General features: G+C 72.5%; 38 protein-coding genes (1 of these 38 running past the window's edge). 13 read left to right on the forward strand and 25 right to left on the reverse strand.

Annotation, left to right across the window (positions count from 1 at the left end; translation table 11 throughout):
* Positions 1–890, forward strand: the 3' portion of a protein-coding gene (locus ACFVYX_RS01610) for a winged helix DNA-binding domain-containing protein (RefSeq protein ID WP_389679498.1). 259 nt of this gene lie to the left of the window's left edge; only the last 890 of its 1,149 coding nucleotides appear in the window; the start codon falls outside the window, past its left edge; its stop codon occupies positions 888–890.
* A gap of 14 nt (positions 891–904) precedes the next feature.
* On the opposite strand, the gene ACFVYX_RS01615 is transcribed toward ACFVYX_RS01610, so the two are convergent.
* From ACFVYX_RS01615 to kdpF, 4 genes are all read right to left on the reverse strand, one after another.
* Positions 905–1,576: a potassium-transporting ATPase subunit C gene (locus ACFVYX_RS01615; RefSeq protein WP_389679254.1), complete on the reverse strand. Its 672-nt coding sequence runs from the start codon at positions 1,574–1,576 to the stop codon at positions 905–907.
* Between the two features lie 111 nt (positions 1,577–1,687).
* Positions 1,688–3,793: a potassium-transporting ATPase subunit KdpB gene (gene kdpB / locus ACFVYX_RS01620; RefSeq protein ID WP_389679255.1), complete on the reverse strand. Its 2,106-nt coding sequence runs from the start codon at positions 3,791–3,793 to the stop codon at positions 1,688–1,690.
* Positions 3,790–5,454: a potassium-transporting ATPase subunit KdpA gene (gene kdpA, locus ACFVYX_RS01625; RefSeq protein ID WP_389679256.1), complete on the reverse strand. Its 1,665-nt coding sequence runs from the start codon at positions 5,452–5,454 to the stop codon at positions 3,790–3,792. The genes kdpB and kdpA overlap by 4 nt, the downstream gene beginning before the upstream one ends.
* An 8-nt stretch (positions 5,455–5,462) precedes the next feature.
* Positions 5,463–5,552 carry a K(+)-transporting ATPase subunit F gene (gene kdpF / locus ACFVYX_RS01630; RefSeq protein WP_033204243.1) on the reverse strand — a complete coding sequence of 30 codons (90 nt, stop codon included), beginning with the start codon at positions 5,550–5,552 and terminating at the stop codon, positions 5,463–5,465.
* Between the two features lie 413 nt (positions 5,553–5,965).
* Between kdpF and pucL the strand changes: the two genes are divergently transcribed.
* Positions 5,966–6,883 (forward strand): factor-independent urate hydroxylase, encoded by a 918-nt coding sequence (pucL, locus tag ACFVYX_RS01635; RefSeq protein ID WP_389679257.1) that lies wholly within the window; start codon positions 5,966–5,968, stop codon positions 6,881–6,883.
* 3 nt (positions 6,884–6,886) lie between these two features.
* Here the strand turns inward: pucL and crcB are convergent, their stop codons facing one another.
* Positions 6,887–7,240 carry a fluoride efflux transporter CrcB gene (gene crcB / locus ACFVYX_RS01640; RefSeq protein WP_389679258.1) on the reverse strand — a complete coding sequence of 118 codons (354 nt, stop codon included), beginning with the start codon at positions 7,238–7,240 and terminating at the stop codon, positions 6,887–6,889.
* A complete protein-coding gene (locus ACFVYX_RS01645; protein ID WP_389679260.1) occupies positions 7,237–7,680 on the reverse strand; it encodes a CrcB family protein in 444 nt (147 codons plus the stop codon). Before ACFVYX_RS01645 ends, crcB begins: the two co-directional genes overlap by 4 nt.
* Positions 7,681–8,063: 383 nt before the next feature.
* Here ACFVYX_RS01645 and ACFVYX_RS01650 point away from each other — a divergent pair, with 383 nt between their 5' ends.
* On the forward strand, positions 8,064–9,326 hold the full coding sequence (locus ACFVYX_RS01650) for an IS701 family transposase (RefSeq protein WP_389679261.1): 1,263 nt from the start codon (positions 8,064–8,066) through the stop codon (positions 9,324–9,326).
* Between the two features lie 95 nt (positions 9,327–9,421).
* On the opposite strand, the gene ACFVYX_RS01655 is transcribed toward ACFVYX_RS01650, so the two are convergent.
* From ACFVYX_RS01655 to ACFVYX_RS01670, 4 genes are all read right to left on the reverse strand, one after another.
* Entirely contained in the window at positions 9,422–11,449 is a 2,028-nt protein-coding gene (locus ACFVYX_RS01655) for a helix-turn-helix domain-containing protein (RefSeq protein ID WP_389679262.1), read from the reverse strand.
* Between the two features lie 178 nt (positions 11,450–11,627).
* The gene (locus ACFVYX_RS01660; protein ID WP_389679263.1) at positions 11,628–12,509 is read right to left on the reverse strand and encodes a BTAD domain-containing putative transcriptional regulator; all 882 of its coding nucleotides are present in this window, start codon (positions 12,507–12,509) and stop codon (positions 11,628–11,630) included.
* A 365-nt stretch (positions 12,510–12,874) separates the two neighbouring features.
* On the reverse strand, positions 12,875–13,342 hold the full coding sequence (locus tag ACFVYX_RS01665) for a DUF1772 domain-containing protein (RefSeq protein WP_389679264.1): 468 nt from the start codon (positions 13,340–13,342) through the stop codon (positions 12,875–12,877).
* A 33-nt stretch (positions 13,343–13,375) separates the two neighbouring features.
* On the reverse strand, positions 13,376–14,992 hold the full coding sequence (locus ACFVYX_RS01670) for a von Willebrand factor type A domain-containing protein (RefSeq protein WP_389679265.1): 1,617 nt from the start codon (positions 14,990–14,992) through the stop codon (positions 13,376–13,378).
* A gap of 179 nt (positions 14,993–15,171) precedes the next feature.
* On the opposite strand from ACFVYX_RS01670, the gene ACFVYX_RS01675 reads away from it, so the two are divergent.
* Complete coding sequence (locus ACFVYX_RS01675) at positions 15,172–15,927, forward strand: DNA-binding response regulator (protein ID WP_389679266.1); 756 nt, start codon at positions 15,172–15,174, stop codon at positions 15,925–15,927.
* 19 nt (positions 15,928–15,946) lie between these two features.
* Here ACFVYX_RS01675 and ACFVYX_RS01680 read toward each other — a convergent pair whose 3' ends face one another.
* Together ACFVYX_RS01680 and ACFVYX_RS01685 are read right to left on the reverse strand one after the other, a co-directional pair.
* Entirely contained in the window at positions 15,947–16,822 is an 876-nt protein-coding gene (locus ACFVYX_RS01680; RefSeq protein WP_389679267.1) for an ABC transporter permease, read from the reverse strand.
* Positions 16,819–19,539, reverse strand: a complete 2,721-nt coding sequence (locus ACFVYX_RS01685) for a CocE/NonD family hydrolase (RefSeq protein ID WP_389679268.1) — start codon at positions 19,537–19,539, stop codon at positions 16,819–16,821. The genes ACFVYX_RS01680 and ACFVYX_RS01685 overlap by 4 nt, the downstream gene beginning before the upstream one ends.
* Positions 19,540–19,773: 234 nt before the next feature.
* Between ACFVYX_RS01685 and ACFVYX_RS01690 the strand changes: the two genes are divergently transcribed.
* On the forward strand, positions 19,774–20,955 hold the full coding sequence (locus ACFVYX_RS01690) for a S8 family peptidase (protein WP_389679269.1): 1,182 nt from the start codon (positions 19,774–19,776) through the stop codon (positions 20,953–20,955).
* Between the two features lie 67 nt (positions 20,956–21,022).
* On the opposite strand, the gene mmsA is transcribed toward ACFVYX_RS01690, so the two are convergent.
* The 4 genes from mmsA to iolC are packed head-to-tail and all read right to left on the reverse strand — an operon-like array spanning position 21,023 to position 26,250.
* On the reverse strand, positions 21,023–22,525 hold the full coding sequence (mmsA, locus tag ACFVYX_RS01695; RefSeq protein WP_389679270.1) for a CoA-acylating methylmalonate-semialdehyde dehydrogenase: 1,503 nt from the start codon (positions 22,523–22,525) through the stop codon (positions 21,023–21,025).
* A gap of 14 nt (positions 22,526–22,539) precedes the next feature.
* Positions 22,540–24,396, reverse strand: a complete 1,857-nt coding sequence (iolD, locus tag ACFVYX_RS01700; protein WP_389679271.1) for a 3D-(3,5/4)-trihydroxycyclohexane-1,2-dione acylhydrolase (decyclizing) — start codon at positions 24,394–24,396, stop codon at positions 22,540–22,542.
* The gene (gene iolB / locus ACFVYX_RS01705) at positions 24,393–25,217 is read right to left on the reverse strand and encodes a 5-deoxy-glucuronate isomerase (RefSeq protein ID WP_389679272.1); all 825 of its coding nucleotides are present in this window, start codon (positions 25,215–25,217) and stop codon (positions 24,393–24,395) included. The genes iolD and iolB overlap by 4 nt, the downstream gene beginning before the upstream one ends.
* A 10-nt stretch (positions 25,218–25,227) precedes the next feature.
* Entirely contained in the window at positions 25,228–26,250 is a 1,023-nt protein-coding gene (iolC, locus tag ACFVYX_RS01710; protein ID WP_389679499.1) for a 5-dehydro-2-deoxygluconokinase, read from the reverse strand.
* Between the two features lie 189 nt (positions 26,251–26,439).
* Between iolC and ACFVYX_RS01715 the strand changes: the two genes are divergently transcribed.
* Both ACFVYX_RS01715 and ACFVYX_RS01720 read left to right on the forward strand, forming a co-directional pair.
* Positions 26,440–27,369, forward strand: coding sequence for a sugar phosphate isomerase/epimerase family protein (locus ACFVYX_RS01715; protein WP_389679273.1), 930 nt, complete (start codon positions 26,440–26,442; stop codon positions 27,367–27,369).
* Between the two features lie 263 nt (positions 27,370–27,632).
* On the forward strand, positions 27,633–27,830 hold the full coding sequence (locus ACFVYX_RS01720) for a helix-turn-helix transcriptional regulator (protein ID WP_389679274.1): 198 nt from the start codon (positions 27,633–27,635) through the stop codon (positions 27,828–27,830).
* Positions 27,831–27,930: 100 nt separating this feature from the next.
* Here the strand turns inward: ACFVYX_RS01720 and ACFVYX_RS01725 are convergent, their stop codons facing one another.
* Positions 27,931–30,282 (reverse strand): MMPL family transporter, encoded by a 2,352-nt coding sequence (locus ACFVYX_RS01725; RefSeq protein ID WP_389679275.1) that lies wholly within the window; start codon positions 30,280–30,282, stop codon positions 27,931–27,933.
* Between the two features lie 163 nt (positions 30,283–30,445).
* On the opposite strand from ACFVYX_RS01725, the gene ACFVYX_RS01730 reads away from it, so the two are divergent.
* Complete coding sequence (locus ACFVYX_RS01730) at positions 30,446–31,174, forward strand: TetR/AcrR family transcriptional regulator (protein ID WP_389679276.1); 729 nt, start codon at positions 30,446–30,448, stop codon at positions 31,172–31,174.
* On the opposite strand, the gene ACFVYX_RS01735 is transcribed toward ACFVYX_RS01730, so the two are convergent.
* Positions 31,152–32,402 carry a cation:proton antiporter gene (locus tag ACFVYX_RS01735; protein WP_389679277.1) on the reverse strand — a complete coding sequence of 417 codons (1,251 nt, stop codon included), beginning with the start codon at positions 32,400–32,402 and terminating at the stop codon, positions 31,152–31,154. The two genes, ACFVYX_RS01730 and ACFVYX_RS01735, sit on opposite strands and share 23 nt — an antisense overlap.
* Positions 32,403–32,556: 154 nt before the next feature.
* Here ACFVYX_RS01735 and ACFVYX_RS01740 point away from each other — a divergent pair, with 154 nt between their 5' ends.
* Together ACFVYX_RS01740 and ACFVYX_RS01745 are read left to right on the forward strand one after the other, a co-directional pair.
* A complete protein-coding gene (locus ACFVYX_RS01740; protein WP_389679278.1) occupies positions 32,557–32,781 on the forward strand; it encodes a heavy-metal-associated domain-containing protein in 225 nt (74 codons plus the stop codon).
* Positions 32,782–32,853: 72 nt separating this feature from the next.
* A complete protein-coding gene (locus ACFVYX_RS01745) occupies positions 32,854–35,079 on the forward strand; it encodes a heavy metal translocating P-type ATPase (protein ID WP_389679279.1) in 2,226 nt (741 codons plus the stop codon).
* A 533-nt stretch (positions 35,080–35,612) separates the two neighbouring features.
* Here the strand turns inward: ACFVYX_RS01745 and ACFVYX_RS01750 are convergent.
* From ACFVYX_RS01750 to ACFVYX_RS01760, 3 genes are all read right to left on the reverse strand, one after another.
* Positions 35,613–36,902, reverse strand: a complete 1,290-nt coding sequence (locus ACFVYX_RS01750) for a citrate synthase (protein WP_389679280.1) — start codon at positions 36,900–36,902, stop codon at positions 35,613–35,615.
* Between the two features lie 179 nt (positions 36,903–37,081).
* A complete protein-coding gene (locus ACFVYX_RS01755; RefSeq protein WP_389679281.1) occupies positions 37,082–39,313 on the reverse strand; it encodes an ATP-dependent RecD-like DNA helicase in 2,232 nt (743 codons plus the stop codon).
* A 93-nt stretch (positions 39,314–39,406) separates the two neighbouring features.
* Positions 39,407–40,276 carry a class I SAM-dependent methyltransferase gene (locus ACFVYX_RS01760; protein ID WP_389679282.1) on the reverse strand — a complete coding sequence of 290 codons (870 nt, stop codon included), beginning with the start codon at positions 40,274–40,276 and terminating at the stop codon, positions 39,407–39,409.
* A gap of 95 nt (positions 40,277–40,371) precedes the next feature.
* Between ACFVYX_RS01760 and ACFVYX_RS01765 the strand changes: the two genes are divergently transcribed.
* Positions 40,372–40,971: a TetR/AcrR family transcriptional regulator gene (locus ACFVYX_RS01765; protein WP_389679283.1), complete on the forward strand. Its 600-nt coding sequence runs from the start codon at positions 40,372–40,374 to the stop codon at positions 40,969–40,971.
* A 59-nt stretch (positions 40,972–41,030) separates the two neighbouring features.
* Here ACFVYX_RS01765 and ACFVYX_RS01770 read toward each other — a convergent pair whose 3' ends face one another.
* The 3 genes from ACFVYX_RS01770 to ACFVYX_RS01780 are packed head-to-tail and all read right to left on the reverse strand — an operon-like array spanning position 41,031 to position 44,130.
* Positions 41,031–41,804 (reverse strand): sugar phosphate isomerase/epimerase family protein, encoded by a 774-nt coding sequence (locus ACFVYX_RS01770; protein WP_389679500.1) that lies wholly within the window; start codon positions 41,802–41,804, stop codon positions 41,031–41,033.
* A gap of 26 nt (positions 41,805–41,830) precedes the next feature.
* Positions 41,831–42,982, reverse strand: a complete 1,152-nt coding sequence (locus ACFVYX_RS01775; RefSeq protein WP_389679284.1) for a dihydrodipicolinate synthase family protein — start codon at positions 42,980–42,982, stop codon at positions 41,831–41,833.
* Positions 42,979–44,130 (reverse strand): Gfo/Idh/MocA family protein, encoded by a 1,152-nt coding sequence (locus tag ACFVYX_RS01780; RefSeq protein ID WP_389679285.1) that lies wholly within the window; start codon positions 44,128–44,130, stop codon positions 42,979–42,981. The genes ACFVYX_RS01775 and ACFVYX_RS01780 overlap by 4 nt, the downstream gene beginning before the upstream one ends.
* Positions 44,131–44,244: 114 nt before the next feature.
* Here ACFVYX_RS01780 and ACFVYX_RS01785 point away from each other — a divergent pair, with 114 nt between their 5' ends.
* Positions 44,245–45,291: a LacI family DNA-binding transcriptional regulator gene (locus ACFVYX_RS01785; protein WP_389679286.1), complete on the forward strand. Its 1,047-nt coding sequence runs from the start codon at positions 44,245–44,247 to the stop codon at positions 45,289–45,291.
* A 384-nt stretch (positions 45,292–45,675) separates the two neighbouring features.
* Here the strand turns inward: ACFVYX_RS01785 and ACFVYX_RS01790 are convergent, their stop codons facing one another.
* A complete protein-coding gene (locus ACFVYX_RS01790; protein WP_389679287.1) occupies positions 45,676–46,242 on the reverse strand; it encodes an AAA family ATPase in 567 nt (188 codons plus the stop codon).
* Positions 46,243–46,523: 281 nt separating this feature from the next.
* On the opposite strand from ACFVYX_RS01790, the gene ACFVYX_RS01795 reads away from it, so the two are divergent.
* Positions 46,524–48,338 carry a glycoside hydrolase family 3 protein gene (locus ACFVYX_RS01795; RefSeq protein ID WP_389679288.1) on the forward strand — a complete coding sequence of 605 codons (1,815 nt, stop codon included), beginning with the start codon at positions 46,524–46,526 and terminating at the stop codon, positions 48,336–48,338.
* Positions 48,339–48,452: the final 114 nt, after the last annotated feature.

Here is a 48,452-nt window from a genome sequence, read left to right on the forward strand (position 1 = left end):
GGCGGGCCTTCCGGGAGGGCATGGAGCCGACGCTGCGCGGTTCGCGGCTGCACGACCCCCGGTTCAAGGCGGCCGGGTTCACGGCCGCGGACGCCGACGCGCTGCTGCCGGAGCTGCTGGCGTACGCCGGGGAGGCACGGACCGGCGCGCAGCTCCGGGCCCGTCTGGAGGAGGCGCGGGGCGGGCCGGTGGAGGCCGTCGTCTGGCGGATGATCCGCCAGTACGCGCCGTTGTGGCACGCGCCGACGGGGCCGCCGTGGTCGTTCGGGACGGCGCAGGCGTTCGTGACGGCGAGCACCCTGCCGGTGCCGGCCGACGCGGAGGCGGCGACGGCGGGGCTCGCCACCCTGCTCCGGCGCTATCTGGAGGGCTTCGGGCCGGCGTCCGTCCCCGACATGGCCCAGTTCACGACGGCCCCGAGGGGCAAGGTCCGCGAGGCGGTGCGGGTGCTCGACGGACAGCTCGACCGGCTGGAGGGGCCCGACGGGACGGTGCTGTACGACGTGCCGGGCGCGCCGCTGCCCGGCGAGGAGGTCCACGCGCCGCCCCGTCTCATGGCCATGTGGGACAGCGTCCTGCTGGCCTACGCGGACCGGGGGCGCGTCATCCCGCCCGCGTACCGCAAGCATGTGATCCGCGTGAACGGTGACACGCTGCCGACGCTGCTCGTCGACGGGTACGTCGCCGGGGTCTGGCGGCCGGTCGCCGGCGGCATCGAGGCCTCGGCCTTCCATCCGCTGCCCGCCGGCGTCTGGGAGGATCTCGCGGCCGAGGCCCGGGCGCTCGGCGGTCTCCTCACCGCCCGGGACCCGGGGGTCTACCGCCGCTACGACCACTGGTGGGCCAAGGGCCTGCCGGCGGTCGAGACCCGGGTGCTCCCGGCCGCCTGACGACCGCCCGCCCCTCAGTCGGAGGCCCCGGCCGGCGTCGCCGCCGTCGCCACCTCCCTCAGCGCGATGTTGAGCCGGAGGACGTTGACCCGCGGTTCGCCGATGAAGCCCAGGACGCGGTCCTCGGTGTGGGCGGCGATCAGTTCGTCGACCTGGGCGGGGGTGAGGTGGTTCCTCGCCGCGATCCGGTGGGCCTGGAGCTTGGCGTACTCCGGGGAGATGTGCGGGTCCAGGCCGGAGCCGGAGGAGGTGACCGCGTCGGCGGGCACGTCCGAGGGCTTCACCGTGTGGCCGTTCACCGAGTTGTCCCTGATCACGGCCGCCTTCGCGTCGTTGACCCACTGGATGAGCCCGGCGTTGTCACCGGAGCGGTTGGTGGCTCCGGAGAGGAGCAGCCGGTACCGGGTGTTGGCGCTGTTGGAGCCGAGGCCGCGGGACGGGCGTGGCTGGAACCAGCGCGGGTCCGGCTTCCCGTCGGTCAGATAGGTCTGGCCGATGAGTGCGGAGCCGACGGTCTTCCCGCTGCCGTCCTTGATCTCGGAGCCGTTCGCCCTGCCGGGGAAGGCGGCCTGGGCGATGCCGGTGACGGCGAGCGGGTAGAGGACGCCGCACACGACGGTGAGGACGAGGAGGGCGCGCAGTCCGGCCCAGAGCACTCGGCCGGTGTTCGCTGCGGAGTTGGTCATGGTGAATCAGCACGCTTTCTGTCGGCGCGGTCGACGCGGTCTGGATGGTCTGCGCGGCCTGCGCGATCGACGTGGTCTGCGCGATCGACGCGGACTGCGCGGTCGACGCGGTCAACCCAGCCCGGGGACAAGAGAGAGGAGCAGGTCGATGAGCTTGATGCCGACGAAGGGCGCGATCAGCCCGCCCAGGCCGTAGATCCCGAGATTGCGCCGCAGCATGGAGTCCGCGCTGCTCGGCCGGTAGCGGACGCCCTTGAGGGCGAGCGGCACCAGGGCGACGATGATCAGGGCGTTGAAGATGACGGCCGAGAGGATCGCGGACTCGGGCGACGCCAGGCCCATGATGTTGAGCCTGTCGAGCGACGGATGGGCGACCGCGAACATCGCGGGGATGATCGCGAAGTACTTCGCCACGTCGTTGGCGATCGAGAAGGTCGTCAGCGCTCCGCGGGTGATGAGGAGTTGCTTGCCGATCTCGACGATCTCGATGAGCTTGGTCGGGTCGGAGTCGAGGTCCACCATGTTGCCGGCCTCCTTCGCGGCCGACGTCCCGGTGTTCATGGCCACGCCGACGTCGGCCTGGGCGAGCGCCGGGGCGTCGTTCGTGCCGTCGCCGGTCATGGCGACGAGCTTCCCGCCCGCCTGCTCGCGTTTGATGAGCGCCATCTTGTCCTCGGGGGTGGCCTCGGCGAGGAAGTCGTCGACGCCGGCCTCCTCGGCGATGGCCTTCGCGGTCAGCGGGTTGTCGCCGGTGATCATGACCGTACGGATGCCCATGCGGCGCAGTTCGCCGAACCGCTCCCGCATGCCCTCCTTCACCACGTCCTTGAGGTGGACGACGCCGAGGACCCGGGCGCTCCCCTCGTCCTCCAGGGCGACGAGCAGCGGCGTGCCGCCGGCCTGGGAGATCCGGTCCGTGAGCGCGGCCGCGTCCCCGGAGACGGTGCCGCCCCGCTCCCTCACCCACGCCACGACCGAGCCGGCCGCTCCCTTACGGACCTTCCGGCCGTCCACGTCCACGCCCGACATCCGGGTCTGGGCGGTGAACGCGACCCACTCGGCTCCCACCAGCTCGCCCTGCCGGCGTTCACGCACGCCGTACGCGGCCTCCGCGAGGACCACGATCGAGCGGCCCTCCGGTGTCTCGTCCGCGAGGGACGACAGCTGGGCCGCGTCCGCGAGTTCGGCCTCCGTCGTCCCGGCCACCGGCACGAACTCGGCCGCCTGCCGGTTGCCGAGGGTGATCGTGCCCGTCTTGTCGAGCAGCAGGGTCGACACGTCACCGGCGGCCTCGACCGCGCGGCCCGACATCGCGAGGACGTTGCGCTGGACGAGCCGGTCCATGCCGGCGATGCCGATCGAGGAGAGCAGGGCGCCGATCGTCGTCGGGATGAGGCACACCAGCAGGGCCGTGAGGACGATCAGCGAGGTCTGCTCGTCGGCGCCCGCGTAGACCGCGAAGGGCTTGAGGGTGACGACGGCGAGCAGGAAGACGATCGTCAGCGAGGCGAGCAGGATGCCGAGGGCGATCTCGTTGGGGGTCTTCTGCCGCGCGGCGCCCTCCACGAGGCCGATCATGCGGTCGATGAAGGTCTCGCCGGGCTTCGTGGTGATCTTGATGACGATCCGGTCCGAGAGCACCTTCGTGCCGCCCGTCACCGCGCACCGGTCGCCGCCGGACTCGCGGATGACCGGCGCCGACTCGCCCGTGATGGCGGACTCGTCGACGGACGCCACGCCCTCGACGACGTCGCCGTCGCCGGGGACGGCGTCGCCGGCCTCGCAGACCACGAGGTCTCCGACGCGCAGCTCCGTCCCGGGGACCCGCTCCTCGCCGTCACCGGCGAGCCGACGGGCGACGGTGTCGTTCCTGGCCTTGCGCAGGGTGTCGGCCTGCGCCTTGCCGCGGCCCTCGGCGACCGCCTCCGCCAGGTTGGCGAAGACCGTGGTGAGCCAGAGCCAGGCGGTGATCGCCCAGCCGAACCGGTCGCCCGGGTTCATCACGGCGAGGACGGTGGTGACCAGCGAGCCGATCAGCACCACGAACATGACCGGGGATCTGACCATGACCCGCGGGTCGAGTTTGCGCAGGGCGTCCGGGAAGGAGCTGACCAGCTGCTTCGGGTCGAACAGTCCACCGCCGACGCGGCCGGTCGTGGCCGGCCGGCCGCTGGGCGCCCCGGACTCCGGGGGCCGGGTGGGCGTGAGGGTGCTCATGCTGCGAGTCCTTCGGCGAGCGGGCCAAGGGCGAGGGCCGGGAAGTAGGTGAGACCGGCGACGATGAGGATCGTGCCGACGAGGAGGCCGGTGAACAGCGGCTTCTCGGTGCGCAAGGTGCCCGCCGTCTCGGGCACCGCCGTCTGTCCGGCCAGCGAACCGGCGAGCGCGAGGACGAACACCATGGGCAGGAACCGGCCGAGGAGCATCGCGATGCCGAGGGTCGAGTTGAACCACTGGGTGTCCGCGTCGAGGCTCGCGAAGGCGGAGCCGTTGTTGTTGGCGCCGGAGGTGTACGCGTAGAGGATCTCGGAGAAGCCGTGCGCGCCGGAGTTCGTCATCGAGTGCGAAGGGGTGTCCAGGGCCAGGGCGACGGCGGTGAAGCCGAGGACGAGCGCCGGGGTGACGAGGATGTAGCAGGCGGCGAACGTGATCTGGCGGGTGCCGATCTTCTTGCCGAGGTACTCGGGCGTGCGGCCGACCATCAGTCCGGCGATGAACACGGCGATGACCGCCATGATCAGCATGCCGTAGAGGCCGGAACCGACGCCGCCGGGCGCGAGTTCGCCCAGTTGCATGCCCAGCATCGTGATGCCGCCGCCGAAGCCCGTGTACGAGGAGTGGAAGGAGTTCACCGCGCCGGTCGAGGTCAGCGTCGTAGCGACCGAGAAGATCGCCGACGCGCCGATGCCGAAGCGGGTCTCCTTGCCCTCCATCGCCCCGCCGGCCGACTCGAAGGCCGGGCCCCTGCCGGCGAATTCGGTCCACAGCATCAGGACGGTGAAGACGATCCAGATGGCCGCCATCGTGCCGAGGATCGCGTACCCCTGCCGCAGCGAGCCGACCATCCGGCCGAAGGTCCGTGTCAGCGCGAACGGGATGAGCAGGATCAAGTAGATCTCGAAGAGGTTCGAGAGCGGGCCGGGGTTCTCGAAGGGGTGGGCGGAGTTGGCGTTGAAGTAGCCGCCGCCGTTCGTGCCCAGCTCCTTGATGACCTCCTGCGAGGCGACCGCCCCGCCGTTCCACTGCTGCGTCCCGCCGGTGAACTGCCCCACCTCGTGGATGCCGGAGAAGTTCTGGATCGCTCCGCAGGCGACCAGGACCAGCGCCCCGATCACGGAGATCGGCAGCAGGATCCGTACGACACCGCGGACCAGGTCGGCCCAGAAGTTGCCGAGTTCGCCGGTGCGGGACCTGGCGAAGCCGCGGACGAGGGCGACCGCGACCGCGATGCCGGCCGCCGCCGACACGAAGTTCTGCACGGCGAGGCCACCGGTCTGCACGACGTGCCCCATGGTCTGTTCGCCGGAGTACGACTGCCAGTTGGTGTTGGTGACGAAGGAGGCGGCGGTGTTGAACGCCTGGCCCGGGTCGATCGACACGAAGCCGAGCGAAGCGGGCAGCGAGCCCTGGACCCGCTGGAGCAGATAGAGGAAGAGGACGCTCACGGCGGAGAAGGCGAGGACAGCGCGCAGATAGGCGGGCCAGCGCATCTCCACCGTCGGGTCGGCGCCGATGCCCTTGTAGATCCACTTCTCCACCCGCAGGTGCTTGTCGGAGGAGTAGACCCTGGCCATGTGGTCACCGAGCGGGCGGTACGAGAGACCGAGCGCGACGACCAGGGCGAGGAGCTGGAGTACCCCAGCAAGAACGGGACTCATGGACGTACTCAGAACCTCTCGGGCTTGACGAGGGCGAGGACGAGATAGCCCAGCAGGGCGGCGGCCACGAGGAGACCGACGATGTTCTCGGCGCTCACAGCTTGGCCACCCCCTTGGCGATGAAGGCCACCAGCGCGAAGACCGCGACCGTGGTGACGACGAAGGCCACGTCGGCCATCGTGAGCTCCCGGATGCAGAGAGAAGGAAGAACGGATTCTCGGACGAGATGAGGAAACCCCTCTCCGGGCCGCTCGCCGCCGTTGTTGACACGCCCCTGACGCCGGGAATGCCCGTCTTGACGCTTCCCCTACGCGCGGCCCACCCCATTGCCAGTGGCCGGAGGGGGACATATCTTCGAGCGACACCTACGGACCGGGATGCTCGTCAGTCCCGGGGCGGTCCGCCGTTCACGGGCCGGACGGCGGGGAGCGGACCCTCAGGGCGACGGGGGCGCTGGACGCCGGGCGTACGGGATATCCGTATCCACGTACCCGCAGGAGCTGAGCAGCACATGAGCAAGCACGTCCTGGCCCAGAACCAGTACGGCAAGGCCGAGAACCGCATCGTCACGGTCACCCGCAAGGGCGACGACGGCGCGTGGCACGAGATCCGCGACCTGAACGTGTCGGTCGCGCTGCGCGGTGAGTACCGCGAGGTCCATCTGACCGGTGACAACGGCAACTGCCTGCCGACGGACACCACCAAGAACACCGTGTACGCCTTCGCCAAGGAGCACGGCGTGGCCTCCCCCGAGGCCTTCGCCATCCACCTCGCCCGGCATTTCGTCACCTCGCAGCCGGTGATCCACGAGGCGCAGATCCGGGTGGAGGAGTACGCCTGGGAGCGGATCCCGGTGCCGACGCGCAAGGAGCAGCACTCCTTCGTCCGCAAGGGGCAGGAGGTCCGCACCGCGCAGGTCACCTACTCGGAGACCACCGGTCTCCAGGTCCTCTCGGGCCTGAAGGAACTGACGGTGATGAACTCGACCAACTCCGAGTTCCACGGCTTCATCAAGGACCGGTACACGACGCTCCAGGAGGCGTACGACCGGATCCTCGCCACCAAGGTCACCGCCCGCTGGGCGAACTCGGCCCCGGCGGCGGCGGACCCTGAGCACGACTGGGACCGCTCGTACCAGAAGGTGCGGCGCCACATGCTGGAGGCGTTCGCGGAGACGTACAGCTACTCGCTCCAGCAGACGCTGCACGCGATGGCCGACCGGGTCCTGGACAACGTCCCGACGGTCAACGAGGTCCGGCTCAACCTGCCGAACAAGCACCACTTCCTGGTGGACCTGGAGCCCTTCGGGCTGAAGAACGACAACGAGGTGTACTTCGCGGCCGACCGGATGTACGGCCTGATCGAGGGCACCGTCCACCGTGACGGCGTCCGGCCGGTCATCGCGACCAGCGACTGGATCACCGCCTGAGGCTCACAGCAGGCCGGCCGCCCGGACTCCCAGCCATACGGCTCCGAGCCCGGCGGCCACGCTCCCGGCGACGTTGCGCACCGCGTACCCCTTCTCCCCGTTCTCGTACAGCTTCAGCGTCTCGTACGAGAAGGTGGAGTACGTGGTCAGCGCCCCGCACAGGCCCGTGCCGAGCAACAGGTGGACGTGGGTCGACGCGACCCCGGTGAGCAGCCCGAGCACGAAGGAGCCGACGACGTTCACCATGAACGTGCCCCAGGGGAAGTCGGGGCCGAACCGGGCCCGTGCCGCACGGTCCGTGAGGTAGCGCAGGGGCGCGCCGACGGCGGCTCCCGCGACGACGAGCAGCCAGTTCACCCGCGCCGCACCCGCCTCCGGCCGGTCCGCGCGCGTGCGGCCCTTGCGGCGGTGACCCCGGCCAGGACGGCGGCGAGCGCGGTGACCACGGTCCCTCCCAGGTAGAGCAGGCCGCGTGTCGGGTCACCCGCGCTCAACAGCCGTTCCGTTTCGAGGCCGTACGTCGAGAAGGTGGTGAACCCGCCGCAGAATCCGGTGCCGAGGAACGGGCGGAGAAGGGGGTGCGGGACGGCCGTCGACCACTCGGTCGACCGCTCGGTGAGAAGAACCATCAGAACACCGAGCAGCGCGCACCCGGCCGCGTTCACCGTGAACGTCGTCCACGGGAAGGCGTCTTCTGGGGTCGGCCAGAGCAGCCCCGCGCCGTAGCGGGCGGTCGCGCCGAGCGCGCCGCCGGCGGCCACCGCCGCGACGACCGGCAGTTCGGCACGCAATCGCATCCCCACAGACTACGAGGGGGCGGACAAGGCGAGGCGCACAGGCGCGGACCCAGGCCTGGGGCATTAACCGGGGTCCGGCCCGTGCAGCCTCGCTCTGCGATGGTCCGGCCACGCACCGCGACGGGTCAAAGCGGGGCCGGCGAGTCTGTCAGATCCCCGGCGGTTCCCCCCGCGGGGTGTCCCGGATGGCCGGCCGGGGTCGTGTCAGGGGCGGGAGCGGCCGTCCGGAAGGGGCTGCGACCTGCGACGACACGGCGGGAGGTGGTCCGGCCACCATCCGGCGGCCGATTCGGGTGCCGGGTACACCTCGTCCCGGAGGGCGGTGCCGGGCGACGGTGGTGGAGCAGCGGGAGGGAGCTGCGCAACCTTCGGGCAGGAGTGTCGTGAGTACATCCGTCGCAATCAAGCGCAGGGCCGTCGCCGGGGCTGTTCCGCCGGCCGTTCCCCTGGGCGTCGTCAGTTCCGTCGGCGCGGCCGGCTCGCGCGAGGACGTCTACGCCGAGCTCTGCGGGGCGCTGTTCTCCGGCTTCCCGCGCCGTGACCAGCGTCTGAAGGCCGAGCAGTACCTGCACGGTCTGCTGACCGCGCAGGGCCGCAAGTCCATCCGTAACATCGCCGCCCAGATAGGCGGTCCGGCGGCCGAGCAGAGCCTCCACCACTTCGTGTCCAGCTCGACCTGGGACTGGCAGCCCATGCGGGCCGCGCTCGCCCGGTTCCTGGAGCGGAACAGCTGCCCGCAGGCCTGGGTGGTGCGTCCCATGCCGATCCCGAAGGCCGGGGAGCACTCGGTGGGCGTGGACCGGCGCTTCGACCCGGAGCGCGGGCAGGTCTTCCACGGCCAGCAGGCGTTCGGGGTGTGGTTCGCGAGCGACGAGCTGAGCGTCCCCGTGAACTGGCGCCTGTTCCTGCCGGACCCGTGGGTCAACGACCGGACCCGGCGGGACCGCGCGGAGGTTCCCCAGGAGGCCGGCGAGGAGACCCTGGAGGAGTGCGCGGTCGCCGCGGCGCTGGACACGGCCCGCTGGTCGGACGTCACCCGCAAGCCGGTGCTGCTCGACATCCGGGGCGGCGCGGGGCGTGCGGCCCTCACCCGGCTCGCCGGGGCGGGGGTGCCGGTCGTGGCCCGGATCGGTCCGGGTTCCCGGCTCGCCATCGCCGACCGGTCGCTGCCCGGTTTCGGGGCGGGCCCGCTGACCGCCGTACAGATCCTGGAGTCGCTCAAGGGGCTGCGGAGGCCGGTGAGCTGGGTGGACACCGTGGCGGGGGCGCGGACCTCGCGTACGTCGCTCGCGACGGCCGTCCGGGTGGCGCTGCCGACGCCGGGCGGGGAGCGGATGCGTCCGCTGGTGCTCCTCGGCGAGTGGGACGACCCCCGGCGGGCGCCGGCGCGGGTGTGGATCAGCGATCTGACCGGGTCTCCGGTCGGCTCCCTGCTGCGGCTCACGAAGCTGGCCCGGCGCGTGGAGCGGGACTTCCTGGAGGTCGGGGAGGGGGCGGGGCTCCGGGACTTCGTGGGCCGCTCGTTCCGTGGCTGGCACCGTCACATCACGCTGGCCTCGGCGGCCCACGCGGCGACGGTCATGGCCGCCACCGACTGGTCGGCGGCCTACGCCTCCGGCTACGGCTCGCGACGCACGGCGAGCTGACGGGGCGACGGGCGGAGGCCGTACGCGCGCGTGGGGAAGGCCCCGCGCGCGCCTGCGACGGGCGGGGGCCGGCTACGCGCGCGTGGGCGGGCCCGTCAGTTGCCGCGCTCCGGCGGGCCCGGCTGGCGGGCCGGGTCCGTCGCGGCGCGGCCGCGGGCCAGGACCTCCCGGGTGCGCTGGAGGCGCAGGGCCAGCTGGACCTCCAGGACCTGGCCGGGCTTCTGCCATTCGGGGCCGAGGAGTTCGCTGATCCGTTCCAGACGGCGGGAGACCGTGTTCGGATGGACGTGCAGCGCCTCGGCCGCGTTCGTCGGGCTTCCGCCGGAGGCGAAGTACGCCTCCAGGGTGTGGGTGAGGTCGGTGAACCGCTCGGCGTCGTAGTCGAGTACGGGGCCGATGGCGGCCTCGACGAAGCCGTCGACGTCGTTGTCGTCGGAGAGCAGCAGCCCCAGGAACCCCAGGTCCTGCACGGAGGCCGCCGAGCCGGTGCCCCCGAGCGCGCTCATCGCGTCGAGGCAGCGCCCGGCCTCCTGGTGCATCCGTGCGACGCCGTCCGGGCTCCAGCCGGGTCCGGCCGCGGCGACCGAGACGGGATGGCCGAGCAGCGGTGACAGTTCGGCGGCGACGGCCTTGGCCGCGGCGGAGGCGTCGATGCCCGGGAGCAGCAGCACGATGCAGCCGCCCTGCACGGTCTTCAGACCGGAGAGGCGGTACGCGTACGAGGACGCCCACACCACGGCCCTGCCCTGCTCGCCGCCCTCGGGCCGTGCGAGCACCAGGACGTGCGGTTTGCGCAGGTCGACACCGAGGCGGCGGGCCCGCTGGGCTATCTGCTGCGGGGCGTGCGGCGGGTCGGCGATGAGGTCGTCGAGGAGTTCGTCGCGGACGGGTCCTTCGGCGACGGCGGTGGAGCGCCGCATGAGGAGCAGGAAGGCGACGGACTGGGCGGCGAGTTCCAGGAGCCGTTCGTCCTCACCGGTGAGTCCGCCGGCGGCGCGGATGACGAGGCCGCCGAGGTCCTCGGAGCCGGCGATGACGGGGGCGACCCAGGTGTCGTCGGCGGCGAGGACCGGGCGGCGGCGGGCGTGGGCGTCGAGCGAGGCCTTGGCGACGGCCTCCTCGTCGAGTCGGGGAAGGTCTCCGGCGACGGCGAGGCAGCGGCCGCCCTGGTCGCGGATCATCACGGTCGCGTCGAGGGCGTCGGCCGCGGCCTTGGCGACGTTGCACAGGTCGCCGCCCGCGAGGACGAGATTCATGATGCGGCCGTGGGCCTCGCTGACGTGCCGCATGCGGGTGAGGCTCGTACGGACCCGGGAGCTGTCCCGTTCCAGTTCGGAGACCTCGGCGCGGGTGCGGTCGATGAGTCCGGCCTTGTCGACGGCGAGGGCGGCGAGGTCGGCGAGGGCCGCGAGCAGCCCGATCTCCTCGGAGGTGTGGTGGCGGACGCGGCGGTCGGCGCCGTGGAGGGCGCCGATCACGGTGTCGCCGCTGCGCAGCGGCGCGGCCATGATGGCGTGCAGGTCCTCGGAGCGCAGGGCCGCTTCGGCGGCCTCGTCGAAGGCCGGCGCGTGGACGCCGGCGTCGAGGGAGCCGGAGGGGGCGAAGCGCTCGTCGGCGAGGTAGTCGGCGGTCCAGACGGGTTCGCCGTGCAGCTGTACGGCGCCGGCGAGCCCGTATCCCTCGGCGATCCGCAGTCCGGGGGCGAGCCTGGGTCCTTCGGCGCGTCCGGCGCGGGAGCCCTCCGTGCTGTGGACGTAGCAGGCTCCGTGGGGGCCGCGGAGGGTGACGTACGCCAGGTCGAGGCCGAGCAGCCGGCGGGCGCGGCGGGTGATGACGCGCAGCAGGCTGTCGAGGTCGTAGGAGGAGGTCAGGTCGCGGGCGGTGTCGGTGAGGGCGGCGATTCCGGCCTCGCGGCGCACCTCCTGCTCGCGTCCGGTGCGGACCTCGCCGGCGAGTGCGACGGCCCGTTCGAGGCGGTGGAGTTCCTCGCCGGCGAGTCCGGAGAGGCGGGCCTCGTCGAGGAGGGCGTCGAAGCGGGCGGGCGGGGCGTGCCGGGCGAGCAGTTCGAGGACCGTGAGCAGCGCGTCGGCACCACCGGCTCCGTCGGCGCCGTGCAAGGTCATGGTTCCCGTCCCCCGTGGTCGAGCGAAATCGGGCACCTGGGAGGAAACCCGTACTGCTCGCCGAAACTAATTCGGCTTCGGGAGTCGGTCAACGGTGAGTTGCCGCACTTCATTCCCCGTCGCGGTCCTGCCGTGACCGCCGTGGTCCGCATCGCGGACCGGTCGTCCCGCCGGGTGGTCAGCCGACGGAGCCCGCCGGGACGAGCCGGGCCCGTGGCGGGCTGAACTGGGCGGGGATCCGGGGGGTGTAGAGGGGGCGGACCGTGGTGTTCCGTACGGTGAGGACGGAGCGCTGGAGACGGCGGAGCCGGGCCGAGGGTTCCATGCCGGTCTCCCCCTTGAGCGCCACGCGCAGCCGCTCGTACACGGTGAGGGCCTCGTCGTGCTGTCCGCAGCGGAGCAGGGCGACCATGTAGTGGGCGTGGAGGGGCTCGTTGGTGCGGTAGCGGGCGACGAGTCCGGAGAGTTCGGAGACGAGTTCGGCGTGCCGGCCGAGGCCGAGCTGCGCTTCGACCCACTGGTCGAGGACGCTCAGCCGGGAGGTTTCGAGGCGCTCGATCTCCCTGCGGAGGCGGGGCCCGGGGGCGACGCCCGCGTACGGTTCGCCGCGCCACAGGGCCAGGGCCTCGCCGAGGCGGAGCGCGGCGCGCGGGAGGTCGCCCGCTTCCATGGCGCGGTAGCCGGCGCCGGCCGCGCGCTCGAACTGCCAGACGTCGTGGGCGCCGCCACCGGTGTCGAGCCGGTAGCCGCCGGGCTGGGAGACGAGGATCGCGTCGGCGGTCCGCCGCTCGGACCAGCCGACGCCGGGTTCCGCGGGGTGGGCGCCGCGCAGCGCGGCCGCGATGAGGGCGCGCAACTCGGCTATGTGGCCCTGGAGTTCGGCGCGGGCGCCGCGGGGGGCGCCCGACGGCCACAGTTCCTCGGTCAGCACGGTCACGGGGACGACCTGGTCGGCGCTGGCGGTGAGCAGGGCGAGGAGCTGCCGGGGCGCGGCCGCCGTCGGGGTGATCGACACCCCGTGCTCACGTACCGACAGTCCCCCCAGGATCCGGACGTCCACCTTGCCCCCTCAGTGCCTGTGCGGTGTCTGCGCGCGGGATGACTCTCGTTGATTAGAAAAGACCCCCGTAGGCATGTCAATAAGAAACCGGAGGGTATGGAAACCCGACCCTGGATATCAGGGTGATTCACCCCCTTTATGGGGGTATTGGGGCGTCAGGATTTCATCACACACAGGGGTGAACGCAGCCCGGAAGACTGTTTCCGGACTCGGAGGTACGCTTTTGCAGGGTCCTTGCGGATGACTGAGAGGCCGACACGCACGAGTTCACGCCAGAATCGGGCCGCTCGGTACGGTTCCGAAGCGGCCTGCGGGGGACGGCGGGGCCGGGAGGGGGCGGACGGGGCCGCCGCCCGGGCTCCGACTCAGAGCACGGCGGCGGCCGTCAGCAGGGCGAACGCGACGGTGACCAGAGCCGTACGGACGCGGTGGAAACCGTTCCAGCGCTTCTCGAAGGCCGCCCGGACCGTCGCCGGGTCGTCACCCGTGGCCTCCGACGCGGCCAGCGCCGTGTTGAGCGGGACGTTGCCGCCGATGGTGACCGCGTGGTTGAGGACCGCGCACACGAGCCCCGCGAGGACGAGCCACTTCTGTGTGTCCGTGCGGTCGTCGACGGGGACGAGGAACGCGGCGGCGGGGAAGGCGACGGCCCCGAGGAAGACGGTCAGGAACACGGCCTTCGGCACGTACTCGTTGATCCGGCGCATCGCCGTGACGAACTCGGCGTCCGTCAGCCGGGCGAGCGCGGACATGATGCCGGTCTGGAAGATCAGCATGAAACCGGCGTAGAGGCCGGTGCATCCGACGGCGAGGGCGAGCAGCAGGGAGGCCATGGGGCCATTCTGGCCCGCTGCCCGCCACGCGCGTCAGCTGTAAGGATCCCCCGATCCCGACTCGCCCTCCCCCGAGGGGATCTCGCCCTGCCCGTCCCCGGTCAGCCCGTAGGCCTGCCGGACGGCGTCGGCCAGTTCGCGGACCACCGCCGAACCCGAGCGTTCGGCGATCGCCCCCGCGTGGTTCGCGAGCCGGTGCAGCCCCGGCGAGCCCGGCAGGTCGCCACCGCGCAGGGCCTCCGCGAAGTAGGCGGTGATCGCCGTGAGCTGCAGACTCTCGTGCCCGCCGCCCCAGAGGTCGGCGGCGAGCCCGCCGGTGGCGACGGAGCCGGAGCGCTCGCGCGGCGCCCGGGTGGCCGGGTCGAGCCAGCGGACGGTGGCGGTGGCGACCGGACCGGTCGCGCCGGGCCGGGTCTTGACCGCGTAGAGCGCGGTGACGGTGTGCCCGGCCCCGACCTCGCCGCCGTCGACCCGGTCGTTCCGGAAGTCCTCGTCGGCGACCTTCCGGTTCTCGTAGCCGATCAGCCGGAACTTCTCGACGGTCCGCCGGTCGAAGGAGACCTGCGCCTTGGCGTCCCGGGCACGCAGCTCGACATGCGAGGGCAGCTGGTCGACGAAGACCTTGCGGGCCTGCGCGGACGTGGAGACGTACGTGGTCTGGCCGTCGCCCCGGTCGGCGAGCTGCTCCATGAACGCGTCGCCGAACTCGCTGCCGACACCGACGCCGAAGAGGGTGATCCCGTACTCCCTCCGCTCCTCGTCGATGCGTTCGAGGATCGTCCCGGCCTCGGTGGCACCGGTGTTGGCGAGCGCGTCGGAGAGCAGCACGACCCGGTTGGTGGCGCCCTTCCTGTGGCCTTCGACGGCGACGTCGTAGCCGGTGGTGACGCCCGCCTCGACGTTGGTGGAGGCGCTCGTCTCGAGCGCGTCCACCACCTCACGGATGCGGCCCCGCGCGTCCCCGACCCGGGTCATCGGGAGCCGGGTCTCGGCCTCGTCGCTGAAGGTGACGAGCGCGATCGAGTCGTCGTCGCGGAGCCGGCCGGCGAGCAGCCCGAGGGACTCCTTGACCAGGTCGAGCCGGCCGGGCTCGGCCATCGAGCCGGAGACGTCGACGACGAAGGTGAGGGCGGCGGGCGGCCGTTCGGCGCCCCGGTCCGCGCCCCGGGTGGCGAGCCCGACCCGGACGAGGGACCAGCCGTCCTGCCCGGTGCGGGCCCCGTCGAGCGTGACGCTGAAGCCGTTGTCCGCGGGACGCGGGTAGTCGGGGCGGAAGCTGTTGACGAACTCCTCGGGGCGCACGGTCTCCGGGTCGGGCAGCCGTCCCTCGGCGAGGGTCCGGCGGGCGTAGCCGTAGGAGGCGGTGTCCACGTCCAGGGCGAAGGTGGACAGGTAGTCGGGGGCGGGCGCCCTTGAGCCGCCCGCGCTCTCCTTCCCCTCCTCGTACGCGCCGTCGGGGCGGACGCTCTGGGCGCCGTCGGGGGCCGCGGGGGCGGTCCTGCCGCCCTTCGCACTCGTCCGGTCGACGGTGCGTTCGCCGTCGCCCGCCCCACAGCCTCCGACGGTGAGCCCGGCCGCGAGCAGCCCCGCGAGTACGGCCGGGAACCGGCCCCGGCGTCGCCCGGGCGTCCGGGCCTCGTGTCGATGCATTTCATCTCCCCCTCTTCGTACGGCACTTGTGACTGTGACGAACGAGAGGCCCGCCCGGAGCCGTCGAAGGGGTTGCGGATGGATCTCGATGCGGCAACGGCGGCCGGCTTGACGACGGTTGGCATGGATTCGCCATCCTTCTCAACAGGGCTTGTCACCGTGTGCAGTCGCATGCGTACATGGAGTGGACATCGATCGGGCGGGGGTGGTCAGCGGTGGCGGAGAGCGCGGGCTCCGTGGTGCTCGCCCGTTCGGCGATGAATCGGGCCGTGACCGAGGGTCAGCGGCCCGCGGGGCGCTCGGTCCGGGGCGCGCGGCGCATCAGCGCCGCGCTCGCCGGGCTCGCCGCTTCCACCCGGTACGAGCTGTTGACCTTCGACGACCCGGTCGCCTCGGCGGGCTGCGCGATCCCCGAGCCGTTCCTCCAACTGGCGGGAGCGTGCATGCGCGCGGCGGCCGAGCGGGCCGGCGAGGTCAGACGGATCGTGCCGCGGCACGCCCTGGCCCGGCTCGAAGGGGGTCTCGCGCTCCCCGGCCGGGCCCGCCTGGCGGAGGCCATCCCGTTCAAGATGATCGTCGTCGACCGGACGGTGGCCGCGGTCCCCCTCGATCTGGAGCTGCTCTACAACGGGCTGCTGCTGATCCGCGACCCCGTGGTGGTGCAGGCCCTCGCCCGGGCCCACCACGCCTGCTGGGCGACGGCCGAGGAGCTGACGTACGCGCCGCCGCCCCCGGCTCCGCCGTGCGATCTGCCGCCGCAGCTGCGTCCGGTGCTCGACGCCCTCCTGTCGGGGGTCACGGACGAGACGGCGGCGGCCCGGCTGGGCATGTCCGCGCGGACGTACAGCCGGCGGGTCGGCGAGCTGATGGCCGCCCTCGGCACGACGAGCCGCTTCCGCGCGGGCGCGGAAGCGGCTCGGAGGGGGTGGCTGTGAGAAGACCCTGAGCCGGGTCCTACGAGACGATGTCCTTGCGGGCGAACCCCCGGAAGGCGAGCGCGAAGAGGACGAGGGCGTACGTCAGGGAGATCGCGGTCCCCTTTACCATGCCGCCCCACTCCAGCTGGGGCTGGAGCGCGTCGATCCAGGCGAACTGCCAGTGCGCCGGCAGGTACTCGCGCCAGTCGCCGAGCGCCGTGACGGCGTCCAGGACGTTGCCGACGATGGTCAGGCCGACGGCGCCGCCCACCGCACCGAGCGGGGCGTCGGTGCGGGTGGACAGCCAGAAGGCGAGACCGGCGGTGACCAGCTGGGAGGCGAAGACGAACGCGACGGCGACGGCGATGCGGAACAGCGCGTCCCCCGCGGGCACCGAGCCGCCGGTCGGCAGCTGGAGCGGTCCCCAGCCGTAGGCGACCGTGCCCACGGCCAGGGCCACGAGCGGAAGGAGGACCATCGCGGCCGCGCTGTAGCCGAGGGCGACCGCCAGTTTGGAGGCGAGGAGCCGGGACCGGGGCACGGGCGCGGCCAGGAGGTAGCGCAGCGAGGACCAGCTCGCCTCGGAGGCGACGGTGTCCCCGCAGAACAGCGCCACCGGGATGACGAGGAGGAAACCGGCCGAGACGAAGAGGCAGGTCGCGGCGAAGTTGGCGCCGGAGGCGGTCGCCGTGTCCATCAGGGTGATCCGGCCGTTGCGGTCACCGTCCTCGCCTCCGATCGCGAAGGCGATGATCAGGATGAACGGCAGGGCGACCAGGATGCCGCCCATGATCAGGGTGCGGCGCCGCTTCCACTGGCGGAGGGCCTCGACGCGCAGCGGCAGGGTGCGTCCGGCGCGGTAGCCGGGGGCGGACTCCGCGGGGGCCGTGGGGGTGTCGAGCGACTGGCTCATGCCGATCCTCCTCCGATCAGGGTCAGGAACGCGTCTTCGAGGCGCCGGTGCGGTCCGACGCCGGTGAGCGGTACGTCCAGGCGTACGAGTTCGCCGATGAGGGTGGTGGCGTCGGTGCCGTCCAGACGGACCAGGAGTCCGCCGTCGGTGCGGGTGGCCGAGCCGACGCCGGGCAGGGCGGCGGCCTTCTCGACGAGCGCGTCGTCGATGTCCCCTGCCAGGGTCACGAGCAGGGTGTCACCGGAACCGGTGATCTCGGCGACGGGACCGGCCTGCACGAGCTGTCCCCGGTCCATGACGACGAGGTGGGTGCAGGACTGTTCGACCTCCGCGAGGAGGTGGCTGGAGACGATGACGGTGCGGCCGCCGGCCGCGTACCGGATCATCACCTCCCGCATCTCGCGGATCTGCGGCGGGTCCAGTCCGTTGGTGGGCTCGTCCAGGATCAGCAGGTCCGGCAGGCCGAGCATGGCCTGGGCGAGGGCGAGTCGCTGCCGCATGCCCTGCGAGTAGGTGCGCACCGCGCGGTCGAGGGCACCGCCCAGGTTCGCGATCCGCAGGGCCTCGTCGAGGTGCGCGTCCTCGGCGGGGCGGCCGGTGGCCTTCCAGTACAGGTCGAGGTTCTCCCGGCCGTTGAGGTGCGGCAGGAAGCCGGCTCCCTCGACGAAGGCGCCGACCCGGGAGAGGACCGGGGCGCCGGGCCTGATGGCCTGGCCGAAGACCCTGATCTCCCCCTCGTCGGGGGTGATGAGGCCCATCAGCATGCGCAGGGTGGTGGTCTTTCCGGCGCCGTTCGGTCCGAGGAGTCCGAGGACCTGGCCCTGTTCGACGCGGAAGGAGACGTCGCGGACGCTGTACCGGTCGCCGCCCTTGTACTTCTTGGAGAGGCCGGTGATCTGGAGCGGTACGGCGGCAAGACCGGGGTCGGGCGCGGGGGCGGCGGTGCGGCGGCGGGCCGTGAGCAGCAGCGCGGCGGCGACGGCGAGGCCGAGGAGCGGCAGGCCCCAGACCCACCAGGGCAGGGCGGCGGCCTGGGTGTCGACGCCCGGCGCGGTCGGGACGGTGAGCGGGCTCTCGACGGCGACGGTGTAGCCGGCGGGGACGGCCGGGGACGCGTAGCCGAGGTCGGTGGCGGCGACGACGAGCCGGAGCCGGTGCCCGGCCTCCACCTCGTGGTCGATCGCGGGCAGGGTGAGGGTGACGCTCTTCCCGGACTCGGCGCCGTCGACACGGACGGGGGTGACGAGCTGCGCGGGCAGTACCTGCTGCCGGCCGTCGGGCCCCACGTCGTACACCTTGGCGAAGAGGACGGCGGAGCCGTCGGTGCCGGTCGAGGTGACCTTGACGCGGACGGTCGGGGTACCGGTGATCCGGAGCGGTTCGGTCACCGGTTCGGCGTCGAACCGGGCGTGCTGGCCGGGGAAGTCGAGGGAGATGCCGACGCCGAGCGAGGAGAGTCCGGCGACTCCGCCGCCGAGGCCGGGAACGGCGGAGACGGCGGGCGGGGCGGCGCCGGCGGGGTTGGTGAAGGACTGGGGGCGTCCGGCGAGCGGGACGTCCGTGGTGCCGGCGGTGAGGCCCGGGTAGCGGTCGGCGGTCGCGGCCCGCAGGGTGGCCTGTCCGTCGGTGGAGTCGACGCCGCCGGTACGGCTGACCCGGAAGGCGGGGCCGGTGTCGACGGAGGTGTCGCGCTTCAGCCAGCGGTCGAACCAGGTGCTGACGCGCCGCTCGACGCGCTCGGTCTCGCGGTCGCCGCCGTCGTGGCCGCCGGAGATCCAGTCGACGGCGACGGGGGCGCCGTTGGCGGTGAGGGCCTTGGCCATGGCGTCGGACTGGGCGAGGGTGAAGAGGGAGTCGGACTGGCCCTGGACGAGGAGGGCGGGGACCTTGATCCGGGCGCCGACGGCGGAGGGGCTGCGGGCTTCGAGGAGGGCGCGGGCGGCGGCGTCGGGCTTTCCGGAGACGGCGACGCGCTGGTAGAGGGCGCAGAGTTCGGGGGTGAATCGCCCGCAGGCGTCGGGCGCGCCGACGGTCTTTCCGGCACCGGTGACAGCGCCCCTCCCGGCCCCGGCGCCCGTCTCCTGTGCCGTCGCGGGTCGCTCGCCCGCTGTCCCCGGCTGGTTGCCGGCGGAGAAGAAGATGCCGGCCCACAGCTTCTTGAAGACGCCGTCGGGGAACAGCGCGTCGGCGAGGTTCCAGTAGGTGATCCGGGGGGCGATGGCGTCGACGCGCGGGTCGTGGCCGGCGGCGAGCAGGGAGACCGCGCCGCCGTAGGAGGCGCCGGTGACGCCGACGCGCGGGTCGCCGGCCTTGTCGAGGAGGACCTCGGGCCGGGCGGCGAGCCAGTCGATCAGCTTCCGGGCGTCCTTGACCTCGTGGTCGGGGTCGTTGAGGCCGATCTGCCCGGTGGAGGCGCCGAAGCCCCGGGCGGACCAGGTGAGGACGGCGTACCCGTCACGGGCGAGCTGCTCGGCCTGGGCGCGGACGTCCTCCTTGGAGCCGCCGAAGCCGTGGCCGAGGAGGACGGCGGGCCTGCGCCCGTCGCCGTCGCCGGTGAAGTACGAGGTGTCGAGCCGTACCCCGTCGAGGTCGAGCATCCGGTCCGCGCGGTGCACGGGCGGCGGATCGTCCGAGGCGACGGCGGTCCAGGTGCCGGCACCCGCGAGGACGGCGAGGACGGCGGTGACCGCGGCCCACCGGGGAAGTCGGAGTCGCATGGTGTCGAGCCTAAGCGGGCTGCCTGTGGGCCACGGCTGACCGCAGAGGGATTCGGCGGCGTCCTGGAGTCGTACGCGGGACGTTCCGTGTACAGCGGGCGCAGTACACGCGTCCGGTGAGGAGAGCGTGGGGGAACGGCGAACGACCGAAACGAACTCTTGTGTTGCTCATGTCAAGACGTCACTCTGTGGGGCACCCCACCCGGTCCACGAAGGGTTCAGGTGCCCCACCGCATGAATCGCATCCCCCGCCGCCTCACGGCACTCGTCCCCGTCCTCGCGCTCGCCGCCGGTATCCAGTTCGCCGTCTCCCCCACCGCCCAGAGCGCCCCCTCCCCCGGTGATCTGCGGCTCGCCCCGGCCGCCACCGCCCTCGAGAACAGCTGGATCGTCGTCCTCAAGGACGGTTCGACCCGCGCCGCCGACCTCGGCGCCACCCCGAAGCACGTCTACCGCTCCGCCCTCAAGGGCTTCTCCACCACGATGTCGAAGGCCCGGGCCGCCGAGCTCGCCGCCGACCCCCGGGTGGCGTACGTCGAGCAGAACGCGACCGTACGGATCGCCGACACCCAGACCGGGGCCACCTGGGGCCTGGACCGGGTCGACCAGCGCGACCTGCCGCTCTCGACGACGTACACGTACGACACCAGCGCGTCGAACGTCACCGCGTACATCATCGACACCGGCATCCGCACCTCGCACGGCGAGTTCGGCGGGCGGGCCACCGTCGGGACCGACACCGTCGGCGGCGGGCAGAACGGCCAGGACTGCCAGGGGCACGGCACCCATGTGGCCGGCACCGTCGGCGGTGCGAAGTACGGCGTCGCCAAGGGCGTGAAGCTGGTCGCCGTCCGTGTCCTCGACTGCGCCGGCTCCGGCACCACCGCCGGTGTCATCGCGGGCGTCGACTGGGTGACGGCCAACGCGGTCAAGCCCGCCGTCGCCAACATGAGCCTCGGCGGCGGCGCGAACACCTCCCTCGACAACGCGGTGAAGCGCTCGATCGCCTCGGGCGTCTCCTACGCGGTGGCCGCCGGCAACGGCAACATCCTCGGCTGGCCCGCGAACGCCTGCAACTACTCCCCCGCCCGCGTCCCCGAGGCCATCACCGTCGGCGCCACGGACTCCGCCGACAAGCGGGCCTCCTTCTCCAACTACGGCACCTGCGTGGACCTCTTCGCGCCGGGCGTCTCCGTCACCTCGGCGTGGAAGGACAACGACACCGCGACCAACACCATCTCCGGCACCTCGATGGCCGCCCCGCACACGGCGGGCGTCGCCGCCCTCTACCTGGCGGCCCACCCCACGGCCACCCCGGCCCAGGTGAGCACCGCGCTCGCGAACAACGCCACGAGCGGCAAGGTCCAGGACCCGAGGACCGGCTCCCCGAACAGGCTCCTGCACTCGCGCTGGTAGGCGCACGCACGGCAGAGGCCGGGCCCCGGGGTACGTGCCCCGGGGCCCGGCCATGCGTATGAGGGGATCAGTGGTTGCGCGGGAAGCCCAGGTCCACGCCCGCCGGGGCCTCGGACGGGTCCGGCCAGCGGGTGGTGACGACCTTGCCGCGGGTGTAGAAGTGCACGCCGTCATTGCCGTAGATGTGGTGGTCGCCGAAGAGCGAGTCCTTCCAGCCGCCGAAGGAGTGGTAGCCCACCGGCACCGGGATCGGTACGTTCACGCCGACCATGCCGGCCTCGACCTCCAGCTGGAAGCGGCGGGCGGCGCCGCCGTCACGGGTGAAGATCGCGGTGCCGTTGCCGAACGGCGAGGCGTTGATGAGGGCGAGGCCCTCCTCGTACGTCCCGGCGCGCAGCACGCAGAGCACCGGGCCGAAGATCTCGTCCTGGTACGCCTTGGCCGTGGTCGGCACGTGGTCCAGGAGGGAGAGGCCGATCCAGTGGCCGTTCTCGTGGCCCTCGACCGTGTACCCGGTGCCGTCGAGGACGACCTCGCAGCCCTCGGCCGCCGCGCCGTGGACGTAGGAGGCGACCTTGTCGCGGTGGACGGCCGTGATGAGCGGGCCCATCTCGGAGGTGGGGTCGTTGCCGGGGCCGATCTTGATCTTCTCGGCGCGCTCGCGGATCTTCTGCACCAGCTCGTCGCCGATGGCGCCGACGGCCACGACCGCCGAGATCGCCATGCAGCGCTCGCCGGCGGAGCCGTACGCCGCCGACACGGCCGCGTCGGCCGCCGCGTCGAGATCGGCGTCCGGGAGGACCAGCATGTGGTTCTTGGCGCCGCCGAGCGCCTGGACGCGCTTGCCGTTGGCGGAGGCGGTGGTGTGGATGTGGCGGGCGATCGGGGTCGAGCCGACGAAGGAGATCGCGGAGACGTCCGGGTGCTCGAGGAGGCGGTCGACGGCCACCTTGTCGCCGTGCAGGACGTTGAAGACACCGTCCGGGAGGCCCGCCTCGGCGAGCAGCTCGGCGATCTTCAGGGACGGCGACGGGTCCTTCTCGCTGGGCTTGAGGATGAAGGTGTTGCCGGTCGCGATGGCGATCGGGAACATCCACATCGGCACCATGGCCGGGAAGTTGAAGGGCGTGATGCCGGCGACGACGCCGACGGGCTGGCGGATCGACGCCACGTCCACGCGGTTCGAGACCTGGGTGGAGAGCTCACCCTTGAGCTGGGTGGTGATGCCGCAGGCCAGGTCGACGATCTCCAGGCCGCGGGCGACCTCGCCGAGCGCGTCGGAGTGGACCTTGCCGTGCTCGGCGACGATCAGCTCCGCGATGGCGTCGCGGTTGGCGTCGAGCAGCGCGCGGAACGTGAAGAGGATGGTGGTGCGCTGGGCGAGCGAGGAGGTGCCCCAGGTGGCGAAGGCGTCCTTCGCCGCGGCGACGGCGGCGTCGACCTCGTCGACGGAGGCGAGCGCGACCCGGGTGGTGACGGTGCCGGTGGCCGGGTCGGTGACCGGGCCCCAGTTGCCCGACGTGCCCTCGACGGTCTTGCCACCGATCCAGTGGTGGACGGTCTTCGTCATGACGAGTTACTCCTTCAGAGATGGCGGCGTCGGGCGGTGACGTGCCGGTCGTACCCCTCGCGGGCCTTGACCGCCGACGGGCGGGTCGAGGTCTCGGCCACGGGCACATCCCACCACGCCTGGGCCGGGGGCGGGCCCGACACTGTGTCTGCCGTTTCGGTCTCGACGTAGACACATGTGGGAACCGTCGTGGCGCGCGCGTCCGCGAGGGCTTCCCGCAGGTCACGGACGGTGCGGGGGCGCAGCACCCGCATCCCGAGGGAGGCGGCGTTGGCGCCGAGGTCGACGGGGAGCGGGGGTCCGGTGAAGCCGCCGTCCCGGTCCCGGTGGCGGTAGTCGGTGCCGTACCGCTCGGCGCCGACCGCCTCCGAGAGACCGCCGATGGAGGCGTAGCCGTGGTTCTGCAGGATGATCAGCCGCAGGGGCAGGCGCTCCTGCACCGCGGTGACGATTTCGGTGGGGTTCATCAGATACGTACCGTCGCCGACGAGCGCCCAGACGGGCCGGCCGGGTGCGGCGAGCAGGACACCGATGGCCGCCGGGATCTCGTAGCCCATGCAGGAGTAGCCGTACTCGACGTGGTACTGGTCCGGCGAGCGCGTCCGCCAGAGCTTGTGGAGGTCGCCGGGGAGCGATCCCGCGGCGTTGATCAGGATGTCGCTTCCGTCGACCAGAGTGTCGAGTACGCCGAGGACCTGCGCCTGCGTGGGGCGGGCGTCCTCGTCGGGGACGGCGTAGGCCGCGTCGATCCGTTCCTGCCAGTCCCGCTTGGAGAACGTCCACTGCGCCATGGACTGGCGGTGGTCGCCGAGCGCCTCGGTGAGGGCGGTGAGGCCCTCGCGGGCGTCGGCGACGAGCGGCAGCGCGCCCTGCTTGTGGGCGTCGAAGCCGGTGATGTTGAGGTTGAGGAAGCGGGTGCCCTCGGAGAAGAGGGTGCCGGAGGCCGTGGTGAAGTCGGTGTAGCGGGTGCCGACGCCGATGACCAGATCGCCGGCACGGGCCAGCGCGTTGCCGGTGGAGCTGCCGGTGTGGCCGACACCGCCCGCTTCACAGGGGTGGTCGTACGGCAGGACGCCCTTGCCGGCCTGGGTGGTGACGACGGGCAGGCCGACGCGCTCGGCGAGGGTGCGCAGGGCGTCCTCGGCGCCGCTGTACCGCACTCCGCCACCCGCGATGACCAGCGGGCGCACGGCGCTCCGCACGGCCTGGACGGCGGCGTCGAGTTCGGCCGTGTCGGGGCGGGGCCGGCGGATCCGCCAGACCCGCTCGGCGAAGAACTCCTCGGGCCAGTCGTACGCCTCCGCCTGGACGTCCTGCGGCAGGGCCAGGGTGACGGCGCCGGTCCCGGAGGGGTCGGCGAGGACCCGCGCGGCTTCGAGGGCGGCCGGGATCAGGGCGTCGGGCCGGGTGACCCGGTCGAAGTAGCGCGAGACGGGTCGCAGGCAGTCGTTGACGGACACGTCGCCCGCGTACGGGACCTGGAGCTGCTGGAGCACGGGGTCGGCGGGGCGGCCCGCGAAGGTGTCGCCCGGGAGGAGCAGGACCGGCAGGTGGTTGACGGTGGCGAGGGCGGCGCCGGTGACGAGGTTGGTGGCGCCGGGGCCGATGGAGGTGGTGACAGCGTGCGCGGAGAGCCGGTTCCGCTGCCGGGCGAAGCCGACGGCGGCGTGGACCATGGCCTGTTCGTTGCGGCCCTGGTGGAAGGGCATGCGGGGCTCTTCGAGGAGCGCCTGGCCGATCCCGGCGACGTTCCCGTGACCGAAGATGCCCCAGGTGGCGGCGATCAGTCGGTGCCGGGCTCCGTCGCGCTCCGTGTACTGGGCGGCGAGGAAGCGCACGAGCGCCTGGGCGACGGTCAGCCGGATGCTCATGCGTATCCCTCCGTGTGGTCCGGGTGGAAACAGATCTTCCACTCCCGGCCGGGGCCTGGGCCCGCCATGACGTTGAGGTAGTGCAGGGCGTGACCCGGCTGGGCGATCGAGGGGCCGTGCCAGCCGTCGGGCACGAGGACGGCGTCGCCGTCCCGGACCTCGGCGAGGAGCTCGGCGCCGCCGGGCCGTGAGGGGGAGATCCGCTGGTACGCGAGGCCGTTCGGGCCCTCGATCTCGTAGTAGTAGATCTCCTCCAGGACGGACTCGGCCCCGGGTCGGTGCTCGTCGTGCTTGTGCGGCGGGTAGGAGGACCAGTTGCCGCCGGGCGTGACGACCTCGACGGCGATGAGCCGGTCACAGTCGAAGGCGTCCGCCGAGGCGAAGTTGCGCACCTGGCGGGCGCGGTTGCCGCTGCCCCGCGTCTCGACGGGAACCTCCGGCGCGGGGCCGTAGCGGGCGGGGAGTCGTCGCTCGCACTTCGCTCCTGCCAAAGCGAAGCGGCCTCCCGCACCGGAGGCGATCTGGGCGTGGGCGTCGCGCGGTACATAGGCGAAGTCGGTCACCCCTTCGAACACGCTCGCGCGGCCCAGGAGTTCGATGATCTCGCCGTCGACGCGCACGCTACAGGCACCGGAGAGGGGAAGCACGACCCATTCGGAATCCCCGCTCCCGAAGGAGTGGAACTCCCCGGGTCCGAGGGTGAGGACCCGCAGGGCGGAGTACGTCCATCCGGCCCGGCGGGGGTCGATGTCGACCGTGTACGGGCCTCGGGCGGCGGTTCCGGCGGGCAGGTGGAGGGACGGGGGACGGTCAGGGCTCATGGCGCCATCCCTACCCCTCCCCGGGCGGGGTTCCGCTGCCCGGGCTCTCCGGCAGGGTTCCGCTGCCCACGCTCTCCGGCAGGGTTCCGCTGCCCGCGGCGAGGGCCTCGGTGATCTCCCGGGCGTACGGCATGGCGGACGAGCAGGCGAGGCGGCCGGCGACGATCGCGCCGGCGGCGTTGGCGTGGCGCAGGACGGTGTCGAGGTCCCAGCCGGCGAGCAGCCCGTGGACGAGCGCCCCGCCGAACGCGTCGCCCGCTCCGAGGCCGTTGACGACCTCCACCGGCAGCGGCGGCACCTCGGCGCACGTCCCGTCGGCGGCGAGCGCGAGGACACCCCGGGGGCCTTGCTTGACCACGGCGAGCCGGAGCCCGCCGCCGTCGCCGTCGCCTCGTCCGCCGGCGAGGAGCGCGCGGGCCGCCGCGTACGGCTCGCGCTCTCCCGTCCCCACCTCGACCTCGTCGAGGTTGCCGACGGCCACGGTCGCGTACCGCAGCGCCTCCGCGTAGTACGGGCGGGCCGCCGCCGGGTCCGTCCAGAACATGGGCCGCCAGTCCAGGTCGAGGACCGTCAACTCCCGGCCTGACCTGGCCTTCAGTGCCGCCAGGGTCGCGGCGCGGCTCGGTTCGGCGCTCAGCCCTGTGCCGGTCGCCCAGAAGACGCGGGCGGCGCGGATCGCGTCGAGGTCGAGCTCGTGCGGGTGGATCTCCAGGTCGGGGGCCTTGGGCCGCCGGTAGAAGGTGAGCGGGAAGTCGTCGGGCGGGAAGAGGGCGCAGAAGGTGACGGGCGTGGGGTACTCCTCGACCTCTGCCACCCAGCGGTCGTCCACCCCGAAGTCCTTGAGCTCGCGGCGCAGATAGGTGCCGAAGGCGTCGGCGCCGGTGCGGGAGACGAGTGCGGTGCGGCGGCCGAGCCGGGCGGCGGCGACGGCCACGTTGGCCGGGGAGCCGCCGAGGAACTTGCCGAAGGTCTCGACCCGGTCGAGCCCGACGCCGGTCTGGAGCGGGTACAGGTCCACGCCGAGGCGCCCCATGGTGATCAGGTCGTACGGCTCCGTCTCCACGCGCCACCTCTCGGCTCGGCCCCGCCCCGGGTCTGCCCGCACCCAGGTCTAGCCGTCCGCCCGGAGGCGTGTCAACGATATGTCCGGACATTCGGACGAGCGGTTCCGGCGGGGCGGCCTGCTTGACGCTGCTCGCGGGCCACGGCCAAGGTGGCAGGCATGACGAAGCCGTCGCCGCAGCCGTCGCCGTCCCCCCGGACCTCCCGCATCCGGGTGGGCTCCGCCCCGGACTCCTGGGGGGTGTGGTTCCCCGACGACCCCCGGCAGGTGCCCTGGCAGCGCTTCCTCGACGAGGTGTCCGGCGCGGGGTACGAGTGGATCGAGCTCGGACCGTACGGCTATCTCCCCACCGACCCGGGCGTCCTCACGGAGGAGACCTCCCGCCGCGGCCTCAGGGTCTCGGCGGGGACGGTCTTCACCGGTCTCCACCGCGGCCCCGGGGTCTGGGACCGCACCTGGGCGCACGTCGCCGAGAACGCGGCCCTCGCGCAGGCCATGGGCGCGGACCACCTCGTCGTCATCCCGTCCTTCTGGCGGGACGACCGCACGGGCGAGGTCCTGGAGGAGCGGACCCTGACCTCCGGACAGTGGCGGGACCTGACGCGGCTCACCGAGCGTCTGGGCCGGGAGGTGCGGGAGCGGTACGGGCTGCGGATCGTGGTCCATCCGCACGCCGACACCCATCTGGACGGCGAGGAGAGCGTCACCCGGTTCCTCGACGCCACCGACGCGGAGGCGGTCTCGCTCTGTCTGGACACCGGGCACTACGCGTACGCGGGCGGGGACAGCGTCAAGCTGATCGAGACGTACGGCGAGCGGATCGGCTACCTCCATCTCAAGCAGGTCGACCCGGAGGTCCTGGCCGGGGTGGTGGCGGAGGAGGTGCCGTTCGGACCGGCGGTGGCGCGCGGCGTGATGTGCGAGCCGCCGTCCGGGGTGCCGGCCCTGGAGCCCGTCCTGGCCGCCGCGGAGGCCCTGGACGTGGATCTGTTCGCGATCGTGGAGCAGGACATGTACCCGTGCGAGCCGGACGTCCCGTTCCCCATCGCGCTGCGCACCCGGCGCTTTCTGCGTTCCTGCGGCGTGTGACCGGCGCATACCTGCCCGACCAGGGGTGACGCACGCGGACACACCGGCCTCCTGATACATCTCTTTCGTCACGTACGTCCTTCCGGCGTCACACATGTCTCCGTTACGCGGGCTTTCCGTCACAGGCGCACGACAGGCGCTCTCCTCCGGTCTGAAGCGGCCGTTGCAGGGGGCACAGGCTCAGTGATCGCCACACGCCCGCCCGCAGCGCCCCCGAACGGCACCCCCGCCGCCGCTGCGCGGTGCGCAGGGAGGTACCAGGCATGACGGACAAGAGGCTCTGGTCGTACAAGGACATCGCGGCACACATCCGGGTGCAGCCCGACACGGTCCGTTCCTACCGGAAGCACGGACTGCTGCCGGCTCCCGACCAGGTGGAATCGGGCAAGCCCTTCTGGTACGCGGACACGATCCGCGCCTGGGTCGCCAGCCGCCCGGGCAATCGGGGCCGCCGCGACTGACGGAAGCCACCGGCCGGGGACCGCCGGGCGCCGTCACGGCGCCGGTCGTGCCGGGACCGCCGGGCCACGGAACTCTTCCGGGGCCCGGCGTCCGGCTGTCTCATCCGCGCAGGGAGGCGGCCTCACGCCGCCGCCCGTCGGATGCCTCGGGCACCTCGGGCGCCTCGGCTGATCTTTCGGTGTCCGAGGGCCGGCCGGGGGCGGCTCCGTCCGACTCGCTGATGCCGAAGCGGTCGTGGAAGCGCCGCAGGGGGCCCGGTGCCCACCAGGTGAGCCGGCCGGTCAGCTTCATCACGGCGGGGACGAGAAGGCTGCGGACCACCATGGCGTCCATGAGGACGGCGAGGGCGACACCGAGGCCGAGCATCTTGGTGTTGGTGACGCGGGAGGTGCCGATGGCGACCATGACGACGGCGAGGATCACGGCGGCGGCGGTGATGAGGCCGCCGGTGCGCCGGAGGCCGAAGCGGACGGAGTGCTCGTGGTCGCCGGTGGCGTCGTACTCCTCCTTGATGCGGGAGAGCAGGAACACCCCGTAGTCCATGGAGAGTCCGAAGGCCACGCAGAACATGAGGACCGGCAGGGTCGTCTCGATGTCTCCGGTGGGGGTGAAGCCGAGGAGGCCGGAGAGGTGGCCGTCCTGGAAGACCCAGACGACCGCACCGAACATCGCGGTGAGACTGAGGGCGTTGAGGACGACGGCCTGGACGGGGATGAGGACGCTGCCGGTGAGCAGGAAGACGAGGAGCAGCGTGACGAGGACGATGATGCCCGCCGCCCAGGGCAGCCGCTCGGCGAGGGCGTCCTTGGAGTCGACGAGGACGGCGGCCTGTCCGGTGACGGAGGTCTCGAACGGGGCGGGCGCGGCCCGCAGTTCGGCCACGGTCCGCTGGGCCTCCGCGCCGACGGCCTCGCCCTCGGGCACGACGGTGAAGTAGGCGTGGCCGCCGTCGGCGGTCACCGGCCCGTCGGCGCGTGCGACGCCGTCGAGGACGGTGATCCGCTCGCGGTAGGCCGCGTACTCGGCGGGGGTGGCCGGGCCCTCGGCGAGGATGGTGATCCCGCCCCCGGGGTCGCCGGGGAAGCCGTCCCTCAGCTGGTCCTGGACGACCCGGGAGGAGGCGGTGACGGGGAGCTGGCGGTCGTCTGCGGTGCCGAACTCGACGCCGAGGAAGGGCAGTCCGAGGAGGACGAGTCCCGCGGTGGTGAGGACGGCGAAGACGGGCGCCCTGCGCATGACGAGCGCGGCGGCCCGCGCCCAGCCCGCGCCCTCGCCGCCTTCGCGTGCACCCGCGGCGTCGCCGCCTTCGTGCGCACCCGCGCCGCCGGTGGCGGTCTTCCGGGCGGCGCGGCCGCGCCGGAGAAGGCGCCGCAGGTCGAGCGCGTTGACCCGGTCGCCGAGCAGGACCAGGGCCGCGGGGAGCAGGGTGAGTGCGGCGGTCGCCGCGAGCAGGACCACGGCGATCCCCGCGTACGCGAAGGAGCGCAGGAAGTACTGCGGGAAGACCAGCATCGCGGCGAGCGAGACGGCGACGGTCAGGGCGGAGAAGAGCACGGTCCGTCCGGCGGTGCGCAGGGTGGTGCGCACGGCGGTGTACGTGTCGGCCCCGGCGGCGAGCTCCTCGCGATAGCGGCGGACGACGAACAGGGCGTAGTCGATGGCGAGTCCGAGACCGAGGGCCGTCGTCAGGTTCTGCGCGAAGACCGAGACGTCGGTGAACTCGGTGATGCCGCGCAGGGCCGCGTTGGTGCCGAGGATGGCGACGATGCCGACGCCGAGCGGCAGCAGGGCGGCGACGGCGCTGCCGAAGACCATGACGAGGAGGACGAGGGTGAGGGGCAGGGCGATGAGTTCGGCCCGCAGCAGGTCCTCCTGGATGACCACCTGCATCTCGTGGCGGACGGCGAGGCCGCCGCCGAGGGTGACCTCGACGGGGCCGTGCGTGCCGCGGTACTCGGGGGCGATCCGGTCGAGGACGGCGGCGGCGTCCTTCTCCTCGCCGGCGATGCGGGCGGCGATCACGGCCTGCCCGCCGTCCTCGGAGCGGAGGGCGGGCGAGCCGGTGGACCAGTAGGAGCCGACGCCGTCGACGCCCGGCTCGGCGTCGAGCCGCTCGGCCAGCCTCCGGGCCTCGGCGGCGACCGCCGGGGCGTCGACACCGGCCGGGCCGGCGTCCACGAGCAGCAGCAGATTGGGCTGGGAGCCCGGGAAGTGGCGCTCAAGGGCCTTCGTCGCGTACGTGGATTCGGCGGCCGGGTCCTCCCAGCCGCCGCTGCCCATACGGTCGGCGACGCCGCCGCCCGCGAGGACGGCGAGGGCGGTGAGGACGAGGGCCACGAGGAGCGTGAGGCGCGGCCGTGCGGTCACGAACCGCGTCCACCCTCCGGACCCGCTCGGGCTCCCGCCCCCGCGCGCGCCCCCCTCGGGCGCTGTTTTCTTGACTTCGGCCATGACGAGGTGTCCCCTTCACCTGACCCGTGCGCCGGTCTCCCGACAGGGCACATGGGTCGCCCGTTGCCATAGACTGGCAAACACGAGTGATCACTCGCGTTTCTCAAGAATGCGAGCGACCTCTCGCATTTGTCAAACGTGTTGAGGAAAGCTGGGGACAGTCATGTCCGAAGACATGCCCGACGGCGTGCCCGGAGACGTGTCCGGGGACATGTCCGGCGCCGCGTCCGGAGACGCCTCCGGCGAGTCGAAGCCGCGCCGCCGTCAGGCGCGCGGCGAGCGGCGTATCGCGCAGTTGCTACAGGCCGCCGCGAACGTCTTCTGCTCGAACGGCTACACGGCGGCGAGCACCAACGCCATCGCGCGCGAGGCCCATGTCTCGCCGGGCACGCTCTACCAGTACTTCCCGAACAAGGAAGCCATCGCCATCGAGCTCGGTGAGCGCCTCCTGCACCAGATGCGAGAGGCCCACGGCCAGGCGTTCACCCCGGAGAACCTCGGCCTGCCGCTGCCGGAGCTGCTCGACGCCGTGGTCGACCCGATGATCGAGTTCAACTGCGCGAACCCGGCCTTCCTCGCCCTGATGCACGGCTCCGACGCACCCGGCCGGATCGCCGAGGAGCACGACGCCCTGCACGTCTCGCTGCTCGCCCGGGTGCGGGAGGTGATCGCGCACTACGCCCCCGGCATACCGCCCCAGGACCGTGCGCGCATCGCCGACATGACCTTCGCGACCTTCAAGGGCGGCCTGGACCTCGTGCTCGCCGCGCCCGAGGGGCCCGAGCGGGACGCCGTGATCGCCGAGCTGAAGACCCTCCTCCTCCGCTACCTCATCCCCCTGACCGAGGGCTCGTCCCCGGCGCCGCCGGTCACCACGACTCGGAACCGCTGACGGACCCCCCGGGCCGGGCCGCGCGGTCGGCCCCGGCCCCGGGAGCGGCCCCGGATCCCGGAGAGGCCCCCGCCCGCAGCTTCAGCGCGAGCAGCGGGAAGACGAGGACGGAGACCATGGCGGCCCCGACAAGGGCCGCCGCCTCGCCCGCCCCCAGGACCTTGTCGTCCACGCCGATGGTGGTGATCGCCACGACGAGCGGCAGGGCGGTGGAGCCGTACAGGACGAGCCCGGTCCGGTCCTTCCGGCCCAGGTCGCGCGGGGCGAGGAGCCAGATCGGCCCGCCGCGCACCAGCAGGAAGAGCAGCAGGAAGAGCGGGAGCAGAAGCAGGGTCCTGCCGCCGGAGAGGAGCGAGTCCAGGTCGAACTCGATCCCGGTGACGACGAAGAAGACGGGGACGAGGAAGCCGAAGCCGACGCCCTCGACCTTCTCCAGGACGCGCGGGCCGGACTCGGGCGCGGCCCCCGTCAGCACGAGCCGGGTGACGAGTCCGGCCGCGAAGGCGCCGAGCAGCACGTCCAGGCCGAGGGCCGTCGACGCCCCGAGCATCAGGGCGAGCAGCAGGAAGACGAACCGGACCGCGAACTGGCCGCTGGTGTCCAGAGTCCTGGCGATGATCCTGGAGAACCACGGCGGGCGCGGCCGCAGCGCCCAGTACACGGCGCCGGCGGTGAGCGCGGCGAAGACGGCGAGGAGCGCGGTCGACTCCCCCGCGCCGCGCCCGCTGAGCAGCAGCGCCATGGCGATGATCGGGCCGAACTCGCCGACGGCGCCGAAGGCCATGACGACCGAGCCGAACCGTCCGTGGAGGTCGCCCGCGTCCCGGAGCACCGGCAGGACGGTTCCGAGCGCGGTGCTGGTGAGCGCCACCCCGATGAAGACGCCCTTGGCGTATCCACCGCCGAGCAGGATGCCGGCGGCGAGTCCGAGCACGACGGAGGTCAGCCAGGCCCGGATCGAGCGACGGAGGGTGTCGCCGCGGACCTTGCCGAACTCGATCTCGTACCCCGCGAGGAAGATCAGCATGGTAAGGCCGAGCTCGGAGAGGCCGTCGATCAGCTCGCTCGGGCGGGCCCAGCCCAGGACGTCGGGGCCGATGAGGATGCCGAGCAGGATCTCGAAGATGACGAGGGGGACGGGGAGCTTCCGCCCGACCACGTAGGCGAGCAGCGGCGCCAGGACGGCGATCGCCATGATCAGGATGAGCGTGATCCCCGAATGCGACATATCGGGTATTTATCATGGGTTCCGGCCGGCGACTCCCGGCTCCGGCTCGACGTCGCCGGTCGTGACCCGGCCCACACGCCGGGCGTGCGTGCAATCCATACCCCCTAGGGGTATTATCTGTTCCTGTAAGGATCCGCACCCGGAGGAGCGCGCCATGTCCGCAGAGACGAAGACCGAACTCACCACCGTCTACCACGTCAAGGGCATGACCTGCGGCCACTGCGAAGGCGCCGTCTCCAGCGAGATCTCCGAGCTTCCCGGCGTCTCCTCGGTCACGGCCGTCGCCAAGACCGGCGAGGTCACCGTCGTCTCCGAGTCCCCGCTCGACGTGGAGGCCGTACGCGCCGCCGTCGACGAGGCCGGATACGAGCTGGTCTGACCAGCCCCCCGCCGACACCCCGCAGGGCCGTACCGTTACCTGGTACGGCCCTGCTCCCGTTTGGAACCGCCCATGACGTCCACCATCACCGAGCTGACGATCGGTGGCATGACCTGTGCCTCCTGCGCCGCCCGCGTCGAGAAGAAGCTCAACCGGATGGACGGGGTGACCGCGACGGTCAACTACGCCACCGAGAAGGCACGGGTCGCGCACCCCCCGGAGCTGACGGTCGACGACCTGATCGCCACCGTCGTCAGGACCGGCTACACCGCCGAGGAACCCCCGCCGCCAGAACCCGAGCCCGCGGACGAGCCGCGGCCCGCGCGGGAGCCCGAGGACCCCGAGCTCGCCTCCCTCCGGCAGCGGCTCACCGTCTCCGCGCTCCTCGCCGCGCCCGTCGTCCTGCTCGCCATGGCCCCCGCCCTCCAGTTCGACAACTGGCAGTGGCTCTCGCTCACCCTCGCCGCCCCCGTCGTCGTCTGGGGCGGACTGCCCTTCCACCGGGCCGCCTGGACCAACCTCCGGCACGGCGCCGCCACCATGGACACCCTCGTCTCCGTCGGCACCCTCGCCGCCTTCGGCTGGTCGCTCCGTGCCCTCTTCCTCGGCGACGCGGGCATGCCCGGCATGCGGCACGGCTTCGACCTGACCGTCGACCGCGCCGACGGCAGCTCCGCGATCTATCTGGAGGTCGCGGCCGGGGTCGTCACCTTCATCCTGCTCGGCCGCTACCTGGAGGCCCGCGCCAAAAGGAAGGCCGGTGCGGCGCTCCGGGCCCTGATGGAGCTCGGCGCCAAGGACGTGGCAGTCCTCCGCGGAGACACGGAGGCACGGATCCCCGTCGGCGAACTGCGGTCCGGCGACCTCTTCGTCGTACGCCCCGGGGAGAAGATCGCCACCGACGGCACCGTCGCCGAGGGCGCGTCGGCGGTCGACGCCTCACTGCTCACCGGTGAATCCCTGCCGCTCGACGTCACCGAGGGCGACACCGTCACCGGCGGCTGCGTCAACGTCTCCGGCCGGCTCGTCGTCGCAGCCACCCGCGTCGGCGCCGACACCCAGCTCGCCCGGATGGCGAAACTCGTCGAGGACGCCCAGAACGGCAAGGCCGAGGTGCAGCGGCTGGCCGACCGGATCTCCGCCGTGTTCGTCCCCGTGGTGCTCCTCATCGCCCTCGGCACCCTCGTCACCTGGCTGCTCGTGACGGACGACCCGACCGCCGCGTTCACCGCCGCCGTCGCCGTCCTGATCATCGCCTGCCCCTGCGCCCTGGGCCTCGCCACCCCGACCGCCCTCCTCGTCGGCACCGGCCGCGGCGCCCAGCTCGGCATCCTCATCAAGGGCCCCGAGGTCCTGGAGTCCACCCGCCGCGTCGACACCGTCGTCCTCGACAAGACGGGGACGGTCACCACCGGCCGCATGCGGCTGACGGGCGTCCGCGTGTACGGCGGGAAGTACGGCACCGAAGCCACCGACGAGCTCCGGCTGCTGCGGCTCGCGGGCGCCCTCGAACACTCCTCCGAGCACCCCGTGGCCCGCGCGATCGCCGCCGGCGCCGCCGAACGCTGCGGCGGGCTCCCCGTACCCAAAACCTTCGAGAACGTCCCCGGGCTCGGGGTCCGCGGCTCGGTCGACGGCCACCTCGTCCTCGTCGGCCGCGCCGCCCTGCTCACGGCCGAAGGCGTCGAGGTCCCGGCGGGCGTGCCCGAGCCCGGCACCGTCCACGTCGCCTGGGACGGAGTGGCCCGGGGCACCCTGACCGTCGCCGACACCGTCAAGGACACCAGCGCCGAGGCCGTCGCCCGGCTGCGCGCCCTGGGACTGCGGCCCGTGCTGCTCACCGGGGACCACCGGGCGGTCGCGGAGGCCGTGGCGGCCGAGGTCGGCATCGACGAGGTGATCGCCGACGTGCTCCCCGCGGAGAAGGCCGAGGTGGTCCGGCGGCTCCAGGCCGAGGGCCGGACGGTCGCGATGGTGGGCGACGGGGTGAACGACGCCGCCGCGCTCGCCGCCGCGGATCTCGGCCTGGCCATGGGGACGGGGACGGACGCGGCCATCGAGGCGAGCGATCTGACCCTGATCCGGGGCGACCTGCGGGTCGCGGCGGACGCCATCCGGCTCTCCCGCCGGACCCTGGCGACGATCAGGGGAAACCTGGGCTGGGCCTTCGGCTACAACGTCGCCGCGCTGCCCCTCGCGGCGGCCGGACTGCTCAACCCGATGATCGCGGGCCTGGCCATGGCCCTTTCGTCCGTGTTCGTCGTTTCCAACAGTCTGCGGCTGCGGCGCTTCGCGTGAATTCACCCACACGTGACGCACAGGACCTTCACAAGGAGATCTAGATCACAGATATTGGGGGGTAACCATCTGGGCTGTTCGCGAGTCTAAGTGGGCGATGCCAGAGAACGTCTTGGGGGACGTTCACCGGGAGGTCTTGGGGGACGTCCCGGAATTGGCAAGCGTTGGCCGGGGCACGTGCACCGGGGAGCTTTGAGCGGCCCTCCCGTACGTACCCCGGCAGACCGCGCGCAGCGGCCCGACCCGCGTCGCTTCCGCTGACGCGGCAGACGCCCGGCCCGGATCCCGTGGGGGGAATCCGCACCGGGACATGGGAAGCGCCCCGCCTGCCGACCCGTGGGGGGATCGGTAGCGCGGGGCGCTTCCTCTTTCTCAAGGGCTCGCTCGCCTCCGGGGCGGTGGAGTCGGCGTCGGGAGGGTGATCGTGCTCGACCCTCCTTCGTCGGGCCTCCACGCGATCACCCTCCCGACGCCGACGCGCCCCTTCGGCTCACTCGCCGCCAGGGCGGCACCCCTCATTCACGGCGAAGCGACTAGCGGGCCTCGACCGGGACGAAGTCGCGGAGGACCTCGCCCGTGTAGATCTGGCGCGGGCGGCCGATGCGGGAACCCGGCTCCTTGATCATCTCGTGCCACTGGGCGATCCAGCCGGGAAGACGGCCGAGCGCGAAGAGCACGGTGAACATCTCGGTCGGGAAGCCCATGGCGCGGTAGATCAGACCCGTGTAGAAGTCCACGTTCGGGTAGAGGTTGCGCGAGACGAAGTACTCGTCGGAGAGCGCGTGCTCCTCCAGCTTCAGCGCGATGTCGAGCAGCTCGTCGGACTTGCCGAGGGCCGAGAGGACATCGTGCGCCGCCGCCTTGATGATCTTGGCGCGCGGGTCGAAGGACTTGTACACCCGGTGGCCGAAGCCCATCAGGCGGACGCCGTCCTCCTTGTTCTTCACCTTGCGGATGAAGGAGTCGACATCGCCGCCGTTGGCCTGGATGCCTTCCAGCATCTCCAGGACCGACTGGTTGGCGCCGCCGTGCAGCGGACCCCAGAGGGCGGAGATGCCGGCGGAGATCGAGGCGAACATGTTCGCCTGCGAGGAGCCGACCAGACGCACGGTGGAGGTCGAGCAGTTCTGCTCGTGGTCCGCGTGCAGGATGAGCAGCTTCTCGAGGGCCGCGACGACGACCGGGTCCAGGTCGTACTCCTGCGCCGGGACCGAGAAGGTCATGCGCAGGAAGTTCTCGACGTACCCGAGGTCGTTGCGCGGGTAGACGAACGGGTGACCGATCGACTTCTTGTACGCGTACGCCGCGATCGTCGGCAGCTTGGCGAGCAGCCGGATCGTGGAGAGGTGACGCTGCTCCTCGTCGAACGGGTTGTGGCTGTCCTGGTAGAACGTGGACAGCGCGGAGACCACCGAGGACAGCATCGCCATCGGGTGGGCGTCCCGCGGGAAGCCGCGGAAGAAGTTCTTGACGTCCTCGTGGACCAGCGTGTGCTGGGTGATCTCGTTCTTGAAGGTCGCGAGCTCGTCGACCTTGGGAAGCTCACCGTTGATCAGCAGGTACGCCACCTCAAGGAAGGTGGAGCGCTCGGCCAGCTGCTCGATGGGGTAACCGCGGTACCGCAGAATCCCCTGCTCACCGTCGAGGTAGGTGATCGCGGATTTATAGGCGGCGGTGTTGCCGTATCCGCTGTCCAGGGTGACCAGACCGGTCTGGGCTCGGAGTTTCCCGATGTCGAAGCCCTTGTCGCCGACGGTGCTCTCGACCACCGGGTAGGTGTATTCACCGTCCGCGTACCGCAGTACTACAGAGTTGTCGCTCACGTCATCCCTCACCGACGTAGTGCCTCTTCTTCGAGGTGCCCTGACTGTCTCTACCATCCCCCATTTGGCTCAGGAGAGTGCACTCGGGGTCGACCATTGGGCCAATCGGCGGCACTCAGTGCCGCCAACCTTCATATCCTGCCCCCTTCGCCCCGGTTCCGGTAGTCCTCCGTGATCTTTCACACGAGGGTGCCGCCTGTGAGCCGGAAGGCGAGTGCGGTAAAGCGCCTGCCCGCGGAGACCGTACGGACCGCCTGGGCGATCGCCCGGCGGGAGCCCACCAGGACGACGAGCTTCCGGGCGCGGGTCACGGCCGTGTAGAGCAGGTTCCGCTGGAGCATCATCCACGCGCTCATCGTGACCGGGATCACGACCGCCGGATACTCGCTGCCCTGCGAACGGTGGATGGTGACCGCGTACGCGTGGGCGAGCTCGTCCAGCTCGTCGAAGTCGTACGGCACCTCCTCGTCCTCGTCCGTCCGCACGGTCAGCCGCTGCTCGACGGCGTCGAGGGCCGTGACGACGCCGACCGTACCGTTGAAGACGCCGTTGGCCCCCTTGTCGTAATTGTTCCTGATCTGGGTGACCTTGTCGCCGACCCGGAAGACCCGGCCTCCGAACCGCTTCTCCGGCAGGTCCGGGCGGGCCGGGGTGATCGCCTGCTGGAGCAGTCCGTTGAGCGAGCCCGCGCCCGCGGGGCCCCGGTGCATGGGGGCGAGGACCTGGACGTCCGTGCGCGGGTCGAGCCCGAATCTGGCCGGAATCCGGCGGGCCGCGACGTCCACGGCGACCCGGGCCGCGTCCTCCGTCTCCTCCTCCACGAAGAGGAAGAAGTCGGGCAGGCCCTGGGTCTGCGGGGGGACGCCCGCGTTGATCCGGTGCGCGTTGGTGACCACGCCCGACTCCTGGGCCTGGCGGAAGATCCGGGTGAGCCGCACCGCCGGTACGGGGCTCCCCGGGGCGAGCAGATCGCCGAGGACCTCGCCCGCGCCCACCGACGGAAGCTGGTCCACATCGCCCACGAGCAGCAGATGGGCGCCCGGTGCCACCGCCTTGACCAGCTTGTTCGCCAGGAGCAGGTCGAGCATGGAGGCCTCGTCGACCACGATCAGATCGGCGTCGAGGGGCCGGTCCCTGTCGTAGGCCGCGTCGCCGCCGGGCTTGAGCTCCAGGAGCCTGTGCACGGTGGAGGCCTCGGCACCGGTCAGCTCGGCGAGCCGCTTGGCGGCCCGGCCGGTGGGCGCGGCGAGGACGACCTTGGCCTTCTTGGCGCGGGCCAGCTCCACGATGGAGCGGACCGTGAAGGACTTGCCGCAGCCGGGCCCGCCGGTGAGGACGGCGACCTTGCGGGTGAGGGCGAGCCGGACGGCCTCCTCCTGCTCGGGCGCGAGCGAGGCCCCGGTCCGGTCCGCGAGCCAGGCGAGGGCCTTGTCCCAGGGCACGTCCCGGAAGGCGGGCATCCGGTCCTCCTCGGTGCCGAGGAGCCGGCGGAGCTGTCCGGCGAGCGACAGCTCGGCCCGGTGGAACGGGATCAGGTACACGGCCGTGACGGGCGTCCCCTCGGGGCCCGGCACCACCTCCCGTACGACCCCCTCGGGGTCCTCGGCGAGCTCGGCCAGGCACTCGATGACGAGCCCCGTGTCGACCTGGAGGAGTTTGACGGCGTCGGCGATCAACCGCTCCTCGGGGAGGAAACAGTGACCCTGGTCGCTGGACTGCGACAGCGCGTACTGCAGGCCGGCCTTCACCCGGTCCGGGCTGTCGTGCGGGATGCCCACGGACTGCGCGATCTTGTCGGCGGTGAGGAAGCCGATGCCCCAGACGTCGGCGGCGAGCCGGTAGGGCTGGTTCTTCACGACGGAGATCGAGGCGTCCCCGTACTTCTTGTAGATACGGACCGCGATGGAGGTGGAGACGCCGACGCCCTGGAGGAAGACCATCACCTCCTTGATCGCCTTCTGCTCCTCCCAGGCCGCGGTGATGTTCTTGGTGCGCTTGGGGCCGAGGCCGGGCACCTCGATCAGGCGCGCGGGTGCCTCTTCGAGGATGTCGAGGGTGTCGAGGCCGAAGTGCTGGGTGATGCGGTCGGCGAAGACGGGGCCGATGCCCTTGACGAGACCGGAGCCGAGGTAGCGGCGGATGCCCTGGATCGTGGCGGGCAGCACGGTCGTGTAGTTGTCCACGGTGAACTGCTTGCCGTACTGCGGGTGCGAGCCCCAGCGGCCCTCCATCCGCAGCGACTCCCCCGGCTGCGCGCCGAGCAGCGCGCCGACCACCGTGAGCAGGTCACCGGCGCCACGACCGGTGTCGACGCGGGCGACGGTGTAGCCGCTCTCCTCATTGGCGTACGTGATGCGCTCGAGGACGCCTTCGAGCACGGCCTGAGCCGGAGCCTGACCCTGGTTGGACATGCCCCGAAGGTAGCGAAGGGCTCGGACACCGCGCCGGGGCCGGTGGCCGAACACCCTCGCCCCGGGGGCGGAGGGGACGAAGTGCGGCGTCGGTCACGGGCGGGCGAGTGGCCGGGTGGCGGTGACGAGCCAGCCGGCGGTGCGCAGATGGACTCCGGAGGGGCGTTCGAACTTCCGCAGGGACCGCGTCACCTCCACACGGGCCCGCTCGGCGGTGTCCGGGGCGAGGCCGGCGAGGAAGTGGCGTGCCGGGCCGGAGGCGAGGACGAAGGCGGCGGCGTCCTCGGCGTCCCGGCCCCAGAGGCCGTCGGCGTCGCAGGGCGTGACGGACACGGCGCCGAGACCCGCCGCCGTGAGGACGAGACGGATCCGGTCCGGGTTGGCGAGCGAGAACATGCCGGGGCCGTGGTCCTCCTGGGTCTCGGCCTCCCCGGCCGCGGGCGACGGCATCAGGTCACCGAGCGCTCCGAACACCGGGACCCAGTCCGTACGGGACGGATCCGCCATGCAGACGAAGGCGATCCGGCCGCCGGGGCGCAGCGCGGCCGCGATGTTGGCGAAGGCCGCGACCGGGTCCTGGAAGAACATGACGCCGAAGCGGCTGAGGGCCACGTCGAAGGAGGCGGACGGCAGCGGGTGCACCTGGGCGTCGCCCTGCTGGAAGTCGGCGTGGGACAGCCCCTCCTCCGCGGCGATCTGCCGCGCACGGGCCAGCATCGGCTCGGAGAGGTCGAGGCCCAGGGCGGTGCCGCGGTGCGCCGCCCGCGCCGCGAGCCGGGTCGCCTGCCCCGCGCCGCAGCCGATGTCGAGGACCCTGTCCTCCGGGCGGATGGCCGCGGCGGCGAGCAGCGGCGCGTTGAAGCCCTCGTTCACCGCGTTCCAGCGGTCGTGGTGGTCGCTCCAGTGGTGGCCTTCGTAGCCGTTCCAGGCCTCGGACTGAGCGGTGTTGACGAGTGGGCGCATCACGGGTCTCCTGCCGTGCGGAGCTAGTATGGGCGTACGCCCATCAAGGTATGGGCGTGTGCCCATAGTCGCAACCCCCTTTCTGGAGGAGCCCGTTGTCCCCACGTGGAGTCGCCACGCCCAACGTCCGGGAAAGGCTCTTCGAGGCCGCCGAAGCGGTCCTGGAACGGGAGGGCCCCGCCGGACTGACGAACCGGTCCGTCACCGACCAGGCCGGCTGCGCCAAGGGCCTGCTCTACAACCACTTCACCGATCTGGACGACTTCGTCACCCAGCTCGTCCTGGACCGGTTCCGGCGCGTGGCGGAGGAAGTGGCCCCGCTCCCCGCACGCGCGGGCGAGGCCACGGTGGTCGAGAACCTGACGGAAACCGCACTCGCCCTGCTCGGCTCGCACGGCCAGGTGATCGCGGCCGTCGCCGTGTCCCGGCAGGGTGTCTCCGAGCGGGTCAGGGAGGCATGGGCCGGTGGAGCACCGGGCCCGGCCACGGTGGAGAACGCCCTCGCCGCCTACCTGGAGGAGGAGCGGCGGAGGGGGAGGGTCGCACCGTCCGCGGACTGCCCGATGCTCGCGCTGGCGATCACCGGCGCCGTGCACCATCTGCTGATGACGGGGGGCGCGCGCCCGCGCGACGACCGGGAGCTGGTCCAGCGCATGGTCGCGGCGCTGGCGGCCGGGGTGACGACTCCGGCGTGAATCTCGACATGCCGACACGGGGGACGGGCCCAAGGGGCCCCCGGGCGCCGTCCCCCCGTTCACACCCTCCCGAAGCGTTCCAGCGTCTCCTCCAGGACCTCCACGCCGTCCCGTGCCCACAGCTCGTCGTTGAAGAGTTCCACCTCGACCGGGCCCGTGTAGCCGGCCTTCTCCACCAGGTCCGCCCAGGCCCTCAGGTCGATGCAGCCGTCGCCCAGCTGGCCCCGGCCGTTGAGCACTCCCTGCGGCAGCGGGGTGGTCCAGTCGGCGAGCTGGAAGCTGTGGATCCGGCCCTCCGCGCCCGCTCGTTCCACTGCCGCCGGAGCGCGGTCGTCCCACCAGAGGTGGTACGTGTCGACCGTGACGCCCACCTCGGAGGCCGGGAACCGCTCCGCGATCTCCAGGGCCTGGTCCAGGGTGGAGACCGCGCACCGGTCGGAGGCGTACATCGGGTGCAGCGGCTCGATGGCGAGCCGGACGCCCCGCTCCCCCGCGTACGGGGCGAGCGCCCCGATCGCCTCGGCGATACGGGCGCGGGCCGACGACAGGTCGGGGCAGGCGGCGGTGAGGCCGCCCGAGACGAGGACGAGGGTGTCGGTGCCGAGCGTCACCGCCTCGTCGATCGCCGCGCGGTTGTCCTCCTCCCACCCTTCGGCGGTGAAGAAGCCGCCCCGGCAGAGGGTGGTGACCGAGAGGCCCGCGTCCCGGACCAGCGCGGCCGCCGCCTCCACCCCGTACTCCTGCACGGGCGCGCGCCACAGGCCCACGCCCGGGACGCCGAGGCGGACGCACTCCGCGACCAGCTCCGGCAGGGCCAGCTGCTTGACCGTCATCTGGTTGACGCTGAAGCGGTCGAGGTTCACCGGGGCACTCCGTACACCGTGAGGAGGGATCGCATCCGGGCCTCGGCGAGCGCCGGGTCGGGGAACAGGCCGAGGCCGTCCGCGAGTTCGTACGCGCGCGCGAGGTGCGGGAGCGAGCGGGCGGACTGGAGGCCGCCGACCATCGTGAAGTGGTCCTGGTGGCCGGCCAGCCAGGCGAGGAGGACGACGCCCGTCTTGTAGAAGCGGGTCGGGTTCTGGAAGAGGTGCCGGGAGAGGGCGACCGTCGGGTCGAGGGTCGCGCGGAAGCCCTCGACGTCACCCGTGTCCAGGGTCCTGACGGCGTCCGCCGCCAGCGGGGCCAGCGGGTCGAAGATGCCGAGCAGGGCGTGGCTGAAGCCCTGTTCGTCGCCGGCGATGAGCTCCGGGTAATGGAAGTCGTCGCCCGTGTAGCAGCGGACGCCCTCCGGAAGGCGGCGGCGCAGTTCGACCTCGCGCCGGGCGTCGAGGAGGGAGACCTTGATGCCGTCGACCTTGTCGGGGTGGGCGGCGATGACGTCGAGGAACGTCTCGGTCGCGGTGTCGAGGTCGGCCGAGCCCCAGTACCCGTCGAGAGCCGGGTCGAACATCGGGCCGAGCCAGTGCAGGATCACCGGCTCGCTCGCCTGCCGGAGGAGGTGCCCGTACAGGTCGAGGTAGTCCTCGGGTCCCGAAGCGGCGGCGGCGAGCGCGCGGGAGGCCATCAGGATGGCCTGGGAGCCGGTCTCCTCGACGAGGGCGAGCTGCTCCTCGTACGCCTTGCGGACATCGGCCAGGCCGGCCGGTCCGGTGAGCTGGTCGGTGCCGACGCCGCAGGCGATCAGGCCGCCCACGCCGCGGGCCTCCGCCGCGCTGCGGCGGATCAGTTCGGCGGCGCCCGTCCAGTCGAGACCCATCCCGCGCTGGGCGGTGTCCATGGCCTCCGCGACCCCGAGCCCCTGGGACCAGAGGTGGTGGCGGAAGGCGAGGGTGGCGTCCCAGTCGACGGCGGCCGGTGAGTCGGGGCTGGTGTCGGCGTACGGGTCGGCGACGACGTGGGCGGCGGAGAAGACCGTACGGGAGGTCAGGGGGCCGCTGGTGGTGAGCGCGAGGGGCTCGGTGCGGGGGCTGTACTCCCGTACGGTCCCGTCGGGTTCGGGCAGGCGGATCACAGGCTGACCTCCGGGACGTCGAAGCGGCGGCCCTCGGCGGCGGACCGCAGCCCCAGTTCGGCGAGCTGTACGCCCCGGGCGCCGGCGAGCAGGTCCCAGTGGTACGGCTCGCCGAGGGTGACGTGCCGCAGGAACAGCTCCCACTGGGCCTTGAAACCGTTGTCGAACTCGGCGTTGTCGGGCACCTCCTGCCACTGGTCGCGGAAGGACTCGGTGACCGGGATGTCGGGGTTCCAGACGGGCTTCGGGGTGGCCGAGCGGTGCTGGACACGGCAGCCGCGCAGTCCGGCGACGGCGGAGCCGTGGGTGCCGTCGACCTGGAACTCGACGAGCTCGTCGCGGTTGACGCGGACCGTCCAGGAGGAGTTGATCTGGGCGATGGCGCCGCCCTCCAGCTGGAAGATGCCGTAGGCGGCGTCGTCGGCGGTGGCCTCGTACGGCTTGCCCTGCTCGTCCCAGCGGCGCGGGACATGGGTGGCGACCTGGGCGGTGACGGAGGTGACCCGGCCGAACAGCTCGTGGAGCACGTACTCCCAGTGCGGGAACATGTCGACGACGATGCCGCCGCCGTCCTCCGAGCGGTAGTTCCAGCTCGGGCGCTGGGCGTCCTGCCAGTCGCCCTCGAAGACCCAGTAGCCGAACTCCCCGCGCACGGAGAGGATCTCGCCGAAGAAGCCGCCGTCGATGAGGCGCTTCAGCTTGAGCAGGCCCGGCAGGAACAGCTTGTCCTGGACGACGCCGTGCCTGATGCCCTTCTCCGTGGCGAGCCTGGCGAGTTCCAGCGCGCCCGCGAGGTCCGCCGCCGTCGGCTTCTCGGTGTAGATGTGCTTCCCGGCGGTGATGGCCCTGGTGAGCGCGTCGACGCGGGCGGAGGTGACCTGGGCGTCGAAGTAGATGTCGATGCTGTCGTCGGCGAGGACGGCGTCCAGGTCGGTGGACCACTCGGTGAGGCCGTGGCGCTCGGCGAGCGCGCGCAGGGCGTGCTCGCGGCGGCCGACGAGGACCGGCTCGGGCCAGAGGGTCTCGCCGTTGCCGAGGTCGAGGCCGCCCTGTTCGCGCAGGGCGAGGATCGAACGGACGAGGTGCTGGCGGTATCCCATGCGTCCGGTGACGCCGTTCATGGCGATGCGGACTGTCCTGCGTGTCACGAAGGGTTCCTCTCCCCGGTGTGCGGCACCCTCTCGGAAGAAAGCGCTTTCTATCGGGGATGACGCTAGCCTGCCGACATCGCCGTCGACAAGGCCCTTGGAGGTACGCACACGATGACCGTCACCCTGGCGGACGTGGCCGCCCGCGCACGGGTCTCCCCCGCCACCGTCTCCCGCGTCCTCAACGGCAACTACCCCGTCGCCGAGTCGACCCGCGAACGGGTCCTGCGGGCCGTAGACGAGCTGGACTACGTCCTCAACGGCCCCGCGAGCTCCCTCGCCGCCGCCACGTCCGACCTGGTCGGCGTTCTCGTCAACGACATCGCCGACCCCTTCTTCGGGATCATGGCGAGCGCGGCGCAGAGCGCGATCGGGGAGGGCGCGTCGGGGCGCGGCGGGGGCGAGAAGCTCGCCGTCGTCTGCAACACGGGCGGCTCCCCCGCGCGCGAGCTGACCTACCTCACCCTGCTCCAGCGGCAGCGCGCCGCCGCCGTGATCCTCATGGGCGGCTCCCTGGAGGACCCCGAGCACCTGGCCGCGACGGCCGGCAAGCTCAGCAAGCTGGCGGAGGCGGGGACCCGGGTCGTGCTGTGCGGACGGCCGCCGGTGCCCGGCGACGCGAACGCGGCCGCGCTGGTCTTCGACAACCGGACCGGCGCGCGGCGGCTCACCGAGCACCTGCTCGGCCTCGGCCACCGGCGCATCGGTTACGCCGCGGGGCCCGCCGACCGGACGACGACCCGGCACCGCCTCGAAGGCCACCGGGCGGCGCTCGCGGCGGCGGGCATCACGGAGGGCCCGACGGTCCACGGCGCGTACGACCGGCAGGCCGGCTACGAGGCGACGGCCGAACTCCTCGCCCGCGACCCGGACCTCACGGCGGTCGTCGCCGCCAACGACACGGTGGCGCTCGGCGTCTGCGCGGCCCTGCGGGAACGGGGCCTGGACATCCCGGGCGACGTGTCCGTGGCGGGCTTCGACGACCTGCCGTTCTCGGTGGACGCGGTCCCGGCCCTGACGACGGTACGCCTCCCGCTCCACGAGGCGGGGGTCCGCGCGGGCCGCCTCGCGATGGGCACGGAGGAACCTCCGGCGGGAGGCCTGGAGACGGTCCCGGGCGAGCTGGTGGTACGGGGGTCGACGGGCCGGCCGGGGGGCTGAGACGGGCGGGGGGCGGGGGTCCGCGGGGCCGCGGGGCTGCGGGGGCGGTGGGACCGAACCGGACAGCCGGACCGGCCCCGGCACCGAGCCGGACCACCGGGCAGACCCCGAAACCGAACCAGACCGCCGAGCAGACCCGGGACCGAACCGGACCGCCGAGCAGACCCGGGACCCAAGCCGGACCGCCGAGCAGACCCGGTACCCGAGCCGGACCACCGGGCAGACCCCGGAACCGGACCGGACCGCCCGGCAGCCCCGGAACCGGACCAGACCGCCGAGCAGACCCCGGACCCGAACCGGACCGCCTGGCAGGCCGGGACCGTCGGAGCGGCCCCCGGACCGAACCCCGACCGCACCGGATCGTGGGGCAGGGCCCCCGGGTCCTCAGTTCGCCTCGGCGGTCAGTCCTGTTGCCGTCAGGACCGCCTCCACCGTCTCCGCCACCGTCTGGTCCGCGTTGTCGATCCAGACGCCCTCTCCGGACAGTTCGGCGCGCATCGCCTCGTCCAGGAACGCCCAGTTCGTCGTCAGCTTCTTGTGGCGGGCGTTGTTGCGTTCCCACGCCTTGTCCGGGCCCGGGGCCAGGACCACCACGTGGAGCGGGCCCGCCTTCGCGTGGGCGCGGTAGAAGTCCAGGTGGGAGCGGCGTACGACCACGTCGTCGATCACCGGGAGGAAGCCGGCCGTGGTGAAACTGTCCGCGAGCAGGCAGGCGTTGCGGGCGCGCAGCAGGATCTGACGGTCCGCCTCCGGGTCGCCGTCCGGGGTGGGCCAGTGGCAGCCCTGGACGATGAGCTCCTGGAGGTGGTCGACCTCGATGTGCGCCGAGCGGGCGAAACGGGCCGCGAGGGCCGCGGCGACGGTCGACTTGCCGCTGCCGGGGATGCCGGCGAGGAGAACGGCGCCGGGGCCGGGTTCGGGCGTGTCGACGATGACGTGCTCGAAGGTCATACGGGCCTTTCCTCGCGGGCGGGACCCGTCGACGATACGGCCGTGGACGGCGCGGCCGCCAGGGGATTCCGGGCGTGCCGGGCGGGCGCCATGTGGCGGACGGGAGCGGCGCGGCGCCCGCCGATCCGGGTGGCGGTCCGTACGCTCCAGGGACTCCGGCCCGGGATCGCCGCCGTGGGCGATTCGTGCGCGGGTCCTTGACCTGGCAGTTACTTTCGGGCTATCCGTGACTCCTTGGAAGTTTCCTTCACTTCACTCTCGCACGGCCGGAAGGAGCATCAGTGCACCACCGCGCCCCCGCCCCCTCCCGACGCACCCTCCTCACGGTGACCGCCGCAGCCGCCGCGGCGGCCGTCACCGGAGTGAGCACCCCCGCCCACGCCGACCAGGACGACAGGCTGCGGCGGATCATCGACCGCATGTCCCTCGAGGAGAAGGTCGGCCAGCTCTTCGTGATGCGGGTGTACGGCCACTCCGCGACCGCACCCGACCAGGCCGACGTCGACGCCAACCTCAAGGAGATCGGCGTCCGTACGGCCGCCGAGCTGGTCGAGCGCTATCACGTGGGCGGGGTCATCTACTTCGCCTGGGCCCACAACACCCGCGACCCGCAGCAGATCGCCGAGCTCTCCAACGGCATCCAGCAGGCCGCCCTCGCACAGGACACCCCGGTCCCGGTGCTCATCTCCACCGACCAGGAGCACGGCATCGTCTGCCGGGTGGGCGAGCCCGCCACCCTGGTGCCCGGGGCGATGGCCCTCGGTGCCGGGGGCTCGCACGCGGACGCCCGTAAGGCGGCGCAGATCGCGGGCGCGGAGCTCGCGGCCGTCGGCATCCGGCAGAACTACGCGCCGGTCGCGGACGTCAACGTCAATCCGGCCAACCCGGTGATCGGGGTCCGTTCCTTCGGCTCCGACCCGGCGGCGGTCGCCGGTCTGGTCGCCGCGCAGGTCAAGGGGTACCAGCGAGCCGGGGTCGCGGCCACCTCCAAGCACTTCCCGGGGCACGGAGACACGGCCGTCGACAGCCACTACGGGCTGCCGACGATCAACCACACCCGGGCGCAGTGGGCGGAGCTCGACGCGCCACCCTTCCGGTCCGCCATCGCCGCCGGGATCGACTCCATCATGACCGCGCACATCGTGGTCCCGGCACTCGACCCCAGCGAGGACCCGGCGACCCTCTCCCGGCCCATCCTCACCGGCATCCTGCGCGAGCAGCTCGGCTACGACGGCGTGGTGGTCACCGACTCGCTGGGCATGGAGGGGGTGCGCACCAAGTACGGGGACGACCGCGTGGCGGTGCTCGCCCTGAAGGCGGGCGTGGACCAGCTGCTCAACCCGCCGAAGCTCGACGTGGCGTGGAATGCGGTCCTGAGGGCGGTCAGGGACGGCGAGCTGACGGAGGAACGGCTCGACGAATCGATCCTGCGGATCCTGCGGCTGAAGTCGAAGCTCGGCCTGTTCCGGAACGCGTACGTGTCCCGGGCCGGTGTCGAGCGGGTGGTCGGCACCGCCGCCCACCTCGCGCAGGCGGACCGGATCGCCGAGGCCACCACGACGCTGCTGCTCAACGAGGACGGCTTCCTGCCGCTGAGCCCGGCCACGCACGGCTCGGTCCTCGTCGTGGGCGCCGATCCGGCCTCACCGTCGGGGACCACCGGGCCGCCGACCACCACTCTGGCGACGGCGCTGAGGGAGCTCGGGTTCACCGCGACCGCGCTCTCCACCGGGATCACCCCGACGTCCGCGCGGATCGAGGAGGCGGTGGCGGCCGCGGCCGGCACGGACGTGGTCGTCGTCGGTACGTACAACGTCACGGCGAGCAGCCCGCAGCGCACGCTCGTGGCGCGGCTCGTCGCGACCGGGGTGCCCGTCGTCACGATCGCGATCCGCAACCCGTACGACATCGCCCGGATCGCCGGCCAGCGGGCGACGCTCGCCTGCTACTCCTGGACCGATGTCGAACTCCGGGCCGCCGTAAGGGTCCTGGCGGGCCGGGCCCGGCCGCAGGGCCGGCTCCCGGTCCCGGTCCAGGACGCGGACGACCCGGCGAAGGTGCTCTATCCGGTCGGTCACGGTCTGTCGTACCGCTGACGGACGGACGAGGGGGGTGGGCGGCGGGCGGGGCCACCCCCCCCCCCCCGCGGGGGTGGTTCAGGACCCGGCCGGGCGGCCCCGCCACACGCGCCAGGACCGCCGGTTGGAGGC

Source organism: Streptomyces sp. NPDC058326 (assembly GCF_042879855.1).
GTDB lineage: Bacteria > Actinomycetota > Actinomycetes > Streptomycetales > Streptomycetaceae > Streptomyces.

What these genes read in the sequence shown, in the direction of transcription:
- ACFVYX_RS01615 (WP_389679254.1), bottom strand. Translation starts at nt 1,576, where the DNA reads ATGACCAACTCCGCAGCGAACACCGGCCGAGTGCTCTGGGCCGGACTG.
- kdpB (WP_389679255.1), bottom strand. Translation starts at nt 3,793, where the DNA reads ATGAGCACCCTCACGCCCACCCGGCCCCCGGAGTCCGGGGCGCCCAGC.
- kdpA (WP_389679256.1), bottom strand. Translation starts at nt 5,454, where the DNA reads ATGAGTCCCGTTCTTGCTGGGGTACTCCAGCTCCTCGCCCTGGTCGTC.
- pucL (WP_389679257.1), top strand. Translation starts at nt 5,966, where the DNA reads ATGAGCAAGCACGTCCTGGCCCAGAACCAGTACGGCAAGGCCGAGAAC.
- ACFVYX_RS01645 (WP_389679260.1), bottom strand. Translation starts at nt 7,680, where the DNA reads ATGCGATTGCGTGCCGAACTGCCGGTCGTCGCGGCGGTGGCCGCCGGC.
- ACFVYX_RS01655 (WP_389679262.1), bottom strand. Translation starts at nt 11,449, where the DNA reads ATGACCTTGCACGGCGCCGACGGAGCCGGTGGTGCCGACGCGCTGCTC.
- ACFVYX_RS01665 (WP_389679264.1), bottom strand. Translation starts at nt 13,342, where the DNA reads ATGGCCTCCCTGCTGCTCGCCCTCGCCGTCGGATGCACCGGCCTCTAC.
- ACFVYX_RS01670 (WP_389679265.1), bottom strand. Translation starts at nt 14,992, where the DNA reads ATGCATCGACACGAGGCCCGGACGCCCGGGCGACGCCGGGGCCGGTTC.
- ACFVYX_RS01675 (WP_389679266.1), top strand. Translation starts at nt 15,172, where the DNA reads ATGGAGTGGACATCGATCGGGCGGGGGTGGTCAGCGGTGGCGGAGAGC.
- ACFVYX_RS01680 (WP_389679267.1), bottom strand. Translation starts at nt 16,822, where the DNA reads ATGAGCCAGTCGCTCGACACCCCCACGGCCCCCGCGGAGTCCGCCCCC.
- ACFVYX_RS01685 (WP_389679268.1), bottom strand. Translation starts at nt 19,539, where the DNA reads ATGCGACTCCGACTTCCCCGGTGGGCCGCGGTCACCGCCGTCCTCGCC.
- ACFVYX_RS01690 (WP_389679269.1), top strand. Translation starts at nt 19,774, where the DNA reads ATGAATCGCATCCCCCGCCGCCTCACGGCACTCGTCCCCGTCCTCGCG.
- mmsA (WP_389679270.1), bottom strand. Translation starts at nt 22,525, where the DNA reads ATGACGAAGACCGTCCACCACTGGATCGGTGGCAAGACCGTCGAGGGC.
- iolD (WP_389679271.1), bottom strand. Translation starts at nt 24,396, where the DNA reads ATGAGCATCCGGCTGACCGTCGCCCAGGCGCTCGTGCGCTTCCTCGCC.
- iolB (WP_389679272.1), bottom strand. Translation starts at nt 25,217, where the DNA reads ATGAGCCCTGACCGTCCCCCGTCCCTCCACCTGCCCGCCGGAACCGCC.
- iolC (WP_389679499.1), bottom strand. Translation starts at nt 26,250, where the DNA reads ATGGGGCGCCTCGGCGTGGACCTGTACCCGCTCCAGACCGGCGTCGGG.
- ACFVYX_RS01715 (WP_389679273.1), top strand. Translation starts at nt 26,440, where the DNA reads ATGACGAAGCCGTCGCCGCAGCCGTCGCCGTCCCCCCGGACCTCCCGC.
- ACFVYX_RS01720 (WP_389679274.1), top strand. Translation starts at nt 27,633, where the DNA reads ATGACGGACAAGAGGCTCTGGTCGTACAAGGACATCGCGGCACACATC.
- ACFVYX_RS01725 (WP_389679275.1), bottom strand. Translation starts at nt 30,282, where the DNA reads ATGGCCGAAGTCAAGAAAACAGCGCCCGAGGGGGGCGCGCGCGGGGGC.
- ACFVYX_RS01730 (WP_389679276.1), top strand. Translation starts at nt 30,446, where the DNA reads ATGTCCGAAGACATGCCCGACGGCGTGCCCGGAGACGTGTCCGGGGAC.
- ACFVYX_RS01735 (WP_389679277.1), bottom strand. Translation starts at nt 32,402, where the DNA reads ATGTCGCATTCGGGGATCACGCTCATCCTGATCATGGCGATCGCCGTC.
- ACFVYX_RS01740 (WP_389679278.1), top strand. Translation starts at nt 32,557, where the DNA reads ATGTCCGCAGAGACGAAGACCGAACTCACCACCGTCTACCACGTCAAG.
- ACFVYX_RS01745 (WP_389679279.1), top strand. Translation starts at nt 32,854, where the DNA reads ATGACGTCCACCATCACCGAGCTGACGATCGGTGGCATGACCTGTGCC.
- ACFVYX_RS01755 (WP_389679281.1), bottom strand. Translation starts at nt 39,313, where the DNA reads ATGTCCAACCAGGGTCAGGCTCCGGCTCAGGCCGTGCTCGAAGGCGTC.
- ACFVYX_RS01760 (WP_389679282.1), bottom strand. Translation starts at nt 40,276, where the DNA reads ATGCGCCCACTCGTCAACACCGCTCAGTCCGAGGCCTGGAACGGCTAC.
- ACFVYX_RS01770 (WP_389679500.1), bottom strand. Translation starts at nt 41,804, where the DNA reads ATGACGGTCAAGCAGCTGGCCCTGCCGGAGCTGGTCGCGGAGTGCGTC.
- ACFVYX_RS01785 (WP_389679286.1), top strand. Translation starts at nt 44,245, where the DNA reads ATGACCGTCACCCTGGCGGACGTGGCCGCCCGCGCACGGGTCTCCCCC.
- ACFVYX_RS01790 (WP_389679287.1), bottom strand. Translation starts at nt 46,242, where the DNA reads ATGACCTTCGAGCACGTCATCGTCGACACGCCCGAACCCGGCCCCGGC.